General features: G+C 65.9%; 50 protein-coding genes, 2 tRNA genes and 1 pseudogene. 24 read left to right on the plus strand and 29 right to left on the minus strand.

Going from position 1 to position 51,267, the window contains the following annotated elements; genetic code table 11:
* Positions 1-130 precede the first annotated feature (130 nt).
* The 8 genes from BUA29_RS01320 to BUA29_RS01355 all read right to left on the minus strand — a co-directional run bounded on the left by BUA29_RS01320 (position 131) and on the right by BUA29_RS01355 (position 9,408).
* Positions 131-628, minus strand: a complete 498-nt coding sequence (locus BUA29_RS01320) for a GNAT family N-acetyltransferase (protein ID WP_072754841.1) — start codon at positions 626-628, stop codon at positions 131-133.
* Positions 625-906: a type II toxin-antitoxin system TacA family antitoxin gene (locus BUA29_RS01325; RefSeq protein WP_072754842.1), complete on the minus strand. Its 282-nt coding sequence runs from the start codon at positions 904-906 to the stop codon at positions 625-627. Before BUA29_RS01325 ends, BUA29_RS01320 begins: the two co-directional genes overlap by 4 nt.
* 120 nt (positions 907-1,026) lie before the next feature.
* The gene (gene epmA, locus BUA29_RS01330) at positions 1,027-2,001 is read right to left on the minus strand and encodes an EF-P lysine aminoacylase EpmA (RefSeq protein WP_072754843.1); all 975 of its coding nucleotides are present in this window, start codon (positions 1,999-2,001) and stop codon (positions 1,027-1,029) included.
* Positions 1,998-4,346, minus strand: coding sequence for an NAD-dependent DNA ligase LigA (gene ligA / locus BUA29_RS01335; protein ID WP_072754844.1), 2,349 nt, complete (start codon positions 4,344-4,346; stop codon positions 1,998-2,000). The genes epmA and ligA overlap by 4 nt, the downstream gene beginning before the upstream one ends.
* A gap of 43 nt (positions 4,347-4,389) precedes the next feature.
* On the minus strand, positions 4,390-5,100 hold the full coding sequence (gene zipA, locus BUA29_RS01340; protein WP_072754845.1) for a cell division protein ZipA: 711 nt from the start codon (positions 5,098-5,100) through the stop codon (positions 4,390-4,392).
* A 19-nt stretch (positions 5,101-5,119) separates the two neighbouring features.
* Positions 5,120-8,623 carry a chromosome segregation protein SMC gene (smc, locus tag BUA29_RS01345; protein ID WP_072754846.1) on the minus strand — a complete coding sequence of 1,168 codons (3,504 nt, stop codon included), beginning with the start codon at positions 8,621-8,623 and terminating at the stop codon, positions 5,120-5,122.
* A gap of 180 nt (positions 8,624-8,803) precedes the next feature.
* Positions 8,804-9,112, minus strand: a complete 309-nt coding sequence (locus BUA29_RS01350) for a BolA family protein (RefSeq protein WP_072754847.1) — start codon at positions 9,110-9,112, stop codon at positions 8,804-8,806.
* Complete coding sequence (locus tag BUA29_RS01355; protein ID WP_072754848.1) at positions 9,109-9,408, minus strand: YciI family protein; 300 nt, start codon at positions 9,406-9,408, stop codon at positions 9,109-9,111. The genes BUA29_RS01350 and BUA29_RS01355 overlap by 4 nt, the downstream gene beginning before the upstream one ends.
* 387 nt (positions 9,409-9,795) lie before the next feature.
* On the opposite strand from BUA29_RS01355, the gene BUA29_RS01360 reads away from it, so the two are divergent.
* The 4 genes and pseudogenes from BUA29_RS01360 to BUA29_RS12370 all read left to right on the plus strand — a co-directional run bounded on the left by BUA29_RS01360 (position 9,796) and on the right by BUA29_RS12370 (position 13,224).
* Complete coding sequence (locus tag BUA29_RS01360) at positions 9,796-10,689, plus strand: segregation/condensation protein A (RefSeq protein WP_072754882.1); 894 nt, start codon at positions 9,796-9,798, stop codon at positions 10,687-10,689.
* Between the two features lie 5 nt (positions 10,690-10,694).
* Positions 10,695-11,274 (plus strand): annotated as a pseudogene (scpB, locus tag BUA29_RS01365) (SMC-Scp complex subunit ScpB); the annotation flags it as partial.
* A 166-nt stretch (positions 11,275-11,440) separates the two neighbouring features.
* Entirely contained in the window at positions 11,441-12,838 is a 1,398-nt protein-coding gene (gene rluB / locus BUA29_RS01370; RefSeq protein WP_072754849.1) for a 23S rRNA pseudouridine(2605) synthase RluB, read from the plus strand.
* A 5-nt stretch (positions 12,839-12,843) separates the two neighbouring features.
* Positions 12,844-13,224: a hypothetical protein gene (locus tag BUA29_RS12370; protein WP_245770473.1), complete on the plus strand. Its 381-nt coding sequence runs from the start codon at positions 12,844-12,846 to the stop codon at positions 13,222-13,224.
* A 77-nt stretch (positions 13,225-13,301) separates the two neighbouring features.
* Here BUA29_RS12370 and BUA29_RS01380 read toward each other — a convergent pair whose 3' ends face one another.
* From BUA29_RS01380 to BUA29_RS01390, 3 genes are all read right to left on the minus strand, one after another.
* Positions 13,302-14,102, minus strand: a complete 801-nt coding sequence (locus tag BUA29_RS01380; protein WP_072754850.1) for an amidohydrolase — start codon at positions 14,100-14,102, stop codon at positions 13,302-13,304.
* A 64-nt stretch (positions 14,103-14,166) separates the two neighbouring features.
* Positions 14,167-15,504, minus strand: coding sequence for a peptide-methionine (S)-S-oxide reductase MsrA (msrA, locus tag BUA29_RS01385; RefSeq protein WP_084602291.1), 1,338 nt, complete (start codon positions 15,502-15,504; stop codon positions 14,167-14,169).
* Between the two features lie 21 nt (positions 15,505-15,525).
* A complete protein-coding gene (locus BUA29_RS01390; protein ID WP_072754886.1) occupies positions 15,526-16,674 on the minus strand; it encodes a pyridoxal phosphate-dependent aminotransferase in 1,149 nt (382 codons plus the stop codon).
* Between the two features lie 112 nt (positions 16,675-16,786).
* On the opposite strand from BUA29_RS01390, the gene ccmA reads away from it, so the two are divergent.
* From ccmA to BUA29_RS01470, 16 genes are all read left to right on the plus strand, one after another.
* Positions 16,787-17,428, plus strand: coding sequence for a heme ABC exporter ATP-binding protein CcmA (gene ccmA, locus BUA29_RS01395; protein WP_072754851.1), 642 nt, complete (start codon positions 16,787-16,789; stop codon positions 17,426-17,428).
* Positions 17,425-18,096, plus strand: a complete 672-nt coding sequence (gene ccmB / locus BUA29_RS01400; protein WP_072754852.1) for a heme exporter protein CcmB — start codon at positions 17,425-17,427, stop codon at positions 18,094-18,096. Before ccmA ends, ccmB begins: the two co-directional genes overlap by 4 nt.
* A 139-nt stretch (positions 18,097-18,235) precedes the next feature.
* A complete protein-coding gene (locus BUA29_RS01405) occupies positions 18,236-18,991 on the plus strand; it encodes a heme ABC transporter permease (protein WP_072754853.1) in 756 nt (251 codons plus the stop codon).
* Positions 18,988-19,161 (plus strand): heme exporter protein CcmD, encoded by a 174-nt coding sequence (gene ccmD, locus BUA29_RS01410; RefSeq protein ID WP_072754854.1) that lies wholly within the window; start codon positions 18,988-18,990, stop codon positions 19,159-19,161. Before BUA29_RS01405 ends, ccmD begins: the two co-directional genes overlap by 4 nt.
* Before the next feature lie 8 nt (positions 19,162-19,169).
* The gene (ccmE, locus tag BUA29_RS01415; RefSeq protein WP_072754855.1) at positions 19,170-19,658 is read left to right on the plus strand and encodes a cytochrome c maturation protein CcmE; all 489 of its coding nucleotides are present in this window, start codon (positions 19,170-19,172) and stop codon (positions 19,656-19,658) included.
* The gene (locus tag BUA29_RS01420; protein ID WP_072754856.1) at positions 19,658-21,574 is read left to right on the plus strand and encodes a heme lyase CcmF/NrfE family subunit; all 1,917 of its coding nucleotides are present in this window, start codon (positions 19,658-19,660) and stop codon (positions 21,572-21,574) included. Before ccmE ends, BUA29_RS01420 begins: the two co-directional genes overlap by 1 nt.
* On the plus strand, positions 21,571-22,116 hold the full coding sequence (locus BUA29_RS01425; RefSeq protein ID WP_072754857.1) for a DsbE family thiol:disulfide interchange protein: 546 nt from the start codon (positions 21,571-21,573) through the stop codon (positions 22,114-22,116). Before BUA29_RS01420 ends, BUA29_RS01425 begins: the two co-directional genes overlap by 4 nt.
* A 5-nt stretch (positions 22,117-22,121) precedes the next feature.
* Positions 22,122-22,556, plus strand: coding sequence for a cytochrome c-type biogenesis protein (locus BUA29_RS01430; RefSeq protein WP_178137881.1), 435 nt, complete (start codon positions 22,122-22,124; stop codon positions 22,554-22,556).
* A complete protein-coding gene (locus tag BUA29_RS01435; protein ID WP_072754859.1) occupies positions 22,556-23,551 on the plus strand; it encodes a tetratricopeptide repeat protein in 996 nt (331 codons plus the stop codon). The genes BUA29_RS01430 and BUA29_RS01435 overlap by 1 nt, the downstream gene beginning before the upstream one ends.
* A gap of 113 nt (positions 23,552-23,664) precedes the next feature.
* Positions 23,665-24,816, plus strand: coding sequence for a homoserine O-acetyltransferase MetX (metX, locus tag BUA29_RS01440; RefSeq protein ID WP_072754860.1), 1,152 nt, complete (start codon positions 23,665-23,667; stop codon positions 24,814-24,816).
* A gap of 29 nt (positions 24,817-24,845) precedes the next feature.
* Positions 24,846-24,932: transfer RNA gene (locus BUA29_RS01445), tRNA-Leu, on the plus strand.
* Between the two features lie 123 nt (positions 24,933-25,055).
* Positions 25,056-25,661: a cysteine dioxygenase family protein gene (locus BUA29_RS01450; RefSeq protein ID WP_084602292.1), complete on the plus strand. Its 606-nt coding sequence runs from the start codon at positions 25,056-25,058 to the stop codon at positions 25,659-25,661.
* A 262-nt stretch (positions 25,662-25,923) separates the two neighbouring features.
* A complete protein-coding gene (locus BUA29_RS01455) occupies positions 25,924-27,072 on the plus strand; it encodes a glycosyltransferase family 4 protein (RefSeq protein WP_072754888.1) in 1,149 nt (382 codons plus the stop codon).
* Positions 27,050-27,601, plus strand: a complete 552-nt coding sequence (locus tag BUA29_RS01460; RefSeq protein ID WP_072754861.1) for a phosphatase PAP2 family protein — start codon at positions 27,050-27,052, stop codon at positions 27,599-27,601. The genes BUA29_RS01455 and BUA29_RS01460 overlap by 23 nt, the downstream gene beginning before the upstream one ends.
* Before the next feature lie 196 nt (positions 27,602-27,797).
* The gene (locus tag BUA29_RS01465; RefSeq protein ID WP_072754862.1) at positions 27,798-28,583 is read left to right on the plus strand and encodes an SDR family oxidoreductase; all 786 of its coding nucleotides are present in this window, start codon (positions 27,798-27,800) and stop codon (positions 28,581-28,583) included.
* 197 nt (positions 28,584-28,780) lie between these two features.
* Positions 28,781-28,857 (plus strand) — tRNA-Met (locus tag BUA29_RS01470).
* Positions 28,858-28,985: 128 nt separating this feature from the next.
* Here the strand turns inward: BUA29_RS01470 and nuoN are convergent.
* Genes nuoN through BUA29_RS01540 form a run of 14 tightly spaced genes read right to left on the minus strand, consistent with a single transcriptional unit; the run spans position 28,986 to position 43,765 of the window.
* Positions 28,986-30,449 (minus strand): NADH-quinone oxidoreductase subunit NuoN, encoded by a 1,464-nt coding sequence (gene nuoN, locus BUA29_RS01475; RefSeq protein ID WP_072754863.1) that lies wholly within the window; start codon positions 30,447-30,449, stop codon positions 28,986-28,988.
* A 5-nt stretch (positions 30,450-30,454) separates the two neighbouring features.
* Complete coding sequence (locus BUA29_RS01480) at positions 30,455-31,966, minus strand: NADH-quinone oxidoreductase subunit M (protein ID WP_072754889.1); 1,512 nt, start codon at positions 31,964-31,966, stop codon at positions 30,455-30,457.
* Positions 31,967-31,999: 33 nt separating this feature from the next.
* Positions 32,000-34,054, minus strand: a complete 2,055-nt coding sequence (gene nuoL, locus BUA29_RS01485) for an NADH-quinone oxidoreductase subunit L (protein ID WP_072754864.1) — start codon at positions 34,052-34,054, stop codon at positions 32,000-32,002.
* Positions 34,055-34,057: 3 nt separating this feature from the next.
* Positions 34,058-34,381 (minus strand): NADH-quinone oxidoreductase subunit NuoK, encoded by a 324-nt coding sequence (gene nuoK, locus BUA29_RS01490; protein ID WP_072754865.1) that lies wholly within the window; start codon positions 34,379-34,381, stop codon positions 34,058-34,060.
* The gene (locus BUA29_RS01495) at positions 34,378-35,019 is read right to left on the minus strand and encodes an NADH-quinone oxidoreductase subunit J (RefSeq protein ID WP_072754866.1); all 642 of its coding nucleotides are present in this window, start codon (positions 35,017-35,019) and stop codon (positions 34,378-34,380) included. The genes nuoK and BUA29_RS01495 overlap by 4 nt, the downstream gene beginning before the upstream one ends.
* A 12-nt stretch (positions 35,020-35,031) precedes the next feature.
* Complete coding sequence (gene nuoI, locus BUA29_RS01500; protein ID WP_072754867.1) at positions 35,032-35,523, minus strand: NADH-quinone oxidoreductase subunit NuoI; 492 nt, start codon at positions 35,521-35,523, stop codon at positions 35,032-35,034.
* Positions 35,520-36,587, minus strand: coding sequence for an NADH-quinone oxidoreductase subunit NuoH (gene nuoH, locus BUA29_RS01505; RefSeq protein WP_143148766.1), 1,068 nt, complete (start codon positions 36,585-36,587; stop codon positions 35,520-35,522). Before nuoH ends, nuoI begins: the two co-directional genes overlap by 4 nt.
* A gap of 35 nt (positions 36,588-36,622) precedes the next feature.
* Complete coding sequence (gene nuoG / locus BUA29_RS01510) at positions 36,623-38,869, minus strand: NADH-quinone oxidoreductase subunit NuoG (protein ID WP_072754868.1); 2,247 nt, start codon at positions 38,867-38,869, stop codon at positions 36,623-36,625.
* Positions 38,866-40,233, minus strand: coding sequence for an NADH-quinone oxidoreductase subunit NuoF (nuoF, locus tag BUA29_RS01515; RefSeq protein ID WP_072754869.1), 1,368 nt, complete (start codon positions 40,231-40,233; stop codon positions 38,866-38,868). Before nuoF ends, nuoG begins: the two co-directional genes overlap by 4 nt.
* Positions 40,233-40,760, minus strand: coding sequence for an NADH-quinone oxidoreductase subunit NuoE (nuoE, locus tag BUA29_RS01520; protein ID WP_072754870.1), 528 nt, complete (start codon positions 40,758-40,760; stop codon positions 40,233-40,235). Before nuoE ends, nuoF begins: the two co-directional genes overlap by 1 nt.
* Complete coding sequence (locus tag BUA29_RS01525; RefSeq protein ID WP_072754871.1) at positions 40,757-42,067, minus strand: NADH-quinone oxidoreductase subunit D; 1,311 nt, start codon at positions 42,065-42,067, stop codon at positions 40,757-40,759. The genes nuoE and BUA29_RS01525 overlap by 4 nt, the downstream gene beginning before the upstream one ends.
* The gene (locus tag BUA29_RS01530; RefSeq protein ID WP_072754872.1) at positions 42,064-42,825 is read right to left on the minus strand and encodes an NADH-quinone oxidoreductase subunit C; all 762 of its coding nucleotides are present in this window, start codon (positions 42,823-42,825) and stop codon (positions 42,064-42,066) included. Before BUA29_RS01530 ends, BUA29_RS01525 begins: the two co-directional genes overlap by 4 nt.
* A complete protein-coding gene (locus BUA29_RS01535) occupies positions 42,822-43,412 on the minus strand; it encodes a NuoB/complex I 20 kDa subunit family protein (protein WP_072754873.1) in 591 nt (196 codons plus the stop codon). Before BUA29_RS01535 ends, BUA29_RS01530 begins: the two co-directional genes overlap by 4 nt.
* Complete coding sequence (locus BUA29_RS01540) at positions 43,409-43,765, minus strand: NADH-quinone oxidoreductase subunit A (RefSeq protein ID WP_072754874.1); 357 nt, start codon at positions 43,763-43,765, stop codon at positions 43,409-43,411. The genes BUA29_RS01535 and BUA29_RS01540 overlap by 4 nt, the downstream gene beginning before the upstream one ends.
* Positions 43,766-44,062: 297 nt before the next feature.
* Between BUA29_RS01540 and BUA29_RS01545 the strand changes: the two genes are divergently transcribed.
* On the plus strand, positions 44,063-45,832 hold the full coding sequence (locus BUA29_RS01545) for a DEAD/DEAH box helicase (RefSeq protein WP_072754875.1): 1,770 nt from the start codon (positions 44,063-44,065) through the stop codon (positions 45,830-45,832).
* Between the two features lie 73 nt (positions 45,833-45,905).
* Here the strand turns inward: BUA29_RS01545 and BUA29_RS11940 are convergent, their stop codons facing one another.
* The gene (locus BUA29_RS11940; protein ID WP_143148763.1) at positions 45,906-46,061 is read right to left on the minus strand and encodes a DUF4175 domain-containing protein; all 156 of its coding nucleotides are present in this window, start codon (positions 46,059-46,061) and stop codon (positions 45,906-45,908) included.
* Positions 46,058-46,819: a sulfurtransferase gene (locus tag BUA29_RS01550; protein ID WP_072754891.1), complete on the minus strand. Its 762-nt coding sequence runs from the start codon at positions 46,817-46,819 to the stop codon at positions 46,058-46,060. Before BUA29_RS01550 ends, BUA29_RS11940 begins: the two co-directional genes overlap by 4 nt.
* Before the next feature lie 233 nt (positions 46,820-47,052).
* Between BUA29_RS01550 and BUA29_RS01555 the strand changes: the two genes are divergently transcribed.
* Both BUA29_RS01555 and BUA29_RS01560 read left to right on the plus strand, forming a co-directional pair.
* Positions 47,053-48,351 (plus strand): serine/threonine-protein kinase, encoded by a 1,299-nt coding sequence (locus BUA29_RS01555; RefSeq protein ID WP_072754876.1) that lies wholly within the window; start codon positions 47,053-47,055, stop codon positions 48,349-48,351.
* Positions 48,352-48,462: 111 nt separating this feature from the next.
* Positions 48,463-49,014 (plus strand): peroxiredoxin, encoded by a 552-nt coding sequence (locus BUA29_RS01560; protein WP_072754877.1) that lies wholly within the window; start codon positions 48,463-48,465, stop codon positions 49,012-49,014.
* Positions 49,015-49,124: 110 nt separating this feature from the next.
* Here BUA29_RS01560 and BUA29_RS01565 read toward each other — a convergent pair whose 3' ends face one another.
* Positions 49,125-49,307, minus strand: a complete 183-nt coding sequence (locus tag BUA29_RS01565; protein WP_072754878.1) for a YgaP family membrane protein — start codon at positions 49,305-49,307, stop codon at positions 49,125-49,127.
* Positions 49,308-49,381: 74 nt separating this feature from the next.
* Positions 49,382-50,947 carry a M13 family metallopeptidase gene (locus tag BUA29_RS01570; protein WP_072754879.1) on the minus strand — a complete coding sequence of 522 codons (1,566 nt, stop codon included), beginning with the start codon at positions 50,945-50,947 and terminating at the stop codon, positions 49,382-49,384.
* A 62-nt stretch (positions 50,948-51,009) separates the two neighbouring features.
* On the opposite strand from BUA29_RS01570, the gene BUA29_RS01575 reads away from it, so the two are divergent.
* On the plus strand, positions 51,010-51,267 hold a 258-nt coding region (locus BUA29_RS01575; RefSeq protein ID WP_143148764.1), incomplete at its 3' end, for a transposase family protein.

The following is a 51,267-nucleotide window of genomic DNA, read 5'->3' on the forward strand; positions in this document are numbered from 1 at the left end:
CGTAGCTCACGTTGGCGCAGATCTGATCAACGGACACTCGAGGGCTTCCAGGTCGGCTTGCGTGTAGGACATCGCGTAGCTCGCGTTGGCGCAGAAGAGCAGGCACTCCGGGATACGCTTGCAACGAACCTCAAGACGGCTTGACGGTTGCCAGCGGCAGGAACAGCGTCAGCGGCGAATCGGGCAGCGCGATAAAGCCATGATGCCGATAGAAGGCCGCAGCGCCCGCATCCTTGGCATCCACGATCAGCGCAAAGGCGGCGATCTCCGAACAGGCGGCGCGGTCGATCGCATCGGCCAGCAGAGCGCCACCCAGCCCCTGCCCTTTGAATGCCTGATCGACAGCCAGGCGGCCCATACGAACGGCTGGCACGGTGGGATAGCGCGGCAGCTTTTTGCCGATGCGGGCCGGAAGATCAGTCAGCAACAAACTTGCCGACGCCAGGATGTAGTACCCGGCAATGCGATTCCCGTCCGCCAAGGCCACAAAACAGGCAGCCACGCGACGACGAATGTCCTGGCTGACCTGTTCGCGCAGGTAACGGTTCAGCGGCTCCGAACCACTGTCGAACGCGGCGCGGTCATACTTGGCATCGAACGGCGCCAGCAGGAACGGCGCACGACTCATTCAGCACGTAGAAGCTTGCGACGACGAGCGAAAGCGCGTTTCAGCGCAGGCGCTGGTTTTGGCGGCGACAACAGGGCTTGCGCAAAGCATTCCTGATCGGCAAGCGACAGACGGATGATTTCGGCTTGCTGGATGGCGCGCTGCGCTGCCTCCTGCACCGCCGTCACGACGAAATCGGTCATGGTGCGCCCCTGAAGCTCGGCGGCACGTTTGAGCAGCGCATGCAGTTCCGGGCTGATCCTGGCTTCGAGGCGGGCAGTCGAGGCGGGTGCGGGCATGACGGCGATCCTCCGCACGCAATGATACGGCAGATTGCCGTACATATCCATCCGCTGCGCGGGCCCTCGGGCTGCGGCGCTTGCGGACGCGTAACGGGGCACTGCCCGGCCGACGGTCATTCAGGCATGCGCAAAATCGAACGCCAGCACCTCGGCGATGCGGTCCGTGTCGAGCAGCGCCATCAGCAGGCGATCCACTCCCACGGCCACGCCCGCGCAGGCGGGCATGCCATGCGCCAGCGCCGCCAGCAGCGCCTCGTCGATCGGCACCGCCGGCAAACCACGCTGCGCCCGCACCGCCACATCGCGTTCGAACCGGGCCCGCTGCTCGCTGGCATCGCACAGCTCGTGATAGCCATTGGCCAGCTCCAGCGGGCCTAGGTACAATTCAAAGCGCTCGGCCACCGGCGGATCGCCGGCACGGATGCGCGCCAGCGCCGCCTGCGAGGCCGGCCAGTCATACACCGCCAGCAACCGGTCGGGCGCAAACGCCGGCTGCAAGCGATGGGTCATCAGCAGGTCCAGCCAGTCATCGCGACCAAGACCGGTCGGGTCGATCTGCACATCCCCCAATGCCTGGGCCAGGGTGTCGAGGTCGGCCTGGAACGGGTCCACCTGAAGCTGCTGCCAGTACAGGTCACGAAAACTCACCCGCTCGACCCGCGCCGTGCGCCCGACCAGCGCCAGCGCGGCCTGCACCAGCTCGATGGTTTCTTCCAACAGGCGCAGATGATCCCAGCCGACCCGGTACCACTCCAGCAGCGTGAACTCCGGGTTATGACGGCTGCCGGCTTCACCATCGCGGAACACCCGGCCCAGCTCGTAGCAGTCACCAATGCCAGCCACCAGCAGCCGCTTGAGAGCGAACTCGGGCGAGGTGCGCAACCAGCGGGTTGGTGGCGCGCCGTCGGTGCGGCCAGAAAACCGTAGTGAAAACGAGGCGATGTTGGGCTCGGTATTGCCCGCCACTGACAGCACCGGCGTTTCCACTTCCAGCACACCGCGGGCATGGAAGAACTCGCGCACCAGCCGATTGAAGCGGGCACGCAGCTGCAATGCCGGGTAAGTCGCGGTCGGACGCCACTGCTGACTCATGCGCCATGCTCACGCAGAAAGTCCAGAAACCGGGCTTCGTCCCAGATCTCGATCCCCAGCTGCTCGGCCTTGGTCAGCTTGGAACCGGCCTCGGCGCCAGCCACCACGAAGCTGGTGTTTTTGGACACGCTGCCGGCGGTCTTGGCGCCCAAGGCTTCGAGTTTTTCCTTGGCCTGGTCGCGGGTCATGCTGGACAGGGTGCCGGTGAGCACCACGGTCTTGCCGGTCAAGGGGCCGCCGGTGGCGGTGGCTGTGTCCGGCAGGCGCTGGCGCAGCTGCTGCTGTGCCTGGGCACTGCGCAGCAGCAGGCGGGCATTGGCCGGATCGCTGCGCCAGTCGCACAGCGCTTGCGCGGCATCGTCCGGCAGGCCGGCGCTCACCAGCGCATGGTGGGGTGCCGCAAGCAGCGCCTGGGCATCGGAATACACCGCCGCCAGTTGCGTCGCCCGCAGCGGGGTCAGCCGGGGAATCTCCAGATCGACAAGCAGCTGCTCCAGCGTCAACAACGGACGCAGACGCGGGTCGGGCGCATGGGCATCGGTGATCCGCACCCCGCCTTCGAACAGGCGATCGATCACCCGCTGGTTACCGGCCTGATCGAAGAAGTGACCGATCGCCCGCGCCACTTCGCCACCGACATCGGGCACGCACTTGAACAGCGGCCACGACAAGGTGCGGATCACTGCCATGTCGCCAAACCATTGCGCCAATGCCTTGGCCGTGCTCTCGCCCACGTGCGGGATCCCCAGGGCATGAAGAAACCGGGCCAGGGTGGTGGTGCGGCTGCGGTCGATGGCCGCCAGCAGGTTCTCGGCCCAGCGGGTGGCCACTTTGCCGGTGCGGACGGACTCCGGCACGGTTCCGTCGCGCTCATCCGCGCGACGTTTCATCTCCAGCAGATCGTCCAGGGTCAGCCGGTACAGGTCGGCCACGTCACGCAGATAGCCGAACTCGGCCAGCAACTCGATGTAGCGCTCGCCCAGGCCGTCGATATCCATCGCCCGCCGTGACGCGAAGTGCAGCACCGCCTGCACCCGTTGCGCCGGGCAACTGAGCTCGGCGGAGCAGCGCCAGGCGGCCGCGCCCTCTTCGCGCACCAGCTCGGCGCCACACACCGGACAGTGCGTGGGCATCTGCCACGGGTGGGTCCCGGGCGGGCGGCGAGCCAGCACCACCTTCACCACTTCCGGAATGACATCGCCGGCGCGACGCACGATCACGGTATCCCCCACTCGCACGTCCAGCCGGGCCACGTGATCGGCGTTGTGCAGGGTGGCGCGGGTGACGGTGACGCCGCCCACCTGCACCGGACGCATCAGCGCCCACGGCGTGACGACACCGGTACGACCGACGCTGACCTCGATCGACTCGACCACCGTGGTCTGCTCCTGCGCCGGGAACTTGTGGGCAATGGCCCAGCGCGGGGCACGCGCCACGAAGCCCATCTCGCGCTGACCTGCGTAGTCATCGAGCTTGTACACCACGCCGTCGATGTCGAACGGCAACTGGTCGCGCTGCGCGCCGATCCGCCGGTAATAGCCAAGCAAGCCATTCAGACCGCGCTCCAGTGCAATCAGATCGCTGACCGGAAACCCCCACTCGCGCAGACGCGCCAGGGTGGCCGAATGGGTCGCCGGCAGCGCGCCCCCCTCGACCTGGCCAACGCCATACGCATAGAAACTCAGCGGCCGCTGTGCGGTGATGCGCGGATCCAGCTGGCGCAGGGAACCTGCGGCGCCATTGCGCGGGTTGGCCAGCACCTTGTCGCCATGCCGCCGGGCATGCTCATTCCAGCGTTCGAAGTCGGCGCGCGCCATGTACACCTCACCGCGCACCTCCAGCACCTCCGGCCAGCCGCTGCCATGTAACTGCTGCGGGATCACCTTGATGGTGCGCAGGTTGGCGGTCACGTCCTCGCCGGTGCTGCCATCGCCGCGGGTGGCCCCCTGCACGAACCGTCCGCCTTCGTAACGCAGGCTGATCGCCAACCCATCGAGCTTGGGTTCGGCGGAAAACACCAGCTCTTCGTCGGGGCGGCCGAGTCGTTCGCTGATGCGGCGCACGAAATCGGCCACTTCCTCGTCGCTGAAGGCATTGGCCAGCGACAGCATCGGCACCGCATGCACCACCGGCGGGAACCGACCGGAGGGCGCGCTGCCCACCTTGCGGGTGGGCGAATCCGGGCTGGCCAGTTCCGGGTGCGCGCGCTCCAACGCTTCCAGTTCGCGCACTAAAGCGTCGTATTCGGCGTCGGTCAGGTCTGGATCGTCCAGCAGGTGATAACGCCGGTTGGCGTCCTCGATCCGCTGACGCAGTTCGGCAATTTTTTCGGCGACGGTGGGCATCGCAGGATTTTACGTGCCAGGCACGCCGGGCGTATGGCTGACGTCACCAGCGCGTGGAGCGCCCCAGCGGCGGGGCGGCATTCTGGCGATCGTAGGCACGCAGCTCGTCACGGATGTACTGGATGCGCTGCCGCCCCAATGCATTGCGATCTTCGTCGAGCACCACGCCATCGAGCAGGTCGGCCATGCGCTGCGCCGCGGGCTCCATGGTTTCCCAGGCATCCAGCGCCGGCACCGGTGCTGGCAGGGTCAGGAAAAAGGCGAGCGCCGGAGTTTCCAGGCTGTCGATCTGGGTCAGATCGAAACTGCCGGGCTTGATGATGTTGGCCACGCTGAAGATCGGCCCCAGCTCCGGACGGCCATCCACCAGGCGGTGGAAGATGTCCATGTAGCCGAAGGTCAGCCCGGCTTTCTCCGCCGCGACCAGAATATCCGGGCCGCGCAGGGTGCAGCCGGCCTTGGCGGCCACGTACAGGGTCACGATGCGGTCGAACTGGTCGCTGACACGCTTGCCCGGCAACACCCGCTCGGGAGGCGGCGCCAGCGGCAGCTCGTCCTGGGCCACGTCTTCGTGCGCGCTGGCGCGATCGACCGTGCCCGCGTCCGGAGCCTGCTGTTCCCCGCTGCGCCCCGTCGCGCGCGCCACCCGCCGGCCCTGCCCTGCGTTGCGGCTGCGGCCGAAATAGATGATCGCGCCGAGCAAAACTGACATCGCCACTGCGATGCCGATCCGCAACAGGGTCATGTCGCTCATGCCGCCTCCGTCTGCCGTCTCACTCTGCCCCTGCCAGCCGCGCTGCCTCGGCCAGATCCACCGACACCAGGCGCGACACACCCGGTTCGCGCATGGTGACACCGGCCAACTGGAACGCCGCCTCCATGGTCACCTTGTTGTGGGTGACGACCAGGAACTGTACCTGCTCGCTCATCTCCCTGACCAGCGCGGTGTAGCGCCCGACATTGGCCTCGTCCAGTGGTGCGTCCACTTCGTCGAGCAGGCAGAACGGCGCCGGGTTGAGCTGGAAGATGGCAAATACCAGCGCCACCGCCGTCATTGCCTTCTCGCCGCCGGACAGCAGGGAGATATTGGAAACGCGCTTGCCGGGCGGCCGCGCCATGATCGACACACCGGCTTCCAGCAGATCGTCGCCGGTCAGTTCCAGATAGGCATGGCCGCCACCGAACAGCCGCGGATAGAGCGCCTGGAAGCTGCTGTTGACGCGGTCGAAGGTGTCCTTGAAGCGTCCGCGGGTTTCCCGGTCGATCTTGCGGATGGCCTCCTCCAGCGTTTCCAGCGCCGTGGTCAGGTCGGCGTGCTGGGCGTCCAGATAGTCCTTGCGCTGGGCCGCCTCAGCGTGTTCGGCGATGGCGGCCAGATTGACCGGCTCCAGCCGCCGCAACCGCGCATCCAGCTCGGCCACCGCGCGTTCCCATTCGGCAGGGGTGGCCTCGGCGGGCAGTTCATCGAGCAGGGCCTGCATCTCAAATCCCGCCTCGGTGACGGCCGCGCTCAACTGCTCGGCCTTCAGCGCCAGCGCCTGCTGCTCCAGCCGCAACTGGGCGATGCACTCGCGCTGGCTCAGGGCCTGGGCATCGCGCTGCTGGCGGCGCTGTTCGTGCTCACGCAGTTCGGCATCGATACCGTCCAGCTGCGAGCGCGCCTCGGCCAGCGCCCGATCGGCCCGTACCCGCTCTTCCAGTGCAACCTGCCGCTCGGCCTCCAGCGCCTGCACCGGCGCATCGCCTTGCGCCAGCTGGTCGGCCAGCTCGGACAGGCGTGCGTCTAGCTGACCACGCTGTCCTCCCATGCGCTCCAGCGCCTGCACCAGCGCCACGATCTGCACGCGCTGCGATTCCAGCGTCAGGGCCAACGAATGGGCGGCCTCGCGCGCCTTGCGGGCCGCCGCCGCGGCCGCTTCGCGCCGCTCCATCAGATACCGGCGCTCGTTCTCCAGGGTCTGGCGGGTGGACTCCAGATTGCCCATCCGCGCCAGGGCCTCTTCGATCCGCTGCCGTGCCTGGGCGGCCTGGGTCTTGCCCGTCTCCAGCAACTCCTCGACCTGGACCAGCTCGGCATCGATCCGTTTGATCCGGCTGCGGGCGTTGTCCAGACGGCCCTGCTGGCTTTGCAACTGGCCTGCCAGTTCCGAGACGCTGCGGTGGGCCAGATACAGCTGGCGCTGAGCATCTTCGCGGTGCTGCTCGGCGGCCAGATGCGCGTCGCGCAGCTCGGCCAGTTCGGTTTCGAGCACGTGCTCGCGCTCGACCATGGCGTCGATTTCAGCCCGCAAGGCCTGGATCTGCCGCTCGCGCAGCAGCGCGCCCTGGCTTGCAGCGCCAGTGCGATTGATCTGAACCCAGCCGGCACCGATCCGCTCACCGGCGCGGGTGACCACGGACTCGCCCTCACCCAGGCGGGCCAGCAGGGTGCGGGCCTCGGTCAGGGTGTCGGCACCGTGCAGCGACGCCAGCAGGCGCCGGATGGCACGCGGGCCACGCACGCGTGCGGCCAGCGAAGTTGGCGGGTATGCACTGTCATCATCGTCGTTGGCCACCAGCGCCAGACGGCCATCGCCCAGCTCAGCCAGCGCCTCGACCAGCGCCTGCGGCACCTCCACGATCACCGCTTCGATCAACTGACCGAGCGCGGCTTCCACCGCAGTTTCCCAGCCCGGCTCGACCTGCAGGCGTTCGCCCACCCGGGCGGCATCATCCAGACCGTGCGCCTGCAACCACTGCCGGGCGGCGCCTTGTTCCTGCCCCAGCGCGGCGGCCTGCAGGGTTTCCAGCGACGCCAGCCGGCCACGCGCTGCCTGGGCCTGCTTGCGCAGCTCGGCCAGTGCCGACTGCGCCACCCGGCTGCGCTCCTGGATATCGGCAGCCGCCTGCCGGCGCGCATCCAGCTCGGCGGTCAGCCGTTCCACCTCCTCGCGCCGAGTTTCGAGCTGCTGCTGCACCTGTTCGAAGCTGGTCGCCAGGGCATCGAGATCAAGCGCGGCGCGCTCTTCGCGCAACTGCTGGCGGCGACGATCGGCATCGAAGATCTGCCGGTCCAGATGTTCGATGCGGGTGCGCTCCACCTCGCTGGCGCGCGCCGCCTCGGCCTGTTCGCGGCTGTAGGTGTCCCAGCGCTGCTGCCAGTCGGCCAGCCGCTCCTCGATCTCCTGCAAGGCATCCTGCCGCTGCAGTTCTTCTTCCCGTAACGCGTCCAGTTGCGGCTCGGCATCTGCCACCGCCGCCCGCAGCGCCTCCAGTTTCTGCTGGTCATCGCGGATATGGCCGCCCAGCTCGGCCAGTGCCGCCTGCGCCTCGTCACGCGCACGCAGCAGGCGCTGCGCCATTTCCCGCTGATGGTTGATCTGCTGTTCGATCCGGGCCAGGTTGGCGCTGACCTGATAGACCGCTGCCTGCGCGGCATTGAGCGCCTCGCTGGCCGCCTCACGGCGGGCGCGGCCGGTTTCCAGCGCAGTTTCGGCATGGCGCTGCTCGGCAATCAGTTGTTCCAGCCGGGTTTCTTCACGCTGCAGCCGTTCCCGCAGACTGGCAAGCTGGGCGTCCAGGGTGCGGAACTCCAGTGCCCGCCATTGCGCTTCCTTGATTTTGCGTTCGGCCTGGATCGCGGTGTACTGCTCGGCCTGTTTGGCCTGCCGGGCCAGGTGCTGCAACTGCTTGCCGACTTCCTCGCGCAGATCGTTGAGACGATCGAGGTTTTCCCGGGTATGGCGGATGCGGGTTTCGGTTTCCCGCCGGCGCTCCTTGTACTTGGAGATGCCGGCCGCTTCCTCGAGGTGGGCGCGCAGCTCCTCCGGCCGGGCCTCGATCACCTGCGTGATCATGCCCTGCTCGATGATCGAATAACTGCGCGGCCCGAGGCCGGTGCCAAGGAACAGGTCGGTGATGTCACGCCGCCGGCACTTGGTGCCGTTGAGGTAATACTGGCTCTGTCCGTCCCGACTGACCGTGCGCTTGACCGAGATTTCGTTGAACGCGGCGTACTCGCCGGTGATGGTGTGATCGCTGTTGTCGAAGATCAGCTCCACCGACGCCTGCGACACCGGCTTGCGGGCGGAACTTCCGGAAAAGATGACATCCGCCAGCGAGTCGCCACGCAGGCGGCTGGCGGCGTTCTCGCCCATCACCCAGCGGATGGCGTCGATGATGTTGGATTTGCCGCACCCGTTCGGCCCGACGATGCCGGTCAGGTTGGTGGGCAGATGCAAGGTGGTGGGATCAACGAACGACTTGAACCCGGACAACTTGATGGTGGAAAGACGCATGCGCGACGTGCACCCCAGGCAGCCGTGTGTGCTGCCAGACAATGGATGGATCGGGACTCCCGAAGGACGGTCTGAACAACGCCATCCTGGCGTTGCCAGCCTGACGCGGGTATCCGGCCCGGCGGACGGCACTCAACCACTCTGCGCCCCCGCCGGGACTGCCCGGCGAGTATAACGGCCTCACTCCGCCTCGTCCGGGGCCCGGGCGTGGATCGACAGGGCGTGGATATCGGTCTGCAACATCTGCCCCAGTGCGGCGTGGATCATCCGGTGGCGGGCCAGGAGCGATTTGCCGGTAAACGCCGCGCTGACGATCTCGACATGGAAGTGCCCCAGCCCGCCGCGGCTGCCGGCATGACCGGCGTGACGGTGACTGTCGTCACGGATCTGCAATGACTGCGGCGCCAGCGCCGCCTCCAGCAGCTCGCGCATGCGCGCAATCCGCGCCGGGTTGAGACGGGGAATATCGGCTTCGGTCCATTCACTCATGGCAACACCTTGCGGAACGGCCGCACCTCAATCCGGGCATAGACCCCGGCCGCCACATAAGGATCGGCCTCGGCCCAGGCCCGCGCCGCTTCGAGCGAAGCAAACTCGGCCACCACCACGCTGCCGCTAAACCCGGCCTCGCCCGGATCCTCGGCATCGATCGCCGGGCATGGCCCGGCCAGCAGCAGCCGTCCCTCGTCGCGCAAGGCTTGCAGCCGCGCCAGATGTGCAGGCCGCGCCGCCTGGCGCCGGGCCAGCATGTCCGGCCCGTCGTAGCCTTCGATGACATACCACATGGAAGATCTCGCCTCCGTTGCGTCAGAGCGGGCATTGTAGGGACCGTCCGGCCGGGCTGCGCGCCGCTGTGACGGCTGGCTTTCTGAATCGCACACGGTTTCGACGCTGCTGCCAGTGGACAGGGCCGCGCCGAATGCGTAGGCTTGCCAACACGTCAGGCCCGTATCCAGCGGCCCGCGCGACCCGCCGGCACCCCACGCCGCTTCGCGCCCGCCGATCCGGCCTTCCCGCCACCGGTTGTGCTGTGCCCGTCCGGCGCAGGCGTCCAGGCATGGCGGATCTGCAGCAAGCGCAATGCCACCGGCCGCCGTGTCGCGGCCATTGCCCGATTCATGCGGTGGCCCGGAGGGGGCCGCAACCCGATGACAGCCGAAGCCAGCGCCGCCATGTGCGACGCGCCCCAGCAAAACTCAAATGCCAATGCGCATCCGCAGCAGCAGGAAATCCCGCTGGCGGTGGTGCTCGGCCAGCCGGTGCTGCAGATCCCGCAGGACCTCTACATCCCACCGGATGCGCTGGAGGTCATCCTGGATGCCTTCGAAGGGCCGCTGGATCTGCTGCTGTACCTGATCCGACGGCAGAACCTGGACATCCTGGACATCCCGGTCGCGGAAATCACCCGCCAGTACGTCGAATACATCCAGGCCATGCACGAGCTGCGCTTCGAGCTGGCTGCCGACTATCTGGTGATGGCCGCGATCCTGGCCGAGATCAAGTCGCGCATGCTGCTGCCGCGGCCGCCGAGCGAGGAAGGCGAGGAAGAAGACCCGCGCGCCGAACTGGTTCGCCGCCTGCAGGAGTACGAACGCTACAAGAAGGCGGCCGAGGACTTGGATGCCCTGCCCCGGCTGGAGCGCGACACCAGCGTGGCGCAGGCCCATGTGCCGGATCGCACCACGATCCGCCTGCCCCCGCCGGTGGATCTGCGCGAGCTGCTGCTGGCCCTGCATGAGGTGCTGCGCCGCGCCGAACTGCAAGGCAAGCACGCCATCCGGCGCGAGGCGCTCAGCGTGCGCCAGCGCATGGGCGAACTGCTGGAACGGCTGGCCGATGGTGCCTTCCACCGTTTCGAAAGCCTGTTTGTGATGGAAGAAGGCCGGCTCGGCATCGTGGTGACCTTCCTCAGCCTGCTGACCCTGGCCAAGGAGCAGCTGGTCGATATCGTCCAGGAAGCCCCGCTGGCCCCGATCTACGTGAAATCGCTGGCTGGCGAGCAGCCCCCGGACCGCGACGCCCTCAGCGACGAATTCGACACCCCGGTTTCCCCCACCGACGCATGACCGACATCGACCAAGCCCTCGTCACCCGCATCGTGGAAGCGGCATTGCTGGCGTCCAGCCAGCCGCTCGACCTGGTCCAGCTCAAGGGCCTGTTCCCGCTGGATGCACCCGCACCGGAAGGCAGTATCGAACAGGCGCTGGCCGACCTTCAGGCCGCCTGCGCCGAGCGCGGCGTGGAACTGGTGGAAGTGGCCAGCGGCTGGCGCTACCAGGTCAAGCAAGACGTCCACCCCTGGGTTGCCCGGCTGTGGACCGAGCGCCAGACCAAATATTCCCGGGCCACGCTGGAAACGCTGGCACTGATCGCCTACCGGCAGCCGATCACCCGCGGCGAGATCGAACAGATCCGCGGCGTCACCGTCAACAGCAGCATCATCAAGGCGTTGGAAGAACGCGGCTGGATCCGCGTGGTCGGCCATCGCGATGTGCCCGGCAAGCCGGAACTGCTGGCCACCACCAAGGCCTTCCTCGACTATTTCGGGCTGAAACGGCTGGACGAGCTGCCACCGCTGTCCGAACTCAAAGACATCGGCGAGCTGGAACCAGAACTGCCGTTGGAACCGGCCATCCCGGCCAACACGGCGTCCGACCCGCACACCGATCCCGCCGAATCCACCCGCGCGCTGGCAGCGGCCGATCCTGACCCTGACAGCACTTCCGGCACCGCAAGTGCCACCTCCTCCATTTCCTCCCACACCCCAGACGTCGCACCGGCCGAAGACACGCCGCACGCCACGTCGGAGCACACTGCATGAACCAGCACGACACCCCCCGCCGCCCCCTGAGCCTGAAACGTGACACCGCGACTGACACGACGGCACCGCGACTGACCGAACGCCTGCACAAAGTGCTGGCGCAGGCCGGGCTGGGCTCGCGCCGCGCCCTGGAACAGCGGATTGCTGAAGGCCAGGTCAAAGTCAATGGCGAAGTCGCCCAGACCGGCATGAGCATCAGCGGCGGCGACAAAATCGAAATCGACGGCAAGACCTTCGTCGCCACCGCCCTTAGCGACTCGCCGCGGGTACTGATGTACAACAAGCCCGAAGGTGAGGTCACCACTCGCGAAGACCCCGAGGGCCGGCCGACCGTGTTCGACGCGCTGCCGGTGCTCAAAGGCGCACGCTGGATCGCCATCGGCCGGCTCGACATCAACACCACCGGCCTGCTGCTGCTGACCACCGATGGCGAGCTGGCCAACGCGATGATGCACCCCAGCCACGAAGTCGAGCGCGAATACGTCTGCCGCGTGCGTCCACCGGAGGGCGAGGATCACGTCAGCGACAAGATCGTCGATCGGCTCGCCCGTGGCGTGGCGCTGGAAGATGGCCCGGCCAAGTTCGACGAGATCGAGCGCATTGGCAGCAGCGACTCCCACGACTGGTTCCGGGTGCTGCTCAAGGAAGGCCGTAACCGCGAAGTCCGCCGGCTGTGGGAATCGCAGGGCTGCCAGGTCTCACGCCTGAAGCGCATCCGCTATGGCCAGATCCGGCTGCCACAGCCGCTGCTGCGCGGCAAATTCCAAGAACTGCCGCCCGCTGAAGTCGAAGCGCTGCGCAAATCGGTGGGGCTGGAAGATGCTGTGCCCTCCGCACTGACCCTGATGCCGGTGCTGGGCCAACGCCGGGCCAGCAAGACCGTGATCGCCGCCAACACCCGCGGACAGGGCTACGTCAACGGGCACAACACGGCCGACGAAGGCCGCGAACTGCGCCGCTTTGACCAGTTCCGCGAAGACCGCGGCCGGCGCGGCCAGAAGACCTCGACCGGCCTCACCGTGACCGGCGAAATGGCGGCCAAACAACGCGACAAGCGCCTGAAAGTGAAAGGCCCGCGCCAACCCGGCCAGCGCATGAAACCCGGTGAGCAGCGTGGTGACAACCCGGCAGCCATGCGCACCTGGTATGTCCCGGAAGGCGTGGACACCGGCCCGGCCGGGCATCGCAACCCCGGCGCACGCGGCGCCCGCGCCGCCAGCGGCAAACGTGCAACAACCGGCGAAGCCCGGCCGAAGCGTCCGGCCAAACCGTACGGCCATCCGGCCAGCGCCCCCAGCTTCCCGTCCGATCACGCCGGCACGTTCAACCCATACGGCGCCAAGCCGCCGCGCCCACGGGGTGGCGGCAAACGCGGACCGCGCGGAGGCCGTTGACAGCCATGGCAGCCACGCTGCTCGCACTCTGGCTGGCGGCCACCCAGGCCGCCGACCCGGTGCCGCTGGAGGTGTACGACGCCAAACGCCTGGCCGCGCGTGACGAGGCCACCGTCACCGGGCCGGCACGGCAAACCATGCTGACCGCCCAGCGACAACTGCTGGACGCCGGCGTGACGGCGTGTGCGTTGGGCCAGCCGCAGCACGATTTCAGCCCATTCACCATCGTCATGCAGCTGGACGCCGATGGCCGCGTCCAGCAGACCTGGCGCGAAGGCAGCTCACCGCTGGCAATCTGCCTGCAACGCTACGTCCGCGACCGCGCCGTGTTCATCCCACCACGGGCACCGTTCTATTCCGCGCTGGAAGTCAGCTTTACCCCCTAAGGCAACCTGACGCGGCGGCACAGCCGGCCAGATCGCTACACGATGACCGCACGTTGGCCGCCTTTGGAAAAGGCGTGTCAGTCGTCCAGGTGGAAGCGGTCGGCGTCCTGCAGGGCCGGGAAGCGCTGGCGGTGGGCCAGCAGTTCAGCCGCCTGCAGGGTGGTGGTGACCACCACTTCCTCGTCCGTGCATTCGCTGACCGGGTGGCCAAGGAAGTCGATCACGGCACTGTCGCCAGCGTATTGGAGACCATTGCCATCAGTACCGACCCGGTTGACCCCGACCACATAGCAGAGATTTTCGATGGCGCGGGCACGCAGCAGGGTTTTCCAGGGATAGCTGCGCACCGCCGGCCAGTTGGCCACGTACAGGGCCAGGTCGTAGTCGGCCTGGCTGGTGCGGGCGGGATCAAACCGGTTGCGCGAAAACACCGGGAAGCGCAGGTCGTAGCAGACCTGCAGCAGGATGCGCCACCCTTGCCAGTCCACGACCACACGTTCGCGGCCCGGCGCATAGCGCTCATGCTCGCGGGCGAAAGAAAACAGGTGGCGTTTGTCGTAGTGCACCAGGGTGCCGTCCGGGGTGACAAACAGCATGCGATTGAAGACCGCATCGCCCACCCGTAGCTGCACGCTCCCGGTGATGGCCGCCCCTAGTCTGGCGGCTTGTTCACGCAGCCAGGCCACGGTGGGCCCGTCCATCGTCTCGGCCTGGGCGATGGCGTCGTTGGAAAACCCGCTGGTGAAGGTTTCAGGCAGCACCACCAGATCAGTGACGCCGCGCAGGGGGGCGATCAGGTGACCGTAGTACTCACGGTTCCCGGCCGGGTCATGCCAGCGGGTCTCGCCCTGGACGATGGAAACGCGAAGATCGTGCATGGGGGTTACTTTACCTGGGAGATCGAAGCACCGTGCGTGGGCAAGAGGTGCCAGACCGTACCGGTCACGTCCCGGCCGGCGGGTCGGGGACAAACTTCAGCACCGTGCCATTGATGCAATAACGCTTGCCGGTCGGTGGCGGGCCGTCATCGAACACATGCCCAAGGTGGATGCCGGAGCTGGCACTACGGACCTCGATGCGGTGCATGCCATAGCTGTCATCGGGCAAATACTGCAACGCGCCCGGCATCGGCTCGAAGAAGCTGGGCCAGCCGCAGGCGCTGTCGAACTTGGCATCGCTGCGGAACAGGGCGGCGCCGGTGATCGGGTCGTAATAGGTGCCCGGCCGCGATTCGTGCAGATGGGCGCCGGTGCCCGGTGGCTCGGTGCCGTTTTCGAAGGCGATCCGCCGCTGCTCGGGCGTGAGCAGGTAGAACCCAAGCCACTGCCAGAACGCCTTGGGGTCGCCGGCATAGCCGGTATAGCGGGCCACCTCGCGGCCCTGCTCGAACAGGACGATGGTGGGGGTGCCCAACAGCGGGCCGGCCAGCGTCCATCCCAGTGGCGCCCGCTGGGCGCGGGTGCGGACGAAGGGAACGTCTGCCTTCCAGCTGGACAAGACATCCGCCTCGAACTTCTCGCAATACGGGCAGTCCTGCGCCTCATAGACCACCAGCTGGCGATCACGATGCAAGCTGGCCCCATCCGGCGGCGGCGTTGCACCGGCGGTCGCGGCCACGCCGAACTTGACCCCGGTACCACCCAGTCCGCAGTAGCCGTCCGGGTTCTTGAGCAGATAGTCCTGGTGATACTCCTCGGCCCGGTTGTAATTCTTCACCGGCAGGATTTCGGTGGTGATCGGCCCGAACCCGGCACGGGTGAGGTTTTCCTGGTAGATGGCGCGGCTCTGTTCCGCCAGCACCTTCTGCGCCTGGGTGGTGTAGTAGATCGCGCTGCGGTAGTTGCTGCCGATGTCGTTGCCCTGGCCGCCGACCTGGGTCGGGTCATGGTTTTCCCAGAACGCGGCCAGCAGGGTCATCAGATCCAATCGCTTGGGGTCATAACGCACCCGTACCACCTCGGCATGGTTGCGGGCGTGGCTCAACCCAGCGCGCAGCCGCTGTTCCTGCCGCAGCACGTCCTCATAGCCAACCCGCGGGGCATCGCCGCCGGCGTAGCCCACTTCCACCGCGACCACACCCGGCACCGCACGCAGGCGCTTTTCCGCACCCCAAAAACACCCCATGCCAAAGTAGATGTCCTGCAGTTGCGCGTTATCCATGACCCGTCCTCCTGATGCTGCCGCCACCGGCCGCGCCTGCAAGGCCCGCCAGCCCAGTACGCCCACCGCCGCGCTCACCAGGATGGCCAGCAGCAGGGCGATGGACTTTTCGATGGACATGGCAGCCTCCCGGCATTGGCCTTACAGCTTGGACAAGCGTTCGATGGCAAGGTTCAGGGTGCGCTCGTCCTTGGCAAAACACAGCCGCAGCAGGCGCTGGCCGGCCGGCGGCGTGGCATAAAACGGCGACAGCGGGATCCCGGTGACGCCGTGCTCCACCGTCAGCCAGCGGGCGAACTCCAGATCCGGCAGGTCGCTGACCGCGGAATAGTCCACCAGCTGGAAATACCCGCCCGCCACCGGCAGCGGCCGGAACCGGGTGCCTTGCAGACGGGCGCGGAACTGGTCGCGCTTGTCCTGGTAGAACGCGCCGAGCGACTGGTAGTGGCCAGGTTCGGCCTGGATCATCTCGGCAAAGGCATGCTGGGCCGGGTTGAAGCTGCAGAACACGTTGTACTGGTGCACCTTGCGGAACTCGGCCGACAGCGCCGGCGGCGCGATGCAATACCCCAGCTTCCAGCCCGTGCAGTGGTAGGTCTTGCCGAAGCTGGACACCACGAAGGCGCGCTGGCGCAGTGCCGGATAGCGCAGCACCGATTCATGCCGGGCGCCATCGAACACGATGTGCTCGTACACCTCATCGCTCAGCAGCAGGATGTCGGTGCCGTCCAGCATGGCCTGCAGCCGCTGCATGTCGGCCACGCCCAGCATGGCCCCGGACGGGTTATGCGGGCTATTGATGATCAGCATGCGGGTGCGCGGACTGATCGCCGCCTGCACCGCCGCCCAGTCGGGGGCGAAACTGGCCGGATCCAGGGCGACATGCACCGCCGTGGCACCGGCCAACTCGATGGCCGGCTCGTAGCAGTCGTAGCAGGGGTCGAGCACGATCACCTCGTCACCGGCACGCACGACCGCGTGGATGGCATTGAAGATCGCCTCGGTGGCACCGCTGGTCACGGTGATTTCGGCATCCACGTCCGGCCGCCAGCCGTAGCAGGCCTCGGTCTTGTCGGCAATCGCCTGCCGCAGTGCCGGGATGCCGGTCATCGGTGCGTACTGGTTGTGCCCGGCCTGCATCGCCCGGGCCAGCGCGTCAATCAACCGTTGCGGCACCGGGAAGTCCGGAAAGCCCTGACCCAGGTTGACCGCACCATGCTCGGCGGCCAGTTGCGACATGACGGTGAAAATGGTGGTGCCGACCTTCGGCAGTTTGCTCTTGATATGCATGGCCATGCCCGTGGAAGGGGCGTGTGAGTGTACGGAAAATGCCGGCACGCGGATGCACCATCACACCGGCACGAACCCGGGCCGACGGTGAGCCCTGTAGAATGCCCGGCCCATGCCCGCTGCCGCCCCGCCGCCGCTGCTTGCCGTCTTCGACCTTGCGTTTTCACGCGATGAAACGCCCATTTTCGGCCCGCTGTCACTGCACGTCGGCGCGGGCGAAGCCCTGCTGGTGCAGGGTGACAATGGTGCCGGCAAGACCACCCTGCTGCGGGTTCTGGCCGGGCTGCTGCGCCCCGATTCCGGCACGGTGATGCTCGCAGGCCAGCCCGCCCACCCGACCCTGCGCGCGCAGCAGATCGCCTATCTCGGGCACTTGCCGGGCCTGAAAGCCGATCTGTCGGCACTGCACAACCTGCAATATCTGTGCGGCCTGCACGGCCGTCGGGCACGCCTGCAGATCGACACCGCATTGGCGTTGGTGGGGTTGACCGGTTTCGAGGATGCGCCGCTGCGCACCCTGTCCGCCGGGCAGAAAAAACGGCTGGGCCTGGCACGGCTGTGGCTGTCGCCTGCCCCGCTGTGGCTGCTCGACGAGCCTTACGCCAACCTCGACCTGGAAGGCATCCAGCTGGTCAACCGGATGGTGCAAGCGCATCTGGAGGCTGGCGGAGCGGCCATGATCACCACCCATGGCGCCTATGCCGCACCGCCGGTGCGGACTCGGCTGCTGGTTCTCAAGCGACCCGACGCATGATGTGGCAAGCCGCCCGCGCCCTGGTTCTGCGTGATCTGCGCCTGCTCTGGGCACGGCGTGGCGATGCTCTGCAACCCCTGCTGTTTGCGCTGCTGACCGTGGTGCTGTTCGCACTGGGGCTGGGCGGCCAGGCACGCGCGCTGGCACCGGTCGCCGCTGCCGTGCTGTGGCTGGCGACATTGCTGGCCGGCTTGCTGGCACTGGATCATCTGTTCCGTGGCGATGCCGAAGACGGTTCGCTGGAGCAATGGATGCTGGCCCCGGTGCCACTGTGGTGGCTGGTGCTGATCCGCACCCTGATGCACTGGGCCACCAGCGCACTGCCGGTGATTCTGGCGGTCCCGCTGCTGGCCGAACTGCTTTACCTGCCCCGCACGCAGCTGCCGGTGCTGCTGGCCTCACTGCTGCTCGGCACGCCGATCTTGAGCCTGCTAGGGGCCGTGGTGGCTGCCCTGACCGTAGGGATGCGCCGCGCCGGCATCCTGGTGGCGCTGCTGGCACTGCCGTTGTATGTGCCGGTGCTGGTGTTTGGGGCAGGCTCGGTCGCCGCCCAGGCACAGGGGCTGGATGCGACCGGGGCATTACTGCTGCTTGCAGCTGGCCTGGTGCTGGCCCTGGTGCTGGCACCCGTCACCGCCGCCGCCGCATTGCGAATCGCCCATTCCTGAAGGCGCTCCGGTCAGGGACATGCCGCGCCGATGCTCGCCCTCGCTTGCGGGCACTTGATCCAGGACAAACCGGCGCGGAGGCAGGCTGTTATCCTTGCCACCTTCCGCGGCCACCCCCTGCCGCCCGCCCCAGGTTCCGATGCACCCGCTCATCCGCTGGTTCCATCAACTCGGCTCTCCCCCGTACTTTGACCGCTTCGCTGCGCGGTGGGCCCCGTGGTGTCATGGCCTGGGGCTGGTGACGATGCTGATCGGCGCCTATGGCGCCCTGTTCGTGGTCCCTGCCGACTACCAGCAGGGTGACAGCTTTCGCATCCTCTACATCCACGTGCCATCGGCGTGGATGAGCATGGCCGTGTTCGCACTGATGGCGCTGTATGCGGCGATCGGGCTGATCTGGCGGATCAAGCTGGCGGAAATCCTGGCCATGGCCTGTGCGCCGACCGGCGCCGGCTTTACCGCCGTCACCCTGCTCACCGGCGCCATCTGGGGCAAACCGATGTGGGGCACCTGGTGGGACTGGGATCCACGCCTGACCACCGAGCTGATCCTGCTGTTTTTGTATCTCGGCGTGATGGGCCTGTATGCGGCCATCGATGACCGCCGCAACGCTGCGCGCGCGGCCGGGCTGCTGGCCATCGTCGGCGTGGCGCTGCTGCCGGTGATCCGCTGGTCGGTGGTGTGGTGGAACTCGCTGCACCAGGGCCAGACCATTCGCCTGTTCGGCCCGTCCAGCATGGATGCCAGCATGCTGCCGCCGCTGATCTGGATGATTATCGGCACCAAGCTGTGGTTCATCGGCTCACTGCTGGCCCGGGCTCGCGCCGACAATCTGCGCCGGGAAGCCGGCAAGGACTGGGTGCTGCAGCAGACCACCACGGGAGACGCCGGATGAGCTACCGCGAGTACGTGATCGCTGCTTACGCGGTGTTTGCGTTGTTCCTGCTCTGGGATGCCCTCACCCCGGCCCTGCAAGTGCGCGCCATCCGCCGGCTGGCGCAGCGGCAGGCCCGGCGACGCACCGCCGCGCGCCCCGCGCCCGATCTCCCCCTGTCCCGCGACTGACCCTGCCCATGCACCCTGCCCGCAAACGTCGCCTGCTGCTGATTCTTGCCGTCCTCGCCGCCGCGGGTCTGGCGGTGACCCTGATCGCCCTGGCACTACAACGGAACGTGGCCTATCTGTACACCCCGCACGAAGTGCTCAGCGGTGCTGCGGGTGACAGCGTGCGCAACGGCCAGGCGCGTTTCCGGCTGGGCGGAATGGTCGCCGCCGGTTCGTTCCGGCGCGCGCCCGGCAGTCTGGAAGCGCATTTCGAGGTGGATGATGGGGATGCCCGTCTGCCGGTGGTCTACACCGGGATCCTGCCGGATCTGTTCCGCGAGAAGCAGTCGGTGATCGCCACCGGTCGCATGCAGGGCGATGTGTTCGTGGCCGATGAAGTGCTGGCCAAGCACGACGAGACCTACATGCCCAAGGAAGTCGCCGACAAGATGGCAGCCGCCCACCGCAAGCACCAGGTTGCCAACACGCCAGCCACACCGGCCCCGGATGCCCGCTGATGCTGCCGGAACTTGGACAGTTCGCGCTGATTCTGGCCCTGCTGGTCGCCGCCCTGCAGGCGGTGCTGCCTCTAGTGGGCGCGTGGCGCCGGCTGCCGGCGCTGATGGCCGTGGCGCGGCCGGCGGCCTACATGCAACTCATGCTGGTCGGGCTGGCCTTTGCCGTCCTGACTCACGCCTTCGTGACCAATGATTTTTCGGTGCGCTACGTCGCCGAAAACTCCAACCGCCTGCTGCCGCTGATCTACCGCTACACCGCCGTCTGGGGTGCCCACGAAGGCTCACTGCTGCTGTGGGCGCTGGTGCTTGCGATATGGACAGCGGCGGTCGCGCGCTTCTCCACCGCGTTGCCGCTGCCGGTGGTGGCGCGGGTACTGGGGGTCATGGGCCTGGTGGCGCTGGGGTTTCTGGCCTTCCTGCTGTTCACTAGCAACCCGTTCGAACGGCTGCTGCCGGCCGCGCCAGACGGCCGCGACCTCAACCCGCTGCTGCAGGATCCCGGCCTGATCATCCATCCGCCGATGCTGTACGCCGGGTATGTCGGGTTTTCCGTCCCGTTCGCCTTTGCCATCGCCGCACTGCTGGACGGCCGCCTCGACGCGCAATGGCTGCGCTGGGCACGTCCCTGGACCAACGTCGCCTGGGCGTTTTTGACCGTAGGCATCGCCATCGGCAGCTGGTGGGCTTACTACGAGTTGGGCTGGGGCGGCTGGTGGTTCTGGGACCCGGTGGAAAACGCCAGCTTTATGCCCTGGCTTGTGGGTGCCGCGCTGCTGCACTCGCAGGCCGTCACGGAAAAGCGCGGCAGTTTTGCCAGCTGGACCCTGCTGCTGGCCATTGCCGCTTTTTCGCTATCGCTGCTGGGCACCTTCCTGGTGCGCTCGGGCGTGCTGACCTCGGTGCATGCCTTTGCGGCCGACCCGGGCCGTGGTCTGTTCGTGCTGATCTTTCTTGGCCTAGTGGTGGGCGGGTCACTGGTGTTGTATGCCCTGCGCGCCCCGCAGACGGCCCCGAGGCCATTTGCCGCCGGCTCACGTGAGACGCTGCTGCTGATCAACAACCTGCTGCTGACCACCGCCTGCGCGATGGTGCTGTTGGGCACGCTGTACCCACTGCTGGCCGATGCGCTGGCGCTGGGCAAGATTTCGGTGGGGCCGCCCTATTTCGCACTGATGTTCACCGTGCTGATGACGCCGCTGGTGCTGTTGCTGCCGTTCGGCCCACTGACCCGCTGGCAGCGTGAACAGATGACCACCCCGCTGCGGCTGCTCTGGCCGTGGGCGGTGCTGGCGCTGGGGCTGGGTGTTCTGGCCTTTTTCCTGGCCCCGCAGGGCCGTTGGAAAACCGCGCTGGGAATCGCTGGCGCCGTCTGGGTGGGGGCTGGCACGTTGCGTTTCGTCTGGCTGCGGCTGCGCAGCAGCGGTCGCCTGACCCGGGAAATGTGGGGCATGACGCTGGCGCACCTGGGCATTGCGGTGTTCCTGATCGGCGCCCTGCTGGTGGAAGGCCTGGGCCGTCAGCACGAACGGGCCGTCAAACCTGGCGACACCGTGGCGCTGGGCGATTACCGCTTCCGCTTCGAGGGCGTAGCGCCGGTCCGTGGCCCCAACTACCAGGCTGATCGCGCCACCGTGCAGGTGCTGCGCGCAGATCAGCCGATCGCCACGCTGTATCCGGAAAAGCGTCGCTATCTGGCCGGGGGCCAGGTGATGACCGAAACCGGTATCGCCCGCAGCCTGCTGGGCGATGCCTATGTGGCCCTCGGTGAGCCGCTGGGCGGCGATGCCTGGGCCATGCGCCTGTATGTCAAACCGTTCGTCCGCTGGATCTGGGCCGGCGCACTGCTCATGGCCCTGGGCGGCCTTGTCACCGCGACCGACCGCCGTTTCCAGCCGACCCGCAAGGAGCCTGCATGAAACTGGGACGCTGGCTGCCGTTGGCCGTGTTCGCCCTGCTCGCCGCATTGCTGGCAGCGGGCGTGTGGATGAGCCGCAAACCGGATCGGGATGCCCTGCCCTCCACCCTGATCGGCAAACCCGCCCCGGCATTCGCGCTCCCGGTGCTGCACGACCCCAGTTACACGGTCAAACTGTCCGACCTGCGCGGCCAACCGTTCCTGCTCAACGTCTGGGGGAGCTGGTGCGTGGAATGCCGGGTCGAGCACCCGGCGCTGACCCGGCTGGCTGAAAGCAAACGGATCCGCGTGGTCGGCTACAACTGGAAGGACGAGCCAGCCGACGCTCTGCGCTGGCTGGAACAGTTTGGCAATCCATACATGGTGGTGCTCTCCGACGTGGACGGCCGGACGGCGCTCGACTGGGGGGTGTACGGCGCTCCGGAAACGTTCCTGGTCGACGGCCAGGGCATCGTGCGCTGGAAACATGTGGGCCCGCTGACCGACGAGCTCATCGCCCGTGAGCTGCTGCCACTGCTGGCGCAGATCGAGGGGGCACGATGAGCCGCCTGCTGCTTGCCGCCCTGCTGTGGCTGGCCGCACTGCCGGCATTTGCCCAGGCCCGGCAGCAGGACGATGCCGCGCCCCTGCAGTTTCGTGATGCCGCAGAAGAAGCCCGCTTTCACGCGCTGACCGAACAACTGCGCTGCGTGATGTGCCAAAACCAGTCGCTGGCCGACTCCAATGCCCTGATCGCGCTGCAACTGCGCCGCGAAGTGCTTGCGCTGATGCGGGCCGGCAAAAGCGACGAAGACATCCAACGCTACCTGGTGCAGCGCTACGGCGAGTTCGTCCTCTATAAGCCCCGCCTGAGCGGCCGCACCCTGCTGCTATGGGCCGGCCCGGTGCTGGTTCTTTTAGCCGGTGCCGGTGTCGTGGCGGCGCTGGTGCGGCGACGGCGACAGGCCGATCCGATCCCCGAAGACCCATCGCAGGAGTGGTGATGGCGGCCTTTATCGTCATTGCGCTTGCCCTGAGCCTGCTCGCTCTGGCCACCGTGTTGCGGCCACTGTGGCGTGACGCACGCCCGCTGGCGCTGGGCACCGGCCTGGTTGCATTGCTATCGGCTGGCCTGTTGTACCTGCTGCTGGGCGCACCGCAGGCGCTCGATCCGGCCAACCGCCGGGCACCGGCCACCTTGCAGGAGGCCGTGGCCCAACTGCAGGCGGCGCTGGAACGCAATCCGCAACAACCGGAAGGCTGGGCCCTGCTAGGCCAGGCCTACCTGCGCCTGGGCGACGCCACCCGCGCCATGCAGGCGCTGGCGCGGGCCGCCCGCCTGACACCCAGCAACCCGGACATCCTGACCGACGCCGCACAGGCACGTGCACTGGCCGACCCGGCCCACCGCTTCGACGCGCAGGCAGTGGCGCTGCTCGAATCCGCCCTGGCGCACAACCCTGGCCATCAGCGTGCCCGCTGGTATCTGGGCGTGGCGCAGCGGCAGGCCGGTCGGAACGCCGAGGCAGCCGCGACCTGGGCCCCCTTGCTGACCCAGGTCGATGCCACCACCGCCGCCAGCCTGCGGCAGGAGATCAATGCCGCGCGCACCGAGGCCGGGCTGCCGCCACTGCCACCCCCCGTCGCACCCGCCGACCTGGTCACCGTGCAGGTCGTGTTGGATCCGGCCCTGGCGGTGCAGGCGCGACGTTCGCCCGCAAGCGCAGTGTTCGTCATCGCCCGCGAAGTCGGCGGCCCGCCAATGCCCGTGGCGGTCCAGAAACACCAGTTGCAGGAACTGCCCCTGACCGTCACGCTCAGCGATGCCGACAGCCCGATGCCGACCCGCACGCTCTCCCAGCTGCGTGAAGTCGAACTGCTGGCCCGGCTTTCGGCCAGCGGCCAGGCCATCCGCCAGCCAGGCGACCTGGAATCGCCGCCGGTACGCGTGCGCCTGCCGGCAACCGGGCCGGTGACACTGCGCATCCAGGCGCCCTGATCCAGACGTACGCGCACAGACCACGCGCCCCGCACATACCCTTATTCCCAACCGGAATGACCCAGCCAGACGTGGCAGGCGATCATGCCCGTCTGCCATTCTCCACCTCACCCATGAGCGAGCACATCCCGCCCGGAACCGCCTGGTACAGCCTGCCCTCGCCGTTTCCCATGAAGCGCGGCGGGCAGCTGCATGGAGCGCGGCTAGCGTATGAAACCTGGGGCCGGCTCAATGCCGATGCCTCCAATGCCATCCTGATCCTGCCGGGGATGTCGCCCGATGCCCATGCTGCGCACAGCGAGGCAGATCCCCGCCCCGGCTGGTGGGACTGGATGATCGGCCCTGGCAAGCCGATCGACACCCGCCGCTGGTTCGTGGTCTGCGTCAACCCTCTGGGCAGCTGCAAAGGCAGCACCGGGCCGGCCTCGATCGACCCCGCCACTGGCCAGCCCTACCGACTGCGCTTCCCCGAACTGTCCATTGAGGACATGGCCGATGCCGCATCACACCTGGTGCGTGGACTCGGCATCACCCAACTGGCCTGCGTGGTGGGCAACTCGATGGGGGGCATGGCCGCGCTGGCACTGCTGGCCCGCCATCCAGGCATCGCCCGCAGCCACGTCAATATCTGCGGTGCGGCGCGCGCGCTGCCGTTTTCCATCGCCATCCGCTCGCTGCAACGCGAGGCGATCCGGCTCGATCCACACTGGAACGACGGCCAGTACGACGACCAGGCCTACCCCGAAACCGGCATGCGCATCGCCCGCAAGCTGGGGGTGATCACCTACCGTTCGGCCCTGGAATGGGATGGCCGCTTCGGCCGGGTTCGGCTGGATCCCGAACAGCGCGACGACGACACCCCCTTCGGGCTGGAGTTCGAAGTCGAACGCTACCTGGAAGGCCACGCCCGGCGCTTCGTCCGCGCATTCGACCCCAACAGTTATCTCTATCTCAGCCGCTCGATGGACTGGTTCGACCTGGGCGAATCCCACGGCGGCGATGTCCACGCCGTACTTGCCACCCTGACCGGCCTGCGCCAGGCCCTGGTCATCGGCGTCAAAACCGACATCCTGTTCCCGATCCAGCAACAGGAAGAAATCGCCGCCGGCCTGCGCAGCGCCGGCTGTCAGACCCGCTTCCTGGCGATGCCCTCACCACAGGGGCACGACGCCTTCCTGGTGGACGAAGCCCGCTTCGGCCCGGCCCTGGCAGAGTTCCTGCACACCGTGCCGCTGCACGCCCACGACCCTGGTAAGGTTGCCTGAGCGCAGACTCAGGTATACTGCGCGCCCGCGCCGGAGTGGCGGAATTGGTAGACGCAGCGGACTCAAAATCCGCCGCCCTTAAAAGCGTGTGGGTTCGAGTCCCACCTCCGGCACCAGCATGCACCCCCGCCCTGCGGGGGTTTTTCATATGTCGGCCTTGCCCGGCATGCTTGATTCCGATTTTGCATACCGAAATACCTGGATGTGATCACAGGCGGTAAAGGCGGTAGACTCCGCGCATGCACACCGCCACTGCCGCTGCTGATCTGCCGTACACCGAGTTTCCGGGCTGCGCTCGCTTCTACGCCCTGCTGGATGCCGCCGTGGCGCTGGGCACGCCCGAGGCCGTCACCGATGCACTGCGCCAGGCGCTGATCACGCTGATCCACGACCCCTCCATCCGCCTGCCCGACGCGGTTCGCCAGCCCGTCGCCGGGCACTACGCCCGCCGTGAGCTCTACCGCAGCCCGCGCTACGGTTACAGCGTGGTGGCGATGACCTGGGGGCCGGGTCAGAGCACCCCCTTGCACGACCACGACGGCCGCTGGTGCGTGGAGGGCGTCTGGGAAGGCGAGCTGGAAGTCAGCCGCTACGAGCTGATCGACAGCGACGGCGAACGCGCCCGCTTCTACCTTGCCGAAACCCTGCGGGCTGCCCCCGGCAGCGCCGGCAGCCTGATTCCACCGCACGAATACCACATCCTGCGCAACCCGCACGACGACGCGGTGGCCGTGTCGGTGCACGTGTACCAGGCGCCACTGATGCAGTGCGCCCGGTTCCATCACGACCAGGACGACTGGTACGTGCGCGAGCAGTCCTGCCTGATGACCGACACCATCGACTGATCCGCGGCATCGTCCTTCAGCGTGTCGCCCCAAGACGACACGCTGGCTGCCGCGGTCGCGTGCGCCTGCTGCGGCACACCAGACCGCGCAATCACGCACCTATCGGCTGCCAGCATGCGCCAAACGCCGTGTGTTCGGCGTGATACCTCGTGCAAGCGCCAAGGTCGCCTGCACTTCGTCACCGCCGCTTCATTCCACCGACACGCAGCGGTCATGGCCTGCCGCGATGCTGTGCAGCATCGGCCACCGGCGAGTACCGGCGATGCGCTACACCCTCGTCACCGAGACGTATCCACCTGAAGTGAACGGGGTGGCATTGACCGTACAAAGCCTGGCACAGGGACTGCAAGCACGCAGCCATGAGGTGCATTTGGTGCGCCCTCGCCAACCAGGAGACAGCGCCGCCCCTGCCAATACGCTACTCGTGCCGGGCGCGGCGCTACCGCGCTACCCCGGCCTGCGCTTCGGACTGCCGGCCACGCGCCGTCTGTTGCGGCACTGGCAGCAACAACGACCGCACGCGATCTATGTGGCCACCGAAGGCCCGCTGGGATGGTCGGCACTGCGTGCGGCACGCCGACTCGGCATTCCAGTCGCCAGCGGTTTCCATACCCGCTTCGATGACTACATGCGCAGCTATGGGGCACCGTGGCTGCAAGGGACGGCGTTGCGCTGGATGCGCCATTTTCATAACTCTGCCCAGGCCACGCTGGTACCGACCGACGAGTTGCAGGGCTTCCTGCAACACCATGGCTTTCGCCATGTTGTCCTGCTGCCGCGCGCGGTGGACACACACCTGTTCGATCCGGCACGTCGGGATCCCGCTCTACGCGCCACGTGGGGAGTGGACGAAAGCGCACTGGTCGTTCTCTATGTCGGTCGCATCGCAGCCGAGAAGAATCTGCCGCTGGCGGTCCAGGCGTTCCGTGCCATCCAGCACCAGTGCCCACAGGCGCGCTTCGTCTGGATCGGCGATGGCCCACAACGCGGGGCGCTGCAACGGAATAACCCGGACTTCATCTTCTGCGGTACCCAGTGCGGCGAAGCCTTGGCCCGCCATTTCGCCAGTGGCGATCTGTTCCTGTTTCCCAGCACCACCGACACCTTCGGTAATGTCGTTCTGGAATCACTCTCCAGCGGAGTTCCGGTGGTGGCGTTCGATCAGGGGGCCGCACGCCAGTGGGTGCAATCCGGTGTGCAGGGGGCTACCGTGGCCAGAGATGATGAGGCCGGGTTCATCATCGCCGCCGTGCGGCTGGCCACTGATACGCCGTTGCGCAACAGAATGCGCGCCGCTTGCCGGGCCACTGTGGCGAGCCTGCATCCGGCCCAGGTCGCCACCGCCTTCGATCACCTGCTGCATACGTTGGCCACCGGGAGCACCGCCGATGCCATCCCCTCCCTCTCCTGAACGTCTTGCCGCCGTCGAGCATCACTGGTGTCTGCGCGCCAATACGCTCTGCGCCCGGCGCCTGCCGCTGCATTACTTCGCCACTGTCAGTCGGCTTGGCGATGGCGGCTTCTGGTATGGACTGATGGTGCTGCTGGTGCTGACAGATGGCCTGGATGGACTGCGTGCCAGCCTCCATCTGGCCGCGACCGGGCTGGTCGCGCTCCTGCTGTACACATGCCTCAAGCGCTGGACACGGCGACCACGACCTTTCGCCCGGGATCTTCGTATCCGCGCCTGGGTGGCGCCATTGGACGAGTTCAGCTTCCCGTCCGGACACACGCTGCATGCCGTCGCCTTCAGCGTGGTGGCCATTGCGTATTACCCCGGGTTGGCCTGGCTGCTGGTCCCGTTTACCGCAAGCGTCGCGGTCTCCCGGGTGGTGCTGGGCCTGCACTATCCCAGTGACGTGCTGGCCGCCACGGGCCTAGGCGGTGGGCTGGCCCTGACCTCGCTTTGGCTGGCCGAGACGGGCAGCGGGCTGATTTGATCGGGACGCTGTGAAATCCACCTGCCAGGACACCGCCTGGCCACGCCACATACAGCGCACACCTTGCGCTGCGTCGGCCCCGCAATCGCCTGCGCGTCTGTCGGGCACTCAGCCACCCGTGCAAGTGCAACCACTGGTTCGCTCAACGCTTCTTTACAATGCCGACATCCCACGTGCACACCCCGAGGATGTCTCGATGGATCTGCAACTGAGCGGCAAACATGCGCTGGTCTGCGGCGCGTCCGAGGGGATCGGCCGGGCGGCAGCGATCGAGTTGGCCGCGCTGGGCGCCAGCGTCACCGTGCTAGCACGGCGGGAAGCGGCCCTGCGTGCGGTCGCTGAAGGCTTGCCCCGCCAGCATGGCCAGCAACATGGGATTGTGGTGGCCGACATGGGGCAAACCGCAGCACTACGCGCTGCTGTGGAGGCGCTGACAGCCGCTCAGCCAGTGCACATCCTGATCAACAACACCGCAGGTCCACCGGCCGGCCCGGCGCATCGGGCGCTGGTCGAAGCGTATCTCGACGCGTTCCAGCGCCACCTGATCGCCGGCCAGACCCTGGTGCAGGCGCTGTTGCCCGGGATGCGGGCAGCGCGCTGGGGGCGCATCGTCAATGTGATCTCGACCTCGGTGTACGAGCCCATTCCCAATCTCGGTGTCTCCAACACGATCCGCGGCGCGGTGGCGAGCTGGGCCAAGACACTTTCGCGTGAACTGGCGGCGGATGGCATCACCGTCAACAACGTGTTGCCGGGCTACACACGCACGCAACGCCTGACACAGATCCTGGCCGATCGCAGTGCCGCCACCGGCAAGACGCCGGACGAGGTGGCGCAGGAAATGCTGGCAAGCGTTCCGGCGGGACGCTTTGCCGAACCAGAAGAGCCTGCGGGCATGATCGCCTTTCTGTGCACGCCCGCTGCCGCCTACGTCAACGGCCAGTCCATCGCAGTGGACGGCGGTCGCATGCAGTCGATCTGAGCCAGTCTTCGTCACGCCGACTCAGCCCACTCCCTTGACGGAGGATCACCCAACGGCAACCCCCTTGTCCGCCACGGCCTAGGCCTGTGCCCCCCGCTACACTTCCTGCTCCAACACCAACCCGAGTGCCAAAGGTGGTGGACTCATACAAAGTGTTGCATCAATCCGAGATCGCACGTATCATTGTCCGTCTCTGCTGCGGGGTGGAGCAGTCTGGCAGCTCGTCGGGCTCATAACCCGAAGGTCGCAGGTTCAAATCCTGCCCCCGCTACCACATTCAGCAAGAGCGAAACGGCGATCGGGCAACCGCATCGCCGTTTCTTTTTGCCCACGCACTGGCAGCCAAATACGAAACGGGGCGCCCAAGAGCGCCCCGTCGTCGTTGACCTCAAACCGCCCGAATCAGGCGAAAGCTGCCTGGCACCAGGCCATCAACGGGTTCCAGGCCAGGCCCAACACCAGCAGCACCAAGGCGTTGACGCCGAACACCACGCGCAGGGCGCGGTCGTCACGCGGACGCATCGGCTCGCCGACCGGTTCGTCGAAGTACATCACCTTGATCACGCGCAGGTAGTAGAACGCACCGATCACCGCAAACACGATACCGGTGATCGCCAGCCACAACATGCCACCTTCGAGTGCAGCACGCAGCACCGCCAGTTTGGCCCAGAACCCGAGGAACGGCGGAATGCCGGCCAGCGACGCCATCACGCACAGCACCATGCCGGCGCTCCAGGGGTCACGCGCGTTGAGGCCCTTGTAATCATCAATGGTGTCGGCTTCGAAGCCGCGCCGGGACAGCAGCACGATGGCACCGAACGCGGCGACCGCCATCAGCGCATAGCTGATCGCGTAGAACATGGCCGCGGCATAGCCACCGGCGCCGCCCCCGGCCAGCCCGAGGAACAGGAAGCCGACGTGAGAAATCGTCGAATAGGCCAGCATGCGCTTGAGGTTGGTCTGCATCAGTGCGACCACGTTGCCGACCAGCAGCGAAACCGCGGCCAGCACCGCCAGCATCGGCTGCCAATGTGCCGCCAGAGACGAGGCTCCGACGCCCAACAGGCGCACCACCATGGCAAATGCAGCCAGTTTTGGAGCCGAGCCGATGAACAGGGTGATCGGCGTGGGCGCACCGTGATAGACATCCGGCAGCCACATATGGAACGGGGCGGCACCAAACTTGAACGCAATGCCGGCGAGCATGAACACCACGCCTGCCAGCAGCAGGGTCGGCTGATCCACTGTCGGCGCAGAGGCGCGGATGACGCCCAGATCCAGGCTGCCGGTGGCGCCATAGACCAGCGACATGCCATACAGCAAAAGACCCGAGGCCAGCGCACCCAGCACGAAGTACTTCATGGCCGCTTCGGACGCCAGCGTGCTGTCACGGTCGATCGCCACCAGCGCATACGAGCTCAGCGCCAGCAGTTCGAGGCCCAGATAGACCATGATCAGGCTGCCTGCGGAGATCAAAAGCAGCATGCCCAGAACCGCAAACAGCACCAGCACCGACACTTCGCCCTTGTACAACCCGCGCTCCAGCAAATACGGGCGGAAGAACATCAATGCGACCGCAGAAATGACGCAGGTGGCCACCTTGAGCACGTCGGCCATGGTGTCCCGGACGAACATGCCCGACAGTACCGACGGCTCACTGCCGGCCCCGACCCCGGCCAGCAGCAGGCCGGCGACCAGCAGCAGGGTCAGAATCGACAGCGCATGGGTAAGCGCACGCTGGCCGTCCTTCAGGAACAGATCCAGCATCAACAGTAGGAAGGCGGCACCGGCCAGCACCAGTTCCGGAATCAGCGGCAGCAGTTCGGTGGCTGCCGGCATGGCGAGAGTGGACTGCATCGTCGTCATGTCCTTCAAAGCTTGGTGGCGGCGAGCTGGCCCGCCAGTTGCGCGATGGACGGCTCCATCATGTCGGTCAGCGGCTTGGGATCGATACCCAGCGCCAGGGTGAACAGAGCAAACACCCCTAGCACGATCCATTCACGTGCGTTGATGTCCTTCAGTTCGGCCACATGCGCATTGGCGACATCGCCCCAGATGATGCGTTTGGTCAGCCACAGCGAGTACGCCGCGCCGATGATCAGGGTCAGCGCCGCCGCCAGCGCAACCAGCGGGCTGTGCTGGAACGCAGCCAGGATCACGATGAACTCGCCCACAAAACCGCTGGTGCCCGGCAGGCCGCTGTTGGCCATGGCAAACAGCACCCAGAACAGCGCAAACCACGGCATCACCTTGGCCACGCCGCCATAGTCCTTGATCATGCGGGTGTGCATGCGGTCATACAGCACGCCGACGCAGGAGAACATCGCGCCGGAAATGAAACCGTGCGACACCATCTGCACCATCGCACCCTGCAGGCCCAGCCGGGCGGCATCCATCAGCTGACGGTCACGCACCAGCGAAAACGCGATAAAGGTGCCGAGGATGACGAAGCCCATATGGGCCACCGACGAATAGGCGATGAGCTTCTTCATGTCGGCCTGAACCAGTGCCACCAGGCCCACATAGACGATGGCCGCCAGGCTCAAGGCGATCATCAACCAGGCGAACTGGTGACCGGCGTCCGGCACGATCGGCAGGGTGAAGCGCAGGAAGCCGTAGCCACCGATCTTCAGCATGATCGCCGCCAGCACCACCGAGCCGCCCGTCGGCGCTTCGACGTGCGCATCCGGCAACCAGGTATGCACCGGGAACATCGGCACCTTGATTGCAAAAGCACCGAAGAACGCGAAGAACAGCCAGGTCTGCTCGGTCATGGTCAGCGGCAGTGCAGCCATGTCAGCGATCTGCCAGCTCCCCCCTTTGAGGTAGAGGTAGATCAGACCGACCAACATGAACACCGAGCCGAGGAAGGTGTACAGGAAAAACTTCAGCGCGGCATAGATGCGACGCGGACCGCCCCACACGCCGATCACGATGAACATCGGGATCAGCATGGCTTCGAAAAACACGTAGAACAGCACCGAATCAAGCGCACAGAACACGCCGACCATGGCGCCTTCCAGCAGCATCAGGCTGGCGTAGTACTGGGCCACCCGCTTCTCGACCGAGCCCCAGGCGCCAATCAACACCAGCACGCCGACCAAGGTGGTCAGGCCGATCAGCGGCACCGACAGGCCATCGACACCGAGGTGATACTGGATGTCGTAGGCCGGAATCCAGGGCCGCTGCTCGACGAACTGCATTGCCGCAGTGCCGTACTCGAATCCGGTGAACAGCGGGATGCTGAGCAGGAAGGTCGCAATCGCAAAGCCGAGCGCAGTCCAACGCGCCAGTTGCGGGCGCTGGTTGCCGGCCATCAGGGTCAACACGCCGCCAAGGATCGGCAGCCAGATCAGGAGGCTGAGCAGGGGCCAGTGGGTCACGCTTGTGGTTTCCATCTCGTCGTCAGTTCCGGCTTACTGCCAGTAATAGCGGGCCATCGCTAGCAGCGCGACCAAGCCCAGGATCATTGCAAACGCGTAGTGGTACAGGTAACCGGTCTGAATCCGGCGCAGCACCGCAGCCAGGCTCGCAACCAGCCGAGCAGCACCATTCACCGCACCATCGATCAACCCGGCATCGATTGCACTCGAGGCCTTGCCCAACTGCAGGCCGCCGCCACCCAGGCCGCCGATCCAAAGATCGTCCATGTAGTACTTGCGCTCCAGCAGGCGGATCGGCCCAGCCAGCGCACGGGTGACGGTCGCACGCAGATCCGGCTTGACCAGGTACAGCAGCGTGGCCAGGGCAAAGCCAGCCAGGGTCAACCAGAACGCGGGCGCCATGAAGCCATGCAGGGCAAAGGCCACCGGGCCATGGAATTCCTCCGCAAGCCTTGCAATCACATCATGCTCCGGCAGGACGTGAATGGCGCCAGCGAAGAACGGCAGCTGCCGGACATGCCCCAGCATGTCGGTGCCAAACAGCATCGGACCGACGGTGACAAAGCCGATCAGTACGGAAGGAATCGCCAGCAACACCAGCGGCAGCGTCACCACCCACGGCGACTCATGCGGTTCATGCCCGCCATGATGCCCGTGACCATGGTCGTCATGGGCGGCATGGTGGTGGTCATGCGCGTGCGCCGCACGGAAGCGCTCCTCGCCAAAGAAGGTGAGGTAGAGCAAGCGGAAGCTGTAGAAGCTGGTGACAAAAGCCCCCAACAGCACCGCCCAATAGGCGTACTGGGCAATCCAGCCAGCATTGGCATGGGCATGCTCGGCAGCCGCCTCGATGATGGTGTCTTTGGAGTAGAAGCCGCTGAAGAACGGCGTACCGACCAGCGCCAGCGTGCCGACCCACATCATGACGTGGGTGATCGGCATGTACTTGCGCAGCCCGCCCATCTTGCGCATGTCCTGCTCGTGATGCATACCGATGATCACCGAGCCGGCGCCGAGGAACAGCAGAGCCTTGAAGAAGGCGTGGGTCATCAGGTGATAGACCGCCGCCGAATAGGCCGACACGCCCAGCGCCACCGTCATGTACCCCAACTGCGAGAGCGTGGAATAGGCCACCACGCGCTTGATGTCGTTCTGCACCATGCCGATCAGGCCAGTCCAGAACGCAGTGGTGGCACCAATGAACAGGACGAATGCAAGCGCGGTTTCCGACAGCTCGAACAGCGGCGACATGCGCGCCACCATGAAGATGCCGGCGGTCACCATGGTCGCGGCATGGATCAGCGCCGAGATCGGCGTCGGGCCTTCCATCGAGTCCGGCAGCCACACGTGCAGCGGCACCTGCGCGGACTTGCCCATGGCACCGATGAACAGGCAGATGCAAATCACGGTGGCAATCGACCAGACATGTCCAGGCAGGATCTCGACCGTCGCACCCCGGATCTGATCGACATTGGCAAACACGTGCGCGTAATCGAGTGTCCCCAGCCACAGCAGCACACCAGCGATACCGAGCAGGAAACCGAAGTCACCCACACGGTTGACCAGAAACGCCTTGAGATTGGCAAACACCGCGGTCGGCCGCTTGTACCAGAAGCCGATCAGCAAGTACGACACCAGGCCCACCGCTTCCCAGCCGAAGAACAGCTGCATGAAGTTGTTGCTCATCACCAGCATCAGCATGCTGAAGGTGAACAACGAGATGTAGCTGAAGAAGCGCTGGTAGCCGTCATCGTCGGCCATGTAGCCGATGGTGTAGATGTGCACCAGCAGCGAGACGAAGGTGACCACCACCATCATCATCGCGGTCAGTTTGTCGACCAGGAAGCCGACATTGACCGAGATGTCCCCCACCTGCAGCCAGGTGTAGAGGTTTTCGTTGAACACCGGCGCACCCTGCAGCAGCTGCCACAGCACATGCATCGACAGCGCGCAGCTGATGGCCACGCCCAGAATGGTAACGGTGTGCGCACCGGCACGGCCGATCTGACGGCCAAACAGGCCGGCAAGCAGGCTGCCCAGCAGCGGCAGCAGCACGATCAGGACGAGTTGGGTCTTGGAGATCAGCATCCGTCAGCCCTTCAAACTGTCGATATCCGCAACGTCGATCGTGCGGCGGTTACGGAACAGGGTCACCAGGATCGCCAGGCCAATCGCCGCTTCCGCGGCGGCCACGGTCAGGATGAAAAACACGAACACCTGGCCGGCCGCATCACCCAGCGCGCGCGAGAACGCGACGAAGTTGATGTTCACAGAGAGCAGCATCAGCTCCAGCGACACCAGCAACATGATCACGTTCTTGCGGTTGAGGAACAGGCCGGCCACGCTGATGCAGAACAGCACCGCGCCGAGCGCCAGATAGTGGCCCAGCGTCAGGGAAGAAATCAGCGGATTCATCGGGCACCCTCCCCGCTCTCGTCCTTGGCGGCCGCCACTTCAGCCGGCATCTTCACCATGCGCAGCCGGTCGGCTGCACGCACCCGCACCTGCTCGGACGGATCCTGGTGGCGTACACCCGGACGCCGCCGCAGGGTCAGCATGACCGCCGCCACCACCGCCACCGTCAGGATCACCGCCGCGACCTCGAATGGCAGCAGGAAATCGGTAAACAGCGCGCGGGCCAGCCAGGTGGTGTTGGGAACGTCAGCCGAAACGGCCGCATTTTCAGCCAGCGGTGTCTGCAGCGCGCTGCGCACGCCGATCAGCGCCAGCATTTCCACCAGCATCGCCACCGCCACCAGCAAACCCACCGGCAGGTAGCGCACATACCCCTGACGCAGTGGCGCCTTGTCCATGTCCAGCATCATCACCACGAACAGGAACAGCACCATCACCGCGCCGACGTAGACCAGCACCAGCGCGATACCGAGGAACTCGATGCCACCGACGATCCAGGTGCAGGCCACCGAGAAGAAGGTCAGCACCAGCCACAGCACGGCATGCACCGGGTTGCGGGCGGCGATTGTCGCCAGCGCCGCGATTGCGGCCACTGCGGCAAAGCCGAGAAAGGCAAGGGTTGGGAAATCGAGAGCCATGCGTGTCCTGCCTCAACGATAAGGGGCGTCGGCGGCGCGACGTTCGGCGATCTCCGCCTCCAAGCGGTCGCCGATGGCCAGCAACTGCGGCTTGGTCAGGATGTTCTGGCCGCGCCGATCGAAGTGGTACTCGTGCACGTGCGTTTCCACGATCGAGTCGGTCGGGCAGGATTCCTCGCAGAAGCCGCAGAAGATGCACTTGAACAGGTCGATCTCGTAGCGGGTGGTCCGGCGACTGCCGTCATCCGCACGCGGGCCGGCCTCGATGGTGATGGCCAGTGCCGGGCAGACGGCCTCGCACAGCTTGCAGGCGATGCAACGCTCCTCGCCATTGGGATAGCGGCGCAGGGCATGCACGCCACGGAAGCGCGGCGACTGCGGGAACTTTTCCATCGGGTACATCAGGGTGTACTTGGGACGGAACAGATACTTCAGGGTCAGCCACAGGCCACCCAGCAGTTCCAGCAGTAGCAGGCTCTTGAGGTAGGAAATGATCCTGTTCATGCCATCGCCCCCGTGGCGTTGCCGATCACGCCGAAATACACCAGCAGCGCAGTGACGAAGATCCAGGTCAGCGTGATCGGAATGAACACCTTCCAGCCCAGCCGCATGATCTGGTCATAGCGATAGCGCGGGAAGGCAGCGCGGAACCAGATGAAGCAGGTGGCAAAGAAGAACACCTTGGCAAACAGCCACCACCAGCCATCCACCGACAGCAGCGGGATGCCCCAGCCGTGGAACGGGCTCAACCAGCCGCCGAGGAAGAAGATCGAAGTCAGGAAACTGACCAGCAGCATGTTGGCGTATTCGGCCAGGAAGAACAGCGCAAACTGCGAGCCGGAGTACTCCACCATGTGACCGGCAACGATTTCCGACTCACCCTCCACCACGTCGAACGGCGCACGGTTGGTCTCGGCCACACCGGAGATGAAATACACCACGAACAGCGGCAGCAGCGGCAGCCAGAACCAGCTGAGGAAACCGTGACCGGCCTGCGCTTTCACGATCTCCGAGAGGTTTAAGCTTCCAGCGGCGATCAGCACGCCGACCAGGGCAAAGCCCATCGCGATTTCATAGCTGATCATCTGCGCCGAGGCACGCATGGCGCCCAAAAACGCGTATTTGGAGTTGGATGCCCAACCGGCCAGGATGATCCCGTAGATGCCCAGGCCGGTCATCGCCAGCAGATACAGCATGCCGGCATTGACATTGGCCAACACCACACGGTCATCGAACGGCACCACGGCCCAGGCGGCAAACGCCGGCACCAGGCCCAGCAGCGGCGCCAGCCGGTACAGCACCGGATGGGCGGCAGTCGGCTGCACCACTTCCTTGAACAGCAGCTTGAACACGTCGGCAAATGCCTGCAACACGCCCCAGCCGACGTACATGGGCCCGTGGCGGACGTGCATCCAACCGATCACCTTGCGCTCCCAGACCACATAGAACGCGACCGTGATGATGACCGGCATGGTGATCGCCAGGATCTTGAGCACGATCCAGAGCAGCAGCCCCGGCGTTCCCAGCGACAGCAGCGCCGCCTGCAGCGGCTCGATGACGTATTGCATCAACGGATTGGCAGACATGGAATGAAAGGCCAGGCTCATACGGCGGCCACCTCCAGGCGGGCGGACGCCAGCAGTGGCGCAGTCGCGCCATGACCGGACTCGATCCAGACACAGCCCTGAGCCACGCGCGCATCCACCTTGACCGGCAAGGTGGCGCTACCGGCGGCGGTCGCAAAGCGAGCCATCGCGCCCTCCATCAGACCGAGCGCCGAAGCATCGGCCGGGTTGAGTGTAGCGTGCGGGCCGGCGTTGAGCGGATGCAGCTGCAAGGCAGTCGCGCGGCGGATCACCGCATCAACGCGGTAGATCGCCGGTGAAACGGCCAGCTCCAGCCCATGCGCGGCGGTCGCTTCGGCAGCCGGGGCGGCTCCGTTCCCTGCCACATGCACAGGTCGAGCGGTCATCTCTGCGCGCAGACCGTCCAGATCGGTGAACTCAAAGCCCTTCAGCGCCAGCAGGCCGCCCAGCGCACGCAGCACCTTCCAGCCGGGACGCGCCTGACCTGGCAGACGTGCCGCCGCCACTGCCTGCTGCTCCAACCCGTCGAGATTGGTCAGGGTGGCATCGATTTCCGGCAGCAGACCGATCGGCAGGATCACCTCGGCCACCGCACGGGTGGAGGCACAGGCGAAATGGCTGAGCGCCACCACGCGCGCCGCCCCCAGCGCCTTCAGGGCAGCCGGTTGATCGGCAAAATCCAGCCCCGGCTCGATCCCGTACAGCAGGTAAGCCTGACGCGGAGCACGCAGCATGGCCTGGGCATCCAGACCACGCGGCAACACGCCCTGCCGGCTCAGACCGAGCGCATTGGCGCCCTGCGGAATGCGGCAGAGCTTGGCATTCTTGGCCGCGGCAAACTCGGCCGCCGCCTTGCGGATGGCCGCTGCATACGGGCCGTTTTCCGCCACCGCGCCCACGATCACTGCGCTGCGGGCAGCCTCGCCGATCTCCAGCTGCGCCAGCGTGGCGGCAATGCGGGACGGCGGCACGATGTGCTTGCCGGTAATAGCGAAGGTGAAGTCGAAGTCCACCGGATTGACCACGTGGACCTTGGCCCCGCGCTTGACCGCCTTGCGGATGCGCTGGTGCAACAGCGGCACTTCGTGGCGGATGTTGGAGCCCACGATGACGATGGCATCGGCGTGTTCGATCTCCGCGACCGGCATGCCGAAGGCATCGGCATGGGCACCATCGGACAGGTCGAGCTGGCCGATGCGGTGATCGAGATTGCCACTGCCCAGACCCTCGGCCAGGCGCGCCAGCAGCGCCCCTTCCTCGTTCGAAGTGGCCGGGTGGACCAGCACGCCCAGGGCATCGCCCGCGTGCGCCTTGAGAATGTCCGCAACCCGCGCCAGCGCTTCGTCCCAGGACGCTTCGCGGAACCCGTCACCATCACGGATCAGCGGCACCGTGGCGCGGTCTTCGGCATACAGGCCTTCATGGGCGTAACGGTCGCGGTCGGACAGCCAGCACTCGTTCACCGCCTCGTTGTCGCGCGGGACACTGCGCAGCAGTTCACCGCGGCGGACGTGGTGGAACAGGTTGCTGCCCAGCGCATCGTGATAGCCCAGCGATGGCCGGGCGATCAGCTCCCAGGGACGCGCCTTGAAGCGATACACCTTGTTGGTCAGCGCACCGACCGGGCAGACGTCGATCACGTTGCCGGACAGCTCGGTCATCAACGGCTGGCCATCGTAGGTGCCGATCTGCAGGTTTTCGCCGCGCTGCATACCGCCCAGCTCATACGTGCCGGCGATCTCGGCCGTGAAGCGCACGCAGCGGGTGCACTGGATGCAGCGGGTCATCTCGGTGGCCACCAGCGGGCCCAGATCTTCATCCGGCACCACCCGCTTGCGCTCGACAAACCGGCTGACCGAGCGGCCATAGCCAAGCGAAAGGTCCTGCAGCTCGCACTCACCGCCCTGGTCGCAAATCGGGCAGTCCAGCGGATGGTTGATCAGCAGGAACTCCATCACGTTGCGCTGCGCCTTGAGCGCCTTTTCGTTGCGGGTGAACACCCGCATGCCGTCCATCACCGGGGTGGCGCAGGCCGGCGACGGCTTGGGCGCCGGGCGCCCGCCGATTTCGGTATCGACCAGGCACATGCGGCAGTTGGCAGCGATCGGCAGCTTCTCGTGATAGCAGAAGCGCGGAATCGGGATGCCGGCTTTGTCAGCGACCTGGATGATCATTGCGCCCTTGGGCGCAGCCAGCTCGACGCCGTCGATGAAGACGGTGACGTGATCGGGCGGCAGGTTGGGATTGACGGGTTGTGCGCTCACGCGACCACCTTCTCGGACGTGACCAGCGTGCCGGCGCGTTCGTCATCGACGTAGAACCGCTTGTGCACGATGGCGTATTCGAACTCATGCCAGAAATGGCGCAAAAAGCCCTGCACCGGCCAGGCGGCTGCCTCACCGAACGCGCAGATGGTGTGGCCTTCGATCTGCCCGGCGGCAGCACGCAGCATGCGCAGATCGTCGAGGGTCGCCTCGAAGTTCACGATCCGGCTGAGCATGCGATACATCCAGCCGGTGCCCTCACGGCAGGGCGTGCACTGGCCGCAGCTTTCGGCCTTGTAGAAGCGGGCGATGCGATGGCACGCACGCACCATGCAGGTGGTTTCGTCCATCACGATCACCGCACCCGAGCCGAGGCCAGAACCGGCTTTCTGGATGCTGTCGTAATCCATGGTCAGGCCCAGCATCACCTCGCCCGGCAGCACCGGCATCGAGGAGCCGCCCGGAATCACCGCCTTCAAGCGGCGTCCGCCACGCACCCCGCCAGCCATTGCCAGCAGCTCGGTGAAAGGCGTTCCGAGGCGGATTTCGTAGTTGCCGGGATTGTTCACATGACCCGACACCGAAAAAATCTTGCAGCCGCCGTTATTGGGCTTGCCCAGACCCATGAACCAGTCCGGCCCGTTGCGGATGATGGCCGGCACCGACGCATAGGTTTCGGTGTTGTTGATGGTGGTCGGCTTGCCGTACAGGCCGAAATTGGCAGGGAACGGCGGCTTGAAGCGCGGCTGGCCCTTCTTGCCTTCCAGCGACTCCATCAGGGCGGTTTCCTCGCCACAGATGTAGGCACCAGCACCCAGCACGTTGTAGATATCGATATCAACGCCGGAGCCGAGGATGTTCTTGCCCAGCCAGCCATGCTTGTAGGCTTCGGCCAGCGCCTCCTCCATGTGCTCGAACGGCTCATGGTGGAACTCACCGCGCATGTAGTTGTAGGCCACGGTGCTACCGGTGGCGTAGCAGGCAATCGCCATCCCCTCGAGCACCGCGTGCGGGTTGTAGCGCAGGATGTCGCGATCCTTGCAGGTGCCGGGCTCGGATTCGTCCGAGTTGCACAAAATGTACTTCTGCCCCGGCCCCTTGGGCATGAAGCTCCACTTCAGCCCGGTCGGGAAACCGGCACCGCCGCGGCCACGCAGGCCGGAGGCCTTGACCATCTCGATGATATCGGCCGGCGGGATCTTCTCGGTCAGCACCTTGCGCAGCGCCTGGTAGCCGCCGGTCTTGAGGTAGTTCTCGTAGGACCAGGGCTTGTCGAAGTGCAGCGTCGTATAGACCGCCTGATGCTCCTTCGGCGCCGAACCAACGGGGCCGTAGCCTTCCGAATAGTGCGAATGTCCGCCCATCACTTCAGTCCATCCAGCAGCTCATCGACCTTTTCCGGCGTGAGCTTTTCGTGGTAATGCCCATTGATGACCACCACCGGCGCCCCGCAGCAGGCGGCCACGCATTCTTCCTCGCGCTTGAGGTAGATGCGGCCATCGGCGGTGGACTCGCCCAACTTGCAGCCGAGCTTCTTCTCGGCATGCGCGACCAGATCCTCGGCACCATTGAGCCAGCAGCTGATGTTGGTGCAGAAGGCAACGTTGTTGCGGCCGACCTTGCGGGTCTCGAACATCGAGTAGAAGGTGGCAACCTCGTATGCCCACACCGGAGGAATGTCCAGATAACGGGCCACTGCAGCGATCAGCTCATCAGTCAGCCAGCCACCGTTCTGCTCCTGCGCGGCAAACAGCCCCTGCAGCACGGCAGAGCGCTTGCGATCCGGCGGAAACTTGGTCAGCCAGTGATCAATATGGGCGCGGGTGGCCTCCGACAGCACCTGCATCGGATCCACGTTGCGGCACGCCTCGAAATTACCGGTTGCTTTCATCGGTCGATCTCACCAAAGACGATGTCGTAGGTGCCGATCATCGCCACCACGTCCGCCAGCATGTGCCCTTTGACGATTTCATCCATCGACGACAGATGGGCAAACCCCGGCGCGCGCAGATGCACGCGGAACGGCTTGTTGGCGCCGTCACTGATCAGGTAGCAGCCAAACTCACCCTTGGGCGCTTCCACCGCGGCGTAGGTTTCACCGGCTGGCACGCAGTAGCCTTCGGTGAACAGTTTGAAGTGGTGGATCAGCGCCTCCATGCTCTGCTTCATCTCCGCGCGCGGCGGCGGAGCCACCTTGTAGTTGTCCAGCATCACCGGGCCTGGATTGGCTTTCAGCCATTTCACGCACTGGGCGATGATGCGGTTGGACTGGCGCATCTCCGCCATCCGCACCAGATAGCGGTCATAACAGTCACCATTGCTGCCCACCGGGATGTCGAAATCGACCTCGGCGTACTTGGCATACGGCTGCTTCTTGCGCAGATCCCAGGCGATACCGGAACCACGCAGCATCGGGCCGCTCATGCCCCAGGCCTTGGCCTGCTCCGGGGTCACCACACCGATCCCAACGGTACGCTGCTTCCAGATGCGGTTGTCGGTGAGCAGGGTTTCGTACTCGTCGAGCCGCTTCGGGAAGTCTTCCGTAAAGTGCTCCAGGTAGTCCAGCAGCGAACCTTCGCGCCATTCGTTGAAGCGCTTGAGCTTGTTGCCCTTACGCCACGGAGACTCCTGATATTTGGGCATCTGCGCCGGCAGATCACGATAGACGCCACCGGGCCGGTAGTAGGCCGCGTGCATGCGTGCGCCGCTGACCGCTTCGTAGCAGTCCATCAGCTCCTCACGCTCGCGGAAGGCGTACAGAAACACCGCCATCGCACCCAGATCGAGCGCATTGGAACCCACCCACATCAGATGATTGAGGATGCGGGTGATCTCGTCGAACATGGTGCGGATCCACTGCGCCCGTTCCGGCGCTTCGATCCCCAGCAGAGTCTCGATGGCACGCACGTAGGCGTGCTCGTTGCACATCATCGAGACGTAGTCGAGCCGGTCCATGTAGCCAATCGACTGGTTGAACGGCTTGGACTCCGCCAGCTTCTCAGTGCCGCGATGCAGCAGGCCGACATGCGGATCGGCGCGGCGCACGACCTCGCCATCCATTTCCAGGATCAACCGCAGCACGCCGTGCGCAGCCGGGTGCTGCGGGCCAAAGTTCAGGGTGTAGTTGCGGATTTCCTGCTGCGCCTCGGCCGGGTTGCTGGCCAGAGTGTCGCTGCTGGGCACAAGCTGCACGCTCATCGCCGCACCTCCCGCTCCAGGATGCGCTCACGCCGCTCGGCCTCAGCGGTGAGCAGGTCGGCATCATTGCGGATCACCCGGGCCACGCCCACGCGCGGCTCGACGCTGGTGACAGGCTCATACACCACGCGCTGTTTCTCCTCGTCGTAGCGCACTTCGACATTGCCGATCAACGGGAAGTCCTTGCGGAACGGATGACCGACAAACCCGTAGTCGGTCAGGATCCGGCGCAGATCCGGATGCCCTTCGAACACGATCCCGAACAGGTCAAAGGCTTCTCGCTCGAACCAGTTGGCGCCGCGCCACACGGAAGTGACCGACGGCACCACCGGCAAACCGTCATCCGGCGCGAAGCAACGGGCGCGCAGCCGCAGGTTACGAGTGATCGACAACAGGTGCAGGACGACGGCGAAACGTCGGGTGGGACGCTCGTCGGGCAGCATCGACACCGGCTCCTCAACCTGATGCGCCGGACGCTGCCCCCAGGCAAACCGGCCCGGCCCCTGCCCTTCGACGCCGCGACTGAACCCTTCCGAGGACACCCCTTCGGTATCCCATTCGTCGCAGCCATAACCCAGATAATCGACCCCGCACAGGTCGATGAAGGTGTCGAAACCGAAGTCATCGCGCAGCGCGCGGGCGGTCGCCAGCCAGTCGGCCGCGGCAACTTCCAGGGTGACTTCGCCGCGCGGCTGGGCCACCTGCACGGCCGCCTCGCCAAAGCGGGCCACCAACTCATTGACCAGGGTCGTGCTCATGCGCGCGCACCCTCCGGACGCGGCCGGCGCGAGAACGGATTCTGTTCCATGCGTCGGATCTTCTTCTGCAACTGCAGGATGCCGTACACCAGCGCCTCGGCGGTCGGCGGGCAGCCCGGCACGTACACATCGACCGGCACGATCCGGTCGCAGCCGCGCACCACTGAATACGAATAGTGGTAGTAGCCGCCACCATTGGCGCAGCTGCCCATCGAGATCACCCACTTCGGGTCGGGCATCTGGTCATAGACCTTGCGCAGCGCCGGCGCCATTTTGTTGACCAGCGTGCCAGCCACGATCATCACGTCGGACTGACGCGGCGACGGCCGGAACACCACGCCGTAGCGATCGAGGTCGAGGCGCGCCGCGCCGGCGTGCATCATCTCCACCGCGCAGCAGGCCAGACCAAAGGTCATCGGCCACATCGAGCCAGTGCGCGCCCAGTTCCACAGCGCGTCCAGGCTGGTGGTGACAAACCCGTCACGCAGCAGCGGATTGTCCGCCCCAGGCCGCAGGATGTCGTCCAGCCGCCCCTCGGGCAGCGGATTGCTGGCGGCCTCCAAAACTGTCTGGATGATGTTGCTCATTCCCACTCCAGCGCGCCGCGCTTCCACACGTACACGAAGCCGATCACCAGCAGCGCAAGAAACACGCCCATCTCGATCAGGCCAAACACCCCCAGCTCGCGGAACACCACGGCCCAGGGGAACACGAAGGCGATTTCCAGGTCGAACACGATGAACAGGATCGCGACCAGGTAGTAGCGCACATCAAACGGCATGCGCGCATTCTCGAAGGCCTCGAAGCCACACTCGTAAGGTGAGAGCTTCTCCGCCGACGGACGCTTGGTTCCAAGCACGTTTCCGGCGATGATCAGCGCAATGCCGATCCCGGCGGCGACGATCAAAAACAGCAGGGTGGGCAGATACTCGGCCAGCACGCGTGCCTCTTCTTGTCAGGTCGTGGGCTTGCGGCCAGTCGCGGCCGCGCATCAACAGCCGCGCATTGTAACCGGCAGGATGCGACAACAGCCAGCCCTGCACCCCACAAACAGCGACGAAATGCCCAGTTCGACGGCTTGCCGCCTGCCCGACAGGAACCATTCGCATCCAGACGACAATCTACCCGGAGGCAACCGAGGCTCATCGATGTCACCGACCATTGCCTCAGCCCGGCACCCGGATCCAGCGTACAATGCCACTCTTTCCTTAGCCCGGCGATCCCGCCCAGAGGCATCATGAGCGGCGATTCCGCCCCGTTGCTGTTTTCCGACCTCGGCCTGCCCGAGCCCTTGCTGGCCGCCCTGCGCGACGTCGGCTACGAAACCCCCTCGCCAATCCAGGCCGCGACCATCCCGCCCTTGCTGGCCGGGCGCGACGTGCTGGGTCAGGCCCAGACCGGCACCGGCAAGACCGCCGCCTTCGCCCTGCCGGCGCTGGCGCGGCTGATGCCCACACCCGGCAAGCCGCAGGTGCTGGTGCTGGCCCCGACCCGCGAACTGGCCATCCAGGTTGCGGAAGCCTTCCAGAAATACGCTCACCACATCCCGGGCTTCCACATCCTGCCGATCTATGGCGGCCAGGGCTATGGCCCGCAGTTACAGGCGCTTCGGCGCGGCGTGCACGTGGTGGTGGGAACGCCTGGCCGCGTCATCGACCACCTCGAACGCGGCACGCTGGACCTGTCGGAACTGCGCCTGCTGGTGCTGGACGAAGCCGATGAGATGCTGCGCATGGGCTTCATCGACGACGTCGAGGCGGTTTTGCGGAAAACGCCGGACACCCGCCAGGTCGCACTGTTCTCGGCCACCATGCCAGCGCCGATCAGGCGCATCGCCCAGACCTATCTGCGCGATCCGGTGGAAGTGTCGATCCGCACCCAGACCGTCACGGCCGAACGAATCCGCCAGCGGTACTGGATGGTCAGCGGCATCAACAAGCTCGACGCGCTGACCCGCATTCTGGAAGCCGAGCCGTTCGACGCGATGATCGTGTTTGCCCGCACCAAGCAGGCCACCGAGGAGCTGGCCGAGAAGCTGGCGGCCCGCGGGTTTGCCGCGGCCGCCATCAATGGTGATGTCGAACAGAAACAGCGCGAACGCCTCATCCAGAAGTTCAAGGAGGGCGGGATCGACGTCCTGGTGGCCACCGACGTGGCCGCCCGCGGGCTGGACGTGGAACGGATCAGCCACGTCCTCAACTACGACATCCCCTACGACACCGAAAGCTACGTCCATCGCATCGGCCGGACCGGCCGTGCTGGCCGCAGCGGCGAGGCCATCCTGTTCGTCGCACCGCGTGAACGCGGCATGCTGCGGGCGATCGAACGTGCCACCCGGCAGCCGATTGAACCCATGCAGCTGCCCAGCGTGGAAACCGTCAACGAGCGTCGGGTCGCCAAGTTTCTTGATCGCATCGAAGCCGCACTCGGCAGTGAGGATCTGGGCGTATTCCGCGACATCATCGAACGCTACGAACGCGAGAAGAACGTACCCGCGGTGGAAATCGCCGCGGCACTGGCCAAACTGGTGCAGGGCAAAACCCCGCTGCTGTTGCCGCCAGCCAAGGCAGAACCTGCCGCGCCGCCCTTGTCGCCACGCCCAGCGCGCGCCGAGCGCTCCGAACGCCCCGAGCGCGCGACGCGCACACCACGCCAGGGGCCGCCAGCCGATGTCGTGATGGACACCTATCGGATCGAGGTCGGCCATCGTCATCACGCACAACCCGGCCACATCGTCGGCGCCATCGCCAACGAAGCCGGCCTGGAAAGCCGTTACATCGGTCGTATCGACATCCGCGACGATTACAGCCTGGTCGAGCTGCCCGCCGGGATGCCGCCGGAGTTACTGGCGCATCTGCAAACCACCCGCGTGGCTGGGCGCCCGCTGCGTATGCGGCTGGCCGAGCCTGGCGATCGGGAGGCGCCGCCGCGCAAACGCAACGTCGCACCCACCCGCGCGCCGCGCTCACCGCGCCCCGGCGCCCGCCCGCCACGGCGGTTTTCCTGATCAAATCCGGATCAACTCCCACGCCACTGGCACGGCGGCCGCATCGCCATCACCTGATGGCGATGCCAGGCCATCAAAACGGGAACAAGGGCAGCCCCAGATACGGGTGGATGAACCACCACACGGCGAGCAGCGCGACCGTCCACAGCAGCAGCTTCACCAGCGCGCTGGCGACCTTGAGGGCAAGCCACACCCCCAGCACGATCAGGACAATCGCCACCCAGTTCATGCCGCCTCCTGCGCGTCTTCACCATCCACCAGCGGACGCAGATGCGGATCCAGTGCCACCCGTGCATCAAACACGAAACAGCGCCCGGCATAACCGGCGCCACCGACCTGTTCGAAATATCCCAGGATGCCGTCCTGCAGCTGCAGCAGGTTGTCCATGCCTTCCTGACGCAGCCAGCGTGCTGCCTTTTCACAGCGGATCCCCCCCGTGCAGACGCTCACCACGGTGGCATCACGCAAGGAGGCTCGATGTGGTGCCAATGCCGCGGGCAGCTCGGTGAAGCGGGTGATCGGCAGACTCAACGCCCCTTCGAAGGTGCCATAGGCCACTTCCTGGCGATTGCGGGTATCCAGCACCACCACGCGCCGGCCGGTATCGTCATGCCCCTGTGCAATCCAGCGCGCCAGCGTGACCGGCGCCACTGCCGGTGCGCGCGCATCGGGCGTCATCGGCGCACTGCCTGGCCGGTCGAAGCGGATGATCTCGCGCTTGCACTTGACCTTCAGTCGAGCAAACGGCAGCGAGCGACTCCAGCTTTCCTTGGCATGCAGCCCGGCAAAACGCGGGTCGTCCCGCAGCCTGTCGAGAAACCCCCGCACGGCATCCTGGGCACCCGCCAGAAACAGGTTGATCCCTTCCGGGGCCACCAGCACCGTGCCGCGAAGCGCCGCCGCCTGCGCCCACTGATGCAGGCGCGTGGCCAGCGGCTCGACATCGTCGATGGCGACGAAACGGTAGGCGGCGATATTGAGGATCATCAGGGCGGGCATCCAGCGTCTGGGAATAGCGCATTGTAGAAGCCCCAGGCAGTGCTGCCACTGGCCTGCATGCGCCCGACCGGGTGGGTGCGCGCTTATCCTGCCAAGTTCGACAAAATCTGAACACACACCGACGGCGCCTGAGCAGTAGCGGAAATCTCAGCCACGATTCATCCCGTCCATCGCTAACTGCCGGCATGGGCACCACCACGCCCAGCTTCAGGAGAGCCCCGATGACCCGTTTCACCCGCTCCCGGTCACTGCCCAAGACGCTGCTGCTGGCGACTCTCGCCATGAGTGGCCTGCATCCGGCCATGGCACAGGACGCTGACATCGAACAGCGCGACCGCTGGCAACGCCATACCGAACGCACCCGTGCCCTCCCCGAACAAGAACCCGTCATCGCGCCCGCGCCTGCCCTGCCCCGGGCCAACGCGTCCGTGCCGCAGCCGCGGCCTGCTCCGCCGGCCACAGCAATCGATGTCCAGCCACTCCCGAGCCCATCGCCCGCCCCAGGCTGGAGGATGTCGCGCGGCATGGACGAACCGCGCCGGGAAAACTGGGGGGAGCTGGCACGGCAGCAGCTAGAACGTGAGCGCCCGCCGCAAACACCCCCGCCTCTGCCGCGCGCAGAAGTAGCCTATCCGCCGGCACCGCGGCGCTTGCCGATCGCATCCGACAGTCCGCCAGAACCCCAAGATGCCGAGATGCCGCGCATGGCCGGGCGGGCATCGCGCCAAGTTCCGGAACAACGCGAGGTCACCCCCATGCCCCCGCCCCCGGAACAGCCCGCGCAAACGCCACAGCCACGCAGCCCGCAGGCCTGGGCGATACAGCAGGCACTGGCGCGTGAGCAGGAAAATGCTCGCCGCAATGAGCCGCCGCCGATGCGACCGGGCTGGCCACCAGGCCAGCGCAATGATGAGCACCGGATCCCGGACGCCGAGCGCCAGCGCCGGATTGAGGAACACCACCGGCAATACGCCGAATGGCAGCGCGAGGAAGCCCGCCGCCGTGCCGACTACGACCGTGAGCGCGAACGTCTGGAACGCGAGCGCCGACTCGCCCAGTCCCATTACCAACATGAGTACTGGCGACGCTGGCTGGAGCTGCAACTGCGCTGGAACGATCCGCGCTTTGATCCTGATCTGGATCCGTTCTTCTACACGCCGTACAGCTACCGCTACGCCGTTCAGGGCCGCTGGTACTGGACCAACAGCTATGGCGCCGAGGTCCTGCGGCAGGCGGTGCGCTATGGCTACCGTGAGGGCTGGTATGCCGGACGCGCCGACCGCGAAGACCACTGGCGCTTCGACTACCGCAACAACTACGCCTGGGTGGATGCCAGCTTCGGCTATCCGGGCCGGTATGTCAGCTTCGATGCCTACCGCTACTACTTCCGGCAAGGCTTCGAACGCGGCTACCGCGATGGCTATGCTGGCCGTCCGCAGTACGGCTACTTCATCGATGGCGACGTCGAAATCCTGCCATCGGTTCTGGGGGGCATTCTGACCTTCCGGATCGCGTACTGAGGAATCCCCGAACACGTCGGAGGTTTCTGTCGGCCAAGAATGGCCATCCTGCATCCATCCTGCACCGACAGGCGTACGCTTTGCACATCACGACCACCACAGGAATCCGCCATGCGCCGCACGACTCTGGCTTCTCTGCTCGCCTTGACCCTGCTGCCGCTTGCTGCGCAGGCCGCGCTCAAACCCGGCACGCCGGCGCCGGCGTTCACCGCACCGGCCTATCTGGCCGGCCAGCCGTTCACGTTTGATCTGAAACAGGCCCTGGCCAAAGGCCCGGTCGTGGTCTATTTCTTCCCGGCCGCCTTCACGCCCGGCTGCAATGTCGAAGCCGCCGCATTCTCACGCGCCGTCGACACCTTCAAATCGCACGGGGTGAGCGTGATCGGCGTGACGGCTGGCAACACCGAGCGGTTGGCCGAGTTTTCCAAGGACACGGAAAAATGCGCCGGCAAGTTCCCGGTCGCCGCCGACGAGGGCGCCCGGATCGCACGCCAATATGACGCGGTGATGACCCTGAAGCCGGATCTGTCCAGTCGCACGTCCTACCTGATCGGCCAGGATGGCCGGATCGTGGCCGAATACGATTCGATGAACCCCAACCAGCACGTCAAACAGATGCTCGACGCCGTCCAGGCCCTGCACGCCTCGCCGGCGGCCCGATAAGGGGACAAAAAACTCTGCGCCCGCGACCATGCATCCGGTCGCGGGCGCACGCATCATGCACAAGAGAAAGTCGACACCGAGTCAGGCGTACCGCCAGACTCGGCAGGACTTTAGCGCTTGCAGGTGTTGATGCCGAACACCTTGTAGAGCGGGCAGAAATTGAACAGCCCGGTGGCCAGCGGCACCACCCCGATCCAGGCCCACACCGGCCCGCCCATGACGGCCCAAGCGATCAGGGCCACGCCGAGCGCGATACGTACCCATTTATCGATACCACCCACATTGGCTTGCATGACACTCTCCTCGGGTTTGGACGGATGTTGTCAGTATGCACCCGCCGCCACACCGTGGCGCGGGTTGCGTACTTTTACCAGATTCTCACCCGCTGCTCCGGCGGCAGGTACATGGCATCGCCCGGTTTGACATCGAACGCCTGATACCAGGTATCCAGATTCCGTAGCGGACCATTGGCACGGTACATCACCGGCGAGTGCGGGTCGGTCTTGAGCAGGCGCAGCAGCGCCTCATCACGGTACTTACCCTTCCAGACCTGGGCCCAGGCCAGATAGAAGCGCTGATCCCCGGTCAAACCGTCGATGACCGGCGCCGGCTTGCCGCCCAGGCTGAGGTGATAGGCGGTATAGGCCATCGACAGACCACCCAGATCACCGATGTTTTCGCCCAGGGTGAGCTTGCCGTTGACGCATTGACCGGGCAGCGGGCAATAACCGTCGTATTGCGCTGCCAGGGCCTGGGTGCGCGCCTCAAAACGCGCACGATCCTCGTCGGTCCACCAGTTGCGCTGGATGCCATCGGCGTCGGACTTGCTGCCCTGATCGTCGAATCCGTGCCCCATCTCGTGACCGATCACCGCACCGATCCCGCCGTAGTTGACGGCAGGATCGGCATTCACGTCGAAGAACGGCGGCTGCAGGATGGCCGCCGGGAACACGATTTCATTGAACGCCGCGTTGTAGTAGGCGTTCACCGTCTGCGGGGTCATCCCCCACTCTTCGCGATCGGTCTTCTGCCCGACCCGGCGGTTCATATCCGCCTGGTTGTAGCGGCGCAACGCCATGGCATTGCCCAACAGGTCATCGGCTTTGATGGTGACGCTGGAATAGTCCTTCCATTTCGACGGATAACCGATCTTGGGCCGGAACGTGGACAGCTTGCGCAGGGCCTCGGCCTTGGTTGCAGGCGTCATCCAGTCCAGCTGCTCGATGTTCTGACGCAACGCCGCGCGCAGGTTCTCCACCAGCTGATCCATCGCGGCCTTGGCCTCTGGCTTGAAGTAGCGGGCCACATACAGCTCGCCCATGGCATCACCCAGCCCATTGCGGGCGCCCACCAGCGCCAGCGCACGCTTCCAGTCCTCGCGCTGGGCCTTCTGACCACTGAGCACCTTGCCGTTGAACTCGAACGCCGCCTGGTCGATCTCGCTGCTGAGCAGCTCGGCATTGCCATCGATCGCATGGAAGGTCAGGTAATCACGCCAGACCGAAAGCGGGGTGGCGTCGATCACCGCGATCACCGGCTGGATCACGTCCGGGGTGGCCACATTGAGCTTATCCGGCTGAGGCATTTCCTGTGCCTGCAAGTGGCCCGCCCATTCATAGCCTGGGAACTGCCTGCGCAGCTCGGCGAACGTGAACACGTTGTAGGTCTTGTCGCGGTCGCGCAGCTTGACCCGATCCCACTGCGGCTTGGCCAACGCAGTTTCCAGCGCCATGACCGCCTCGGCACGCGCACGGGCGTCGGCACCGGTCACCCCGGCAAACTCCAGCATGCGCTGGATGTGGGCCACGTAGGCTTCACGGATTTTGGAGAAACGCGGATCCGGGTTGAGGTAGTAATCGCGATCTGGCAACCCCAGGCCACCGACTCCCAGGTTGACCTGATAGTGATCCGGGTCCTTGCGGTCGATTCCCACGTAAAAACGGCTCCATCGCGTCTGGTGTGGAACGGGCCGCCGGATGATGTCAGCCTTGGCGGATGCAAGAACAACTCTTCACCCAGGCTTTGGGGCTGACGCCGCCGTGGGCGGTAGACAGCGTGTCGTTTCGTCCGGATGAGGGGGCGATCCACTTCGAGGTGTCGTGCGATACGGCCCGGCTGGCCTGTCCGGTCTGCGGGGCGGCGGACCAGCCGGTGCACGACCGGGTGGAGCGCACCTGGCAGCATCTGCACTTCTTCCAGTTCAAGGCCTTCATCCACTGCCGGGTGCCGCGCGTGGCCTGCCGCGAGTGCGGC

The sequence above is a fragment of the Thermomonas hydrothermalis genome (assembly GCF_900129205.1).
Classification (GTDB): domain Bacteria; phylum Pseudomonadota; class Gammaproteobacteria; order Xanthomonadales; family Xanthomonadaceae; genus Thermomonas; species Thermomonas hydrothermalis.

Excerpts from the sequence above, each read along its gene's own strand:
- BUA29_RS01495 (WP_072754866.1), bottom strand. The coding sequence starts at position 35,019 with ATGGCTCTCGATTTCCCAACCCTTGCCTTTCTCGGCTTTGCCGCAGTG.
- BUA29_RS01465 (WP_072754862.1), top strand. The coding sequence starts at position 27,798 with ATGGATCTGCAACTGAGCGGCAAACATGCGCTGGTCTGCGGCGCGTCC.
- BUA29_RS01565 (WP_072754878.1), bottom strand. The coding sequence starts at position 49,307 with ATGCAAGCCAATGTGGGTGGTATCGATAAATGGGTACGTATCGCGCTC.
- nuoL (WP_072754864.1), bottom strand. The coding sequence starts at position 34,054 with ATGCTGATCTCCAAGACCCAACTCGTCCTGATCGTGCTGCTGCCGCTG.
- nuoE (WP_072754870.1), bottom strand. The coding sequence starts at position 40,760 with ATGAAAGCAACCGGTAATTTCGAGGCGTGCCGCAACGTGGATCCGATG.
- BUA29_RS01555 (WP_072754876.1), top strand. The coding sequence starts at position 47,053 with ATGACCCGTTTCACCCGCTCCCGGTCACTGCCCAAGACGCTGCTGCTG.
- BUA29_RS01530 (WP_072754872.1), bottom strand. The coding sequence starts at position 42,825 with ATGAGCACGACCCTGGTCAATGAGTTGGTGGCCCGCTTTGGCGAGGCG.
- epmA (WP_072754843.1), bottom strand. The coding sequence starts at position 2,001 with ATGAGTCAGCAGTGGCGTCCGACCGCGACTTACCCGGCATTGCAGCTG.
- msrA (WP_084602291.1), bottom strand. The coding sequence starts at position 15,504 with ATGTCCATCGAAAAGTCCATCGCCCTGCTGCTGGCCATCCTGGTGAGC.
- BUA29_RS01405 (WP_072754853.1), top strand. The coding sequence starts at position 18,236 with ATGCACCCGCTCATCCGCTGGTTCCATCAACTCGGCTCTCCCCCGTAC.
- BUA29_RS01435 (WP_072754859.1), top strand. The coding sequence starts at position 22,556 with ATGGCGGCCTTTATCGTCATTGCGCTTGCCCTGAGCCTGCTCGCTCTG.
- smc (WP_072754846.1), bottom strand. The coding sequence starts at position 8,623 with ATGCGTCTTTCCACCATCAAGTTGTCCGGGTTCAAGTCGTTCGTTGAT.
- BUA29_RS01360 (WP_072754882.1), top strand. The coding sequence starts at position 9,796 with ATGTGCGACGCGCCCCAGCAAAACTCAAATGCCAATGCGCATCCGCAG.
- BUA29_RS01535 (WP_072754873.1), bottom strand. The coding sequence starts at position 43,412 with ATGAGCAACATCATCCAGACAGTTTTGGAGGCCGCCAGCAATCCGCTG.
- nuoH (WP_143148766.1), bottom strand. The coding sequence starts at position 36,587 with ATGCAATACGTCATCGAGCCGCTGCAGGCGGCGCTGCTGTCGCTGGGA.
- BUA29_RS01380 (WP_072754850.1), bottom strand. The coding sequence starts at position 14,102 with ATGCACGATCTTCGCGTTTCCATCGTCCAGGGCGAGACCCGCTGGCAT.
- BUA29_RS01390 (WP_072754886.1), bottom strand. The coding sequence starts at position 16,674 with ATGCATATCAAGAGCAAACTGCCGAAGGTCGGCACCACCATTTTCACC.
- BUA29_RS01560 (WP_072754877.1), top strand. The coding sequence starts at position 48,463 with ATGCGCCGCACGACTCTGGCTTCTCTGCTCGCCTTGACCCTGCTGCCG.
- BUA29_RS11940 (WP_143148763.1), bottom strand. The coding sequence starts at position 46,061 with ATGAACTGGGTGGCGATTGTCCTGATCGTGCTGGGGGTGTGGCTTGCC.
- ccmE (WP_072754855.1), top strand. The coding sequence starts at position 19,170 with ATGCACCCTGCCCGCAAACGTCGCCTGCTGCTGATTCTTGCCGTCCTC.
- BUA29_RS01455 (WP_072754888.1), top strand. The coding sequence starts at position 25,924 with ATGCGCTACACCCTCGTCACCGAGACGTATCCACCTGAAGTGAACGGG.
- BUA29_RS01450 (WP_084602292.1), top strand. The coding sequence starts at position 25,056 with ATGCACACCGCCACTGCCGCTGCTGATCTGCCGTACACCGAGTTTCCG.
- BUA29_RS01325 (WP_072754842.1), bottom strand. The coding sequence starts at position 906 with ATGCCCGCACCCGCCTCGACTGCCCGCCTCGAAGCCAGGATCAGCCCG.
- nuoI (WP_072754867.1), bottom strand. The coding sequence starts at position 35,523 with ATGAACAGGATCATTTCCTACCTCAAGAGCCTGCTACTGCTGGAACTG.
- BUA29_RS01350 (WP_072754847.1), bottom strand. The coding sequence starts at position 9,112 with ATGAGTGAATGGACCGAAGCCGATATTCCCCGTCTCAACCCGGCGCGG.
- ccmA (WP_072754851.1), top strand. The coding sequence starts at position 16,787 with ATGCCCGCTGCCGCCCCGCCGCCGCTGCTTGCCGTCTTCGACCTTGCG.
- nuoK (WP_072754865.1), bottom strand. The coding sequence starts at position 34,381 with ATGAATCCGCTGATTTCTTCCCTGACGCTGGGCCACTATCTGGCGCTC.
- BUA29_RS01320 (WP_072754841.1), bottom strand. The coding sequence starts at position 628 with ATGAGTCGTGCGCCGTTCCTGCTGGCGCCGTTCGATGCCAAGTATGAC.
- BUA29_RS01425 (WP_072754857.1), top strand. The coding sequence starts at position 21,571 with ATGAAACTGGGACGCTGGCTGCCGTTGGCCGTGTTCGCCCTGCTCGCC.
- BUA29_RS01545 (WP_072754875.1), top strand. The coding sequence starts at position 44,063 with ATGAGCGGCGATTCCGCCCCGTTGCTGTTTTCCGACCTCGGCCTGCCC.
- BUA29_RS01355 (WP_072754848.1), bottom strand. The coding sequence starts at position 9,408 with ATGTGGTATGTCATCGAAGGCTACGACGGGCCGGACATGCTGGCCCGG.
- BUA29_RS01420 (WP_072754856.1), top strand. The coding sequence starts at position 19,658 with ATGCTGCCGGAACTTGGACAGTTCGCGCTGATTCTGGCCCTGCTGGTC.
- nuoN (WP_072754863.1), bottom strand. The coding sequence starts at position 30,449 with ATGACGACGATGCAGTCCACTCTCGCCATGCCGGCAGCCACCGAACTG.
- ccmD (WP_072754854.1), top strand. The coding sequence starts at position 18,988 with ATGAGCTACCGCGAGTACGTGATCGCTGCTTACGCGGTGTTTGCGTTG.
- BUA29_RS12370 (WP_245770473.1), top strand. The coding sequence starts at position 12,844 with ATGGCAGCCACGCTGCTCGCACTCTGGCTGGCGGCCACCCAGGCCGCC.
- nuoF (WP_072754869.1), bottom strand. The coding sequence starts at position 40,233 with ATGGGCGGACATTCGCACTATTCGGAAGGCTACGGCCCCGTTGGTTCG.
- zipA (WP_072754845.1), bottom strand. The coding sequence starts at position 5,100 with ATGAGCGACATGACCCTGTTGCGGATCGGCATCGCAGTGGCGATGTCA.
- BUA29_RS01550 (WP_072754891.1), bottom strand. The coding sequence starts at position 46,819 with ATGATCCTCAATATCGCCGCCTACCGTTTCGTCGCCATCGACGATGTC.
- metX (WP_072754860.1), top strand. The coding sequence starts at position 23,665 with ATGAGCGAGCACATCCCGCCCGGAACCGCCTGGTACAGCCTGCCCTCG.
- BUA29_RS01460 (WP_072754861.1), top strand. The coding sequence starts at position 27,050 with ATGCCATCCCCTCCCTCTCCTGAACGTCTTGCCGCCGTCGAGCATCAC.
- ligA (WP_072754844.1), bottom strand. The coding sequence starts at position 4,346 with ATGCCCACCGTCGCCGAAAAAATTGCCGAACTGCGTCAGCGGATCGAG.
- BUA29_RS01525 (WP_072754871.1), bottom strand. The coding sequence starts at position 42,067 with ATGAGCGTGCAGCTTGTGCCCAGCAGCGACACTCTGGCCAGCAACCCG.
- rluB (WP_072754849.1), top strand. The coding sequence starts at position 11,441 with ATGAACCAGCACGACACCCCCCGCCGCCCCCTGAGCCTGAAACGTGAC.
- ccmB (WP_072754852.1), top strand. The coding sequence starts at position 17,425 with ATGATGTGGCAAGCCGCCCGCGCCCTGGTTCTGCGTGATCTGCGCCTG.